This is a genomic window from Pantoea latae (assembly GCF_002077695.1).
Taxonomy (GTDB): domain Bacteria; phylum Pseudomonadota; class Gammaproteobacteria; order Enterobacterales; family Enterobacteriaceae; genus Pantoea; species Pantoea latae.
The window spans coordinates 1-55593 of sequence record NZ_MWUE01000033.1 but is presented as its reverse complement, the minus strand read 5'-3'; the positions used below and the strand labels follow the sequence as shown (position 1 = coordinate 55593).

Sequence of the window (55593 nt, the reverse complement as noted above, 5' to 3'; positions counted from 1 at the left end):
AGCGGCCCGCAAGAAATACGCGCATCTTCACCTTGCCTGATTCTTTCTTAATGCATTACGGACCCAGTATTTCATGGGTTCATAGTCCAGCGACAGACCTGCATGAATAGCAGAGATGTATTGTGGGCGGTGCTGTTCCCAGCTTTGATAATCCAGCGATTTGTATCCTCCCTGAACCGCCATCACATCGGCTAATAATCTCGACAAGCGACCATTCCCTTCTCGAAAGGGATGAATAAGTATCAGCTCGACATGAGTTATTGCGATAGCCTCGATAAGCTGTTCTTCATTCATTGCTGTACAGGGTGTATAGCGGGAAAGAATGTTGTTATCGAAATCAGCAAGAAGTTTAGGCAGTCGTGCAGAAGGAGCAAACATAAAGCCACCTTTGCTGATATTGACGCCTCTTTCTTGTCCCGCCCATTCATAAATATTGCCTAACCAGCGACGGTGCCACTCCTTAATTATCTTTATGGTGAGCTGGCCGGTAGGGAAATGGTCTTCAAAAACAGAATGGTAGAGGCGCTCAAGAAGAACCAGTTCAGCATCATCAATTTCATGAGTAACGGTAATACCGAGCTTATTAGCCAGAACACGATCGCCTGAGTCTTTCGCATACTGGCCTTCGCTGCCGAAAACGTGGTATCGATTCATGATCACGCCCAAACAGGGTTCAGGATAGGGTAGAAAATATACTGTTCAACCGCTTCACGGACAATGGTTAAGGAATATCAGCACGGGGAGATCACGCAGTCTGGTGCCGACTAGAGGCGGGCGGTCCTCGCGCCGCTGACGCAGTACCTTCACGCCATTCGTCTGCCTGACGGACCGGTGGGGATGGAACCTCCCTGTTCCAGCCCCACCTTTCGCCCGCATCCCTGCGGGCTCTCCTGGCAGACTCACTCTGTTCAGCGCTGCGGAATGCCCGCCCCTGATCGGCCCCAGCCTGCTGGGCAGCTTCCGTGTGCGCTGTGGCCCGCACCAACAGCTCATATGCGCATAAGAAAAGGCCGCTATTTTAAGCAAATAGCAGCCTTACCTGTAAATGACCTTAACTAGCCAGAAGGCTGCTTTTTTTGGGTTATCACCTTAGCCTTGCCAGCGCGACTGGCGGATGATGCTGCAGAAATTAAGCGGCGCGAAATCAGGTTGTTTATCCGCTAGCACATCGGCTTTAACGTTGCCGAAGGTGGTCTGCGGTTTGTGTCGGATACCGTCGTAGAAGGCCTGAATAATCTCTTCTTTAAAGGCGGCGCCGCGCGGATGCTGTTGCACCACCGCCGCGCGCGCCTCGTCGTTAAACGCATCGTAGCCTATGCCCAGAACGTCCATCTCCACACCTGCGGTCACCAGCGCAATTTCCGCCGCCATAAATTCCGGGATGCCGGGCGTGGTGTGTAGCGCGATCGCGGTCCATACCTTGTCGATGTCGCTCTGCGCAATGCCATAGCTGGCGAGAAAGGCCTGCGCCGCGTTCGCGCCGTCGACCTCAAAGCGCTTGTCGCAGCTGCAGTGCTCATGCGTCAGGCCGATATCGTGAAACATGCAGCCGACATAGAGCAGCTCGCGATCGACCTGTAGTCCGCGCTGCTGGCCCGCCAGAGCGCCCCAGTAATAGACGCGGCTGGAGTGGTGAAACAGCAGATCGGATTCATTGTCGCGAATAAAGGCGGTGGCGTCGCGAGCCAGTTGCGTATCGGGAATGGCGACGCCGTTTATCTGAAAGCTCATCAGTCTTCTCCTGTGGGTTAACTGACAGTGAGCATAAAACGCATGACGAATGTCTTAAATTAACTTATAACGACGATTCAGGTCATAACGGCAAATCAGGACGCCCCTCTGTCATGTCTCACTCAGTTACCCTGTTTGCACTGCCTGGCGTGCAGCTGCTTGATGTTTCCGGTCCGCTTGATGTGTTTGCCGAGGCGAATCGCGCGCTGCGGCGCCAGTTTTATCGCCTGAACGTGATGGCGGCAGAGCCAGGCGTCATTACCGCCTCCTCCGGCGTGCGCATCGGCGCCGACGTGTGGCTGGAGGAGGCGCTGGACTATGTGACGGATACGCTGCTGGTCGCGGGCGCGCCGAACGCGGAGCAGCAGCGTCTGAGCGAGTCGCAGTGCGCCCAGCTCAGCGTGCTGTGCGCGCGCAGCCAGCGCTATGGATCCGTTTGCAGCGGCGCGCTGCTGCTGGCGCAAACCGGGCTGCTGCAAAGACGGCGCGTCACGACGCACTGGGCCTGCGCCGATCTGCTGGCGCTGCGCTGTCCAGAGGCGCAGGTCGAAGCGGACGCGCTCTATGTCGCCGACGGGCCGCTGCGCACCTCGGCGGGCGTAACCGCCGGGCTGGATCTGGCGCTGCGGCTGGTAGAGGAGGATTTGGGTCGCGACATTGCGCAGGAGGTCGCGGCGAGTCTGGTGATGTTCTTTCGTCGACCGGTTAATCAGGGGCACTTTGCCCGACGCGACAGTTTGTCGCTGACGGGCCGCGCCGCGCTGCAAGAGTTGCAGCGCTGGGCGCTGGCGCATTTGCCCACCATCGGCGGCGTGTCCGACCTGGCGGCGCATATGGATCTCAGCGTGCGCCATCTGAATCGGCTGTTTCGTCAGCAGCTGGATATGCAGCCGGGAAGCTGGCTGGAAAACGCCCGCATTGAGAAAGCGCGGGCGCTGCTGGAAGAGGGCCGCCTCCCGCTCAAGGCGATCCCCGAAGCCTGCGGCTACCGCAGCGGCGACGTGATGCGCCGCGCTTTTGCGAAGCGCACCGGGATAACGCCAGCGGTTTATCGGCGAATGTTTCATCAGTCGTAAAGCAAAAACAGCATCCGGGCAGGGCACAGGCTGCGGAGGGATCCATGAAACAGGACGTTGATACTCAACGAGCTGCTCAACGCGCGCCAGAGGCGGTGCTCTGTCAAATCTCCAGCTCGACCTTCACCCAGCCCGCTTCGCGCCTGTCGAACGCCTCATAGGCCTCCATCACCTTCTCAATCGGCTCTACGTTGGTCAGCACGCCGGCGGGATCGATAGCGCCGGTGCGCGTTAGCTCCAGCAGGTAGGGGATATGGGTATGGTGGTTGCAGTTCCCCATCTTAATAGTGAGATTTTTGTTCATCGCTTTGCCAATGGGAAAAATCTCGGCGGTCGGCGGATAGACGCCGATAATGCTGAGGCGACCCGCTTTCTTTAACCCGGCAATCGCCCACTCCAGCGCCTGGGTCGGCGCGTCGCCAGGGATCCAGTTGTCGTGCTGAGGATGGGTCTCCGGCGCGACCTGCGCCACTTCCTGCGCGAATTTATCCGCTTTCTCTTCCGCCTCTGCGCTGGCTGGGCCGTGATGCGCATGCTGGCTGTCCACGCCGACCGCGTCGATGGCGCAGTCCGCGCCGGTGCCGCCGGTCAGCTTTTTGATCACCTCAACCGGATCTTCCTGCTCGAAGTTGATCGGGAACGCGCCCTGACGGCGCGCCATCGCCAGCCGATCCTCATGACTGTCCACCGCAATGACGCGCGCCGCGCCCAGCAGCAGCGCGCTGGCGATGGCAAACTGCCCAACCGGGCCGCAGCCGAATACCACGACAATATCGCCGCGCGTGATATCGGCCAGCTCGGCGCCAAACCAGGCGGTCGGGAAAATATCGCTGATCAAAATCGCCTGCTCATCGGTGACGCCGTCAGGAATTTTCACCAGCGTATTGGCGGCGAAGGGAATGCGCGCTTTCTCCGCCTGCAGGCCATTGACCGGGCCGGTGGCTTTGGGGCCGCCGAAGAAACAGGTGCCCGCTTCCGGACCGTTGGGATTGGCGTTGTCGCACTGCGCGGTGTGGCCGGCGCGGCAGGGCGGACAGACGCCGCAGGAGACCGTTGAACAGACCACGACGCGATCGCCGGGCGTAAAGTTGCGCACCTCGTCGCCCACCGCTTCCACAATGCCGACCGCCTCATGACCGAGGATGGTGCCGGGCTGCATATCGCTAAAGGTGCCGCGAATAAAGTGCAGATCGGTGCCGCAAATTGCCGAGGCGGTAATCCGAATGACAGCATCGCCCGGTTGCTCGATTTGCGGATCGGGAACGTTATCCAGCTGGATATTTCCCACGCCGTGCCAGACCAGTGCTTTCATTATTTACCTCTGCCGTTGATGTCGTTTGCTGGAAACCAGCCGGACTAAAAAGTATAGAAAGCAGCTGAAATTCTGCCCGGCCGTTAAATAAGCGCAGCGGGTTGCAATGATTAACACTTTTTGGGATCTCTCTCGTAAACAATTTTAGCTCACTGAAATACCGAGGTTTTTATGGCAGGGAATCAGACGAAACGCGGACGTTTTAATCAACTGGATGTTAATAAGCGCAGCCGCCAGATTGCAGGCGATTTAATTGCCGCTAAGCTCAAAACATAACTTTACATAACAAACAAAAGCACGCTGGCAAGAAGCCAATTGCAATGTCGAGAACGAGGCGTTAAATGTCAGAGAAAACCTGTACCATTATTTATAATGGCGAACCCCTGGTGGGCGCCATTAATCAGCCCTTGATCGACTTTCTCACCGAGCAGGGAAAAAAACTGCCTCACGTCTGTTACCACCCGGCGCTGCAACCTTTAGAGAGCTGCGACGTCTGCTGGGTAGAGGCCAACGGCGAAAAAGTGCGCGGCTGCACGCTGCGCACCTTTCAAGGGCTGGAGATCAACAGCGAGGGGGAGTGGCCGCGCGCCGCGCAGCAGGAAGGGATGGACCGCATCCTCAACCGCCACGAGCTTTACTGCACGGTGTGCGAGCACAACACCGGCGACTGCACGCTGCACAACACCGTCGCGGATATGCATATTCCGATTCAGTACTATCCCTATCAGCGCAAACCCACCAGCAAAGATCACTCTAACCCTTTTTACACCTACGATCCCGACCAGTGCATCCTGTGTGGACGCTGCGTGGAAGCCTGCCAGAACGTCGAGGTGAATGAGACGCTGAGCATCGATTACACCCAGGAGCATCCGCGCGTGCTGTGGGACGGCGGCACGCAAATTGCCGGATCGAGCTGCGTCAGCTGCGGCCATTGCGTCACGGTCTGCCCGTGCAACGCGCTGCTGGAAAAAACCATGCAGCCCGACGCCGGGCCGTTCACCGCCATGGACGAAGGGCTGAAGCGTCCGATGATCGACTTCGTCAAATCGCTGGAGAACAGCATCGGCATGGAGCCGATCACCGGCATTTCGCTGATCGATGACGCGCTGCGCCAGGCGGAAATCAAACGCACGAAAACGGTCTGCACCTACTGCGGCGTCGGCTGCAGCTTTGAAATCTGGACGCGCGATCGCCATATCCTCAAGGTGCAGCCGGTGGCGGAAGCGCCTGCCAACGGCATATCCACCTGCGTAAAAGGCAAGTTCGGCTGGGATTTCGTCAACAGCCCGCAGCGTCTCACCACGCCGCTGATCCGCGAAAACGGCCGCTTTCGTCCAGCCAGCTGGGACGAGGCGCTGGATCGCGTCGCTCAGGGGCTGCGCGACGTGGCGCGCCAGCACGGCGGCGACGCCATCGGCTTTATCGGCTCCAGCAAGGCCAGCAACGAAGAGGCCTACCTGACGCAAAAGATCGCCCGGCTGATTTTTGGCACCAACAACGTCGATAACTCCTCGCGCTACTGCCAGAATCCGGCGACCGAAGGACTGTTCCGCACCGTCGGCTACGGCGGCGACGCGGGCACCATTCGCGATTTGCAGAAAACCGAGCTGATTATCACCGTTGGCAGCAACCTGGCGGAGAACCATCCGGTGATCGCCTCGCACATCAAGCAGAGCCACAAGCATCGCGGGCAGAAGCTGCTGGTGGTCGATCCGCGCAAACACGAAATGGCGGAGCGCGCCGACCAGTTCCTGCGCATCAAGCCCGGCACCGATATGGTGTGGGCGTCGGCGATGTCGAAGTATATGTTCGATCACGGCTACGCCGACGAGGCGTTTCTGGCGCAGCGCGTCAATCAGGTTGAAGCCTATCGCGCCTCGCTCGCGCCCTTTACGCTGGAATTTGCCAGCGAGATCACCGGGCTGAGCGTGGAAGAACTGACGTCGGCAGCGGAGATGATCGGCCAGGCGGGCAGCGTCTGCCTGCTGTGGGCGATGGGCATTACTCAGCACAGCCACGGCGCGGACGCCAGCACGGCGCTCTCTAATCTGCTGCTGGTGACCGGCAACTACGGGCGTCCGGGCACCGGCGGCTATCCGATGCGCGGCCACAACAACGTGCAGGGCGCCAGCGATTTTGGCTGTCTCAGCAACGTCTATCCCGGCTATGAAAAGGTCACTGACGCGGCGATACGGGAGAAATGGGCGCGTGCCTGGGGCGTCACGCCAGAGGAACTCTCCGACCAGGCTGGCGCGGATAACTTTATGATGGTGCAGCACGCCCACGAAGGGAAACTGCGCGCCATGTACATCACCGGCGAAGAGACCGCGTTTTCCGACGCCGATTCCACCAAAGTGCATGAGGCCTTTAGCCGTCTCGACTTTATGGTGGTGCAGGATATCTTTATGAGCCGCACCGCCGAGTTCGCCGACGTGGTGCTGCCAGGCTGCCCAAGCGTGGAAAAAGAGGGCACCTTCGTCAACACCGAACGCCGCATCCAGCACTTCTCTCCCGCGATGAACCCGCTGGGCGACAGCCGCCCGGACTGGTGGATTTTCACCGAGCTGGCCGCGCGCCTCGGCCATCACTGGAACTACCCTAACCCTGGGGCGATTATGGCGGAAGCGGCGGGAATCGCCGAGATCTTCGCCGGCGTCAGCTATGAGCGGCTGGTGGGCTGGCAGTCGCAGATCTGGCCGGTGCTGCCGGACGGCGAAAGCACGCCGCTGCTCTATACCGAAAAATTCAAATTCCCCGACGGCAAAGCGCGGCTCTATCCGCTGGAATGGCAGCGGCCGATGGAAGAGGCGGACGCCGAATACGATCTGATGCTGGATAACGGTCGCATGCTGGAGCATTTCCAGTCTACCAACCAGACCGGCCAGGGCGGCCGCATGATGTCGCTGTCGCCCAACTGGTTTGTGGAGATTTCGCCGCAGCTGGCGCAGGCGCGCGATTTGAAAGAGGGCGAGTGGGTCGAACTTAAATCACGGCGCGGCACGGTAGAGGTGCCGGTGGTGGTGACCGATCGCGTAGCGGGCAACGTGCTGTTTATTCCCATCCATCACGGCAAGCCCGGCGTAAACGGCCTGACCGGCGAGCATCACGATCCCGACGTCAACACGCCGGCCTACAAAGAGATCGCCGTCAGCATGACCAAACTGGCGCGCAGGCCGCAGCCGAACCCTATTCCGCGCCACAATTTCCGCCACGGTCGGCGCACGCCGCTGGATCATCTGCCCATTGAGCAGAAGTGGCAGCAGGAGGGCTATGTCGAGCCGCCTGAACACGTTGAACACCCGGAGAAATTTTAATGGCCGAACGACTTTCCTACACCGTGCCGCCGACGCGCACCGAAAAAACCGCGCAGGAAGCGATGGACGAGCTGGTAGAGAACCTGCATCAGCACGGTTTTCTGCGCCTGGCGAACGATGCCATCAAAGCCAATAACGATATCGGCAAACTTCTGGTTTCCGGGCTGAACCGGCCAGGCACGCAGAGCGCAATGCAGAATATTTCGCTGATCCTGATGACGCTGAGCACCATTCCGCCGGAGCGGCTGAATCATATTTTGCTGGCGCTGCGCGACGCGGCGATGGCGATGAAGCCCGCCAGCGACGCCGCGCAGCAGGAGGGCCACGCCGCGCCCGGTCTGCGCGGCGTGCTGCATCTGCTCGGCGACGAAAAGCTGTGGCAGGGACTGCGGCCGCTGTTCGCCGCGCTGGAGGCGTTTTCCGCCGGCATGCAGCGCGAGGAGGAGAAGCCGATAACCCGCTATAGCGGAAAGCCGAGCAATGAGTGACGCCGAGTGGGTGCTGCTGCTGTCGCGCGGCCAGTTCGCGCTTACTATGGGGATGCATATTACGCTGGCCGCGCTGACGCTGGGTCTGGCTCCTTTTTTACTCTGGTTCGAAGCGCGCTGGCTGTGGGGAAAGCAGCCGGGCGCGCGCGAGGCGCTGCGCTTCTGGCTGAAGATCTTCGCCCTGACGGTGGCGATCGGCGCGGTATCCGGCGTGGTGATGGAGGTGCAGTTCGGCACGCACTGGTCCGGGCTGTCGCAGAAGGTCGGCGGCGTTATCGGGCCGCTGCTGTTTTATGAAGTGCTGGTGGCCTTTTTCCTCGAATCGGGCCTGACTGGCGTGATGCTGTTTGGTATGGGAAAGATCCGGCCAGGCGTGCACTTTATCGTCACCGGCTTTGTGACGCTGGGCGCGCTGCTGAGTGCGTTCTGGATCCTCGCCGCCAACTCCTGGCTACAGACGCCCACCGGTTTTAGCCGCGACGAGAGCGGTCGATTCCTGCCGGAAAGCTGGGCGATGGTGCTCTCCGCGCCGTCGTTTCCGTTTCGCTTCAGCCATATGCTGCTGGCGTCGCTGATCGCGGCGGCCTTTATGATCGCCGGCGTGGCGGCGCGTCGGCTGCTGCACGACGCCCAGGAGCAGGCGGCGCGCCGCATGCTCACCGCCGCGCTCTCGTTTACGCTGGTCGCGGTGCCGTTGCAGATCCTGGTCGGCGATCTGCACGGCGAAAATACCCTGGCGCATCAGCCCGCCAAGCTGGCGGCGATTGAGGGCAGCTGGCATCCCCCCGCGCCGGGTGACGGCGAGCCGCTGCGGCTGTTCGCCATTCCCGAGCAGCAGGCGCAGCGCAACCGGCTGGAGCTGGCGATCCCGGATATCGCCTCGCTCTATCTGCGCCATAACCTCTCTGGCCATATCAAAAGCCTGAGCGAGTTTGACGCGCAGGATATTCCGCCGGTGGCGCCGGTGTTTTTCGCCTTTCGCCTGATGGTGGGGCTGGGCGTCGCGATGCTGCTTGCCAGCCTGATCGCCAATGTGCAGCACTGGCGCGGTCGGCTTGTCGCGTCGCGTCCTTTGCTGCGCATGCTGGTGTGGCTCTCGCCTGCGGGTTTTGTCGCCATGCTGGCCGGCTGGCTGGTAACGGAAATCGGCCGTCAACCCTGGACGGTATACGGCATGCTGCGCACCGCTGACAGCCTTTCTCCGCTGTCGCTCTCTACCACCGTGGCGATCCTGGCCGCTATTTTGCTGGTCTACGGTTTAAGCTTCGCGCTTGGGCTGCGCTATCTGCTGCGGCTGGTCTCCGCGCCGTTGCAGCCAAAGGGTGACGTTGTCACGCAAGAGATCAGGACCACGCCATGACCATTGCCGATCTCGCCGCGCTGACGCTGCTGCTCTCCATGCTGATTTATGTGCTGCTCGACGGCACCGATCTCGGCGTCGGCATGCTGCTGCTGCTGTTCAACCAGGAGTCGCAGCGCAAGCGTATGGTGCATTCGCTATTGCCCATCTGGGACGCCAATGAAACCTGGCTGGTGCTGCTGGCGGGCGGCATGTTCGCGCTGTTTCCGCCGGTTTACAGCCTGCTGTTCAACACCCTGTGCGGCCCGGTTTTCGCCATGGTGCTGGCGCTGTTTTTGCGCGGGCTGGCGCTGGAGTATCGGGCGCAGGCGCAGGAGGCCTTTCGTCACTGGCTCGATCGGCTGATGTGCGCCAGTTCGGCGCTGGCGGCTTTTCTCCAGGGCTGGTGCGCGGGCGTGGTATTCAGCGCCGAGCCGCATCGCGGTCTTGAGACAGGATTCGCCCTGACGCCGCTGCTGTGCGGGCTGGGGCTGGTGGCGATCTATCTGCTGCTGGGCTGCTGCTGGATCCGCTGGCGCATCGGTGAGGATACCGATGAAAAGGCAAGCCTGCTGGCCTGGCTGTTTTGGGTGCTGTCGCTGGTGATTTTTCTCTCGGTGCTGCTGCTCAATGGCGATATCTGGCGCACCAGCTGGCAGCGCTGGCCGGGCAAAGTCGCCATTGGGCTGATCGCTTTGCTCTGGCTGGCTCAGCTGCTGGCGCTGTGGCGCGGACGGCCCACCTGGCAGCTGGCATTGACGCTGGGGTTGATCAGCGCGGTATTCGCAGGCGTCGCCTGCGGCTTTTATCCCTGGCTGATCCCCTGGCAGCAGGATCTGCATCGCAGCGCCGCCTCAGCGGTGACGCAACGCTTTGTGCTGATCGGCAGCGCTATCGTGATGCCGCTGACGCTGATCTACCACAGCTGGGCCTTCTGGGTGTTTCGCGGCAGGGTGCGTTAAGCCTTGTCGTGTGTCGTCTGCTGGCGCGCCAGGGTGCGCGCCAGAATCGACGAGTAGAGCGGCTTGCCGCCGAGGAACTGCGCCAGCAGCGTCGCCCCCAGCCCGGTGACGATCATCGGCAGGATCAGCTGATAGTTATCAGTCATCTCCAGCACCAGCACGATGCCGGTCAGCGGCGCGCGCACCGAGGCGGCGAGCAGGGCGCCCATGCCGGCGATGGCGAAGGTGGCGGGCTGCAGATGATAGAGCGGAAAGATCTCCGCCATTAGCACGCCGAAGGCGGTGCCGAGCACGGTGCCGAGCGCCAGCATAGGCGCGAAAATGCCGCCCGGCGCGCCGGAGCTGAAGCAGAGCAGCGTGGTAAACAGCCGCACGGCAAAAATCAGCAGCAGCACGCCCAGCGTATAGTGGCCGCCCGCCGCCTGTGGGATAAGCTCGAATCCGCCGCCGGTGCCGGGCGCAAACCACAGCGCCAGCACGCCGCAGCCGCCGCCGAGCAGGCCGCCGATGGCGACCACGCGCCAGATGCGCCCGGCATAGAGCCGCGCAAAGGCGTCCTGAAACAGAAAGATCAGCCGGTTAAACAGCACCCCGACCACGCCAAACAGCATGCCGAGCACCAGATAGAGCCACAGCGTCTGCACCGGCGCGTCCGCCAGCCTGCCAACGGAGATCACCGGCTGCGCGCCGTTCAGCAGGCGAAACACGATGCTCGCCATAATCACGCCGGTGAAAACCGCCTTAATCGAAATCAGGTTGTAGCGAAACTGCGGCCGCATCTCTTCGATAATAAACAGAATGCCGGCCAGCGGCGCGTTGAAGGCGGCCGCCAGACCTGCCGCTGCGCCGGTCGCAAGCAGCGAATGACGCGCTTCGTCGCTGCGGATGCGCAGCAAATCGAGCACCATGCGGCCGATATTGCCGCCGAGCTGCACCGTCGGCCCTTCACGGCCAAGTACCATGCCGGCGCCGAGCGTGCCCATTCCGCCAAAGAATTTTACCGGGATCACGCGCCACCAGCGCACCGGCCGCAGCTCCTCCAGCGCCCCCTCGATTTCGGGAATGCCAGAGCCTGCCGCTTCCGGGGCGAAGCGCCGCACCAGAAAATAGCCCACCATCGCCAGCAGCGCGGAGAGCAGAAACGCCAGCGCGTAGAGGGGCCAGCCGGAAAGCAGCGCCGGATCGGCGTGGCTAAACCGCCAGTGCTGCACCCAGGCGACCGCCCTGGCGAAGGCGCTGCCGACCAGGCCGACGATGATGCCGACCAGCGCGGCGGAGATAAGCACCGCAACAGGGGTTTTATCACGGTTGAGCAACGCCCGGAACATGCGGTTACGCGCCGGGATGGACTGGGGAACATTGACCGAGGAGTGCGCTTCGTTGTTCACAATCATTCACTGCAGAGGAAAAAAGAGGGCTAAAGTGTACTGCAAAGCGTTTTTCACGTCCCGCTTTGTCACATTCTGACGCACAACAGCCGCTCTTACTCCGCCTCCGCGCTCTCCTCAATCAGCTCTTTGCCCTGATTATGGATATTGCCGACCTTTTTGCTCACCGGATGCCAGGCAAACGCGCTCTCGGGCAGCGCCGCCTCTTCGGCGATCTGCTGCGCGCGTTCGGGCGAGGTCTCCTCGCTTAGCCATTCGGCAACCGCGTCGGCGCGCAGTACCAGTGGACGACGATCGTGAATATCCACCATGCCTCTGTTGCTGGCCGCGGTGACGATAACAACCCCCTCCTGTCCGTGCTCTTTATCGAAAGGCGCTTTGCCGATAGCGGCGAAGAACAGCGGCTCGCGCGTTTTGTGATAGATAAAAAAGGGCTGCTTGCCCGTGCCCTCTTTTTTCCATTCGAACCAGCCGTCGGCCGGCACCACGGCGCGGCCATGCTGCCACAGCGGCTTGAACATGCGCCCGGTCGGCGCGGTTTCGCTGCGCGCGTTGATCAGCGGCTGCTTGTGCCACCATTCCGGCCCGTAGCCCCAGTAAACCGGATCGAGATGCAGATGCTCGTCGCGCATGTTGAGCAGCAGCACGCGGGTGCCTGGCGCGACATTGTAGCGCGCGACAGGTTCAGGATCGTAAACCAGCGTCTCGTCGTCGCTGCCGAGCGCGTCAAAATAGTCGTCCCGGCTGCGGTACTGCGCAAAGCGTCCACACATAGTTGTTACCTCCGTCTTTAAGCATAGCTAAGGGTGCGAGCCGCATGAATTCATTACTAAAGCTTACCGGTTAGCGGCCGTTAATAGAGGCGGGTTCTCTTGTTTCGCCACTAAACTCAGGCAGGCGGTACGAGAGGGGTTAAAGGACATTAACAAAGGAAAAACCAGTGAAATTAACCACTCTTATGTCAGGCGCGCTCGCCGTTACGCTGCTGACCGGCTGCGCAGGCGGCAAAAAACCGACCATCGTTAAAGGCACGGATGGCAGCACGCTGGAGGTCAGCTCGATTCTGGCGTCAACCGACATGAATCAAAACCGCTACGCTGATGCCCATCTGCGCGTGGTTAGCCCGGCGGTGACTGGACTGGCCGCAGGCCTGACCGCTGCCGGCGCGATGCTGGGAAGCTTCAGCTTTAGCAGTGATATGTTTGATAAGAACAGCTACAAAGGCTCGTCGGTAGATGAGCTGCCGGAATTCACCAGCCGCTATTTCACGCCGAAAGCCGAGGTGAAAATCGCGCAGTTCCTCAGCAAGCAGGGCGGAAAAACCGCCTATGAAAACACGCTCTATATCGCCGCTTCGCGCTGGTCGCTGGTCTACAGCGATCTCTCCAGCGCCAACAGCAATTACGATCTCTCCTACCGTGTCATCTTCTATAAACGCCCGGAAGGCGGCAACATGTTCAGCGCCTTTACCACGGCCGACTGCGCGCCCGCGGTGAAAACCGCGCCGCTGGCAGAGTGGCGAGCGAATAATTATCAAAAGGTCACGCAGGAGACAGAGAAAATGATGGACGCCTGCCTGCTTGAGCTGGATAACCAGCTGCCGCGGCTGTTGAAAAAAGCCTCCTGATGCGTCTGCTATAACAAAAACGCTGCGCGTTGCGTGTAATGTTTATCAGTTAAGCATGGGGTGATAACGCAGGCTGGCCAGCTTCGGTATGCGCTGCTGGAAAAGGATGGCGGCGTTTTTACGGCTACACAGGGCACCCTGTCTGAGGCGCTGTGGCCCACACCGGCATGCTCACACGCGTATAAGAAAAGGCCGCCTTTTAAGAAAAGAGCGGCCTTATCTGAACACAATCTTAACTGACAGCCATTATACGGTTCGCGTGGCGTTTCCATTCACTCAATACATCTTTCTTATTAGGCGGTAGTTTATTTTTGCCATAACGTTAATAAAATAGAACTCACTTCACACATTTTCCCCGGCAGCGTTTATTGACACTTTGGCTGTACAGTAAGCGTAACGCCATATCTTCGCTAAAATCTATTTACGCTTTGCGCAGGTATTACCCCTGAAACCTGACTATCCTTTTAGTAAATAAACGACTTTCAGGAGGGAAGATGAAGTTTTTCTATTTCGTTTCGCTTATTGCCGCCGCCGGCTATCTGCTGGCTTTTCTGCCTAAACTTCGCACCAGACGCGAGCCTGTCGCGTATTGGGGATGCTGGATTTATCTGGCGGCGAACGCCATTTACTGGGCGATCTATGCGCTACGTTATTATTTCCATTTTTAACAGCAGAAAAAGTCTGCCGCAGGAGAAAAGATGTCTGAAAATAAACGAGACCTGATGCCTTACTTACTCTATTACTGCCAGTCTCGTCTGCTGGTGGAGAATATTGACGGTCATGTGGTTGATATCGGCGGGGCCGAGCAGGTTGGCGGAAAACTTCGCTGGGAGCTGGATGGTAAAGAGGCGAAAGGCACCTCGGAAAACGAGGCCGATCAGATGCTGGAGGATGTGGCGCAGCACCTGAGCTTTTTATTTGTTGACGGTCAGTTCACCAGCCTGCCGGATGTGCGCGGCGAATATGGTGACCGGCTCGATAACGCCCCCTCGCGTGAAATTTCGCTGCCGGAACTCAACGACAGCGACGAAGATATCGTGCGTTAAACGAGGTCAGGCTGCCGCGGCAGCCTGACTTAGCCCTCTTAGCTGGCGGCGTGCTGCGACGCCATCCCCGGCACCAGAATCACCTTACGGCAGTCATCTTTTTTCTTCTCGAAAATTTCGTAGCCGTGCGCCGCGTCTTCCAGCGACATATGGTGGGTGACGATCTCCTCTGGCGACAGCAGGCCCTGCTCAATCAGCGACAGCAGGCGCGGCAGATAGGCCTGAACGTGCGTCTGCCCCATCTTAAAGGTCAGTCCTTTATCAAAGGCGTCGCCAAACATAAAGCCATGAATAAAGCCAGCATAGACCCCAGGCACGCTCACCACGCCGCCGCGTCGCACCGCGGCGATACACTGGCGCAGCGCCTTGCCGCTGCTGCCTTCCAGTTTGAGATTGCTTAACACCGTTTCCGTCAGGCTGCCTTTAGCTTCGAAGCCAACGGCGTCAATCACCGCATCAACGCCGCGATGATTTTTGGTGTGATCGATAATCCACGCCGCCGGATCGTCGATATCGTCAAAGTTAATCGGCGTGACGCCGTAGCGCTGACGGGCGAACTCCAGCCGGTAGTTATTGTGATCGATCATAAAAATCTCTTCCGCGCCGACCAGACGGGCGCAGGCGGCGCTCAGCAGGCCGACCGGGCCAGCGCCGAAGATGGCGACGCTGGAGCCTTTTTGCAGGCCAGCGTTCTGCACCGCCTGCCAGGCGGTCGGCAGGATATCGGAGAGAAACAGCACTTTATCGTCCGGCAGCGCCAGCGGCACCTTAAACGGGCCGACGTTGGCCTTCGGCACGCGAACATACTCCGCCTGGCCGCCCGGCACGCCGCCATAGAGGTTGCTGAAGCCGAACAGCGCCGCAGGCGGCGTAATATTCTTTTTGTTGAGAATGGCGCCGCGTCCGCTGTTGGTGGTTTCGCAGGCGGCATACTGATGCAGATGACAATAGAAGCAGTCGCCGCAGGCGATCACGAACGGCACCACGACGCGATCGCCGACCGCAACGCTGGTCACTTCCGCGCCCGCTTCCACCACTTCGCCCATAAACTCATGGCCAAAAATCTCGCCATGCTCCGTGCCGGGAATTTTGCCGCGATAGAGGTGCAGGTCAGAGCCGCAAATCGCCGTGGCCGTGACGCGCAAAATAATATCGTCCGGCGCCTGCAGGATGGGGTCGGGAACGGTCTCAACTCGAACCCGATGCGGGCCATGATAGGTCAGTGCTCTCATATCAATGTCCTTACTTGATGGCTGTGCCGGTCGCCATGACCCAACACAAAAATGTCACGCCGGTGGCGCGCGCGTTCCCGCTGAGGTGGCGGGAGGGAGTGGTTTAAGCCTGGCCGCAGATTCCGGTTAAGCAAGCGCGACGGCAGTTGCGCAATCAGGCGAGACGGCGATCCGTTACGAAAACGCTTAAAAAAAATACTGGATATAACAACAGTATCCTGTATACTTATTCAACAGCCCGAACGGCTGCGTACGTTTGCATGAGGTGACGCTGATGATGTTCTCTACTGAAAATCTTTCTGCTCTCAACGCTTCTGTCCTGATGAGCAGCCGTGAAATCGCCCGACTGACCGGCATTACCCACGGCGAAGTAAAACGTTTGATTAAAAGCCTGGAAACCGCGCAGCGGCTTTCACAGCCGCTGACGATCAACCTTTACGAGCATGAAGGAGAGATGCGTCAGGAGTTTTGCCTGAACAAGCGCGACTCACTGTTAGCGGTCGCGCGCCTGTCGCCGGGCTTTACCGCCGATCTGCTGGATAAATGGCAGGAGCGTGAAAAAGTGGCGCATCTGCCCGATTTCACCAACCCCGCCGAAGCCGCGCGCGCCTGGGCGGAGCAGTTCGAGCAGCGCCGCGCCGCCGAAGAACAGCTGGCGCTCTCTGCCCCAAAGGCGGAATTTTTTGACCGCTTTGTCGAGGTAACCGACTCGCTCGGCTTTCGTCAGCTGTGCAAAATGCTCAAGGTGAAAGAGCCGGAGTTTCGCCAGTTTCTGCTGGAGCGCAATATCATGTACCGCGACAAAGGCACGCTGACGCCGCAGCATCATCATATGCAGGCGGGCTATTTCACGCTGCGCTCGGGCGTGGGTGAAAATCAGCATGCGTTTTCGCAGGCGCGCTTTACCGCCAAAGGGGTGAAGTGGGTCGCCAGCCTGTGGGCGGGACATATCGCCACGCAGCCCAAAGGCGTCGCCGCCTGAGGCGAGCTGAATTAACGCTGTTTACAACCGGTCGCTGACCGGTTTTTTTATGCCTGAAAAAGGCGGCGTCAGGCCTGAAGGCCGTCGACGATGGTAATCATCGCCTCCGCCACGCTGGCGCGTTCGGCGCGGGCGCGCTGATAGGCGTCGGAGTGATAGCAGGCAAGCGCGCTCTGATAGTCACTAAACTCAATTAACACATGCTTCTGGAAGGCGGCGCCCTCCAGCGTTGTTGCGTCGCCGCCGCGCGCCAGAAAACGCGCATTGAACTGCTGAAACGCCGCGGGCGCAAGATCCATGTAGTGGCGATACTGCGTCGGGTCGTGAATGGTGACGTGGGCAATCCAGTAGGCGGCCATGATTTACTCCGGTTGTGAAAGGATCTGCTTCGCCAGGCTGGCGGCTTCCGTAAGATGCTCATACACCGCTTCTCGGGCGCGCGGCGCATCGTTCTGTTCAATTGCCTGACAGATGCGCGACATGCGTTCGAAACCGGCGACCTCGCGCTGCGGCCAGGCGAGCGTCAGCGCGCGAAGACGGCTGATGCGGCTGTTCATGCGCTGCACGATCTCCCATGCGATACTGTGTTTCGCCACGCTGAACAGGGTTTCATAAAACGCCTGCGACGCCTCGACGCGCCGGATATCGTCATGCTCGCGCGACGCCTGGGCAATCTGCTGTAGCTGCTGACGCAGCAGCGCTTTATCCGCCTCGGTGGCGCGCAGCGCGCAGTCTGCCGCCGCTTCCTGCTCCAGCAGCAGACGAATGTTGTAAATCTGCTCGGCGATCTCCCAGGTTAACACCGCCACGATCGGGCCTTTTTTCGGCAGGATCTCAATCAACCCTTCCGCCTCCAGATAGCGGATCACTTCGCGCACCACGCTGCGGCTGACGCCGAGCTGCTCAGTCAGCTGCCGTTCCACCAGCCGATCTCCGGCCTTGAAATAGCCCGCAATAATCGCCTGACGTACCTTGTTTAACGCCAGCTCACGCAGGGTGACCGGCGCGTTTTCGATTTTCAGAGAATGGTGTTCAACCATCAAATCCCTCTGTATTCAAGTAGATGAGTAATACTGACGCGGTTCCGACTGCGCCGAAAGATGACTTACTATTAGCACTTAACGATTGCCATCCGCAACGACCGCACCGCTGAACGGCAGGGATGCCAGCGGCGAAATTCGGCCCGCCTCACACTTTTCAACAGTGACCGAAAATAGTTTTCTTGCCACGCAATGCCTTGATGAAGCGCGCTTTTCTTTGTTGTCACCTCTATCAAGCGCTAACCAGATTCAGCACAACCTCATCAGCACTATGTTGAAATAAAAGTTATTAAATCAGTCGCTTATATCTCGCTGCGGCATTCCGATATGTCAGATACAACCATATCGTATGATGGTATACCATATTTTGACATGGCATTTTCCGCAATGCTATACCACTCCCGAAACATTCATTTAGCAATTTGTTAACTTTCAGGAGAGAGCTATGCATCCCGCCATTCGTAAAACGCTGGTGACCACCGAAACGCTGTACGTTGACGGTGGCAAAGCCGCCGCAAAACCGCTGGTGATGATCGCCGCCGCCGCCGTGGTGAAAAATCCCTGGGCCGATCAGGGCTACGTTGAGGATCTGGCGCCGCAGATCCGCGAGTTCGCGCCGGTGCTGGGCGAACTGCTGACCCGCCTGATCCTGAAAGAGGCAGGCAGCGGCGAAAACGTGGAGGCCTTCGGCAAAAGCGCCGTGGTCGGCCTGGACGGCGAGCTGGAGCACGCCTCGGCGCTGATCCACACGCTGCACTTCGGCAACCACTATCGCAGCGCGGTGCAGAGCAAGAGCTATCTCGCTTTCAACAACACGCGCGGTCCCGCCAACACGCCGGTGCTGATCCCGATGATGCACAAAAACGACGAAGGCAGCCGCGAACACTACCTGACCATGCAGTTCAATATCGGCGACGCGCCGCGCTACGACGAGATCGTCATCGCGCTGGGCGCGGCGCTGGGCGGCCGTCCGCATCACCGTATCGGCAACCGTTACTCCGACCTGAAAGAGTTAGGCCATGATGCGAAAAACCCAGCGGCTGTGTAACAGCCAGATGCGCGTCAGCTATCTCGAAGCCGGAGAGGGCGCGCCGCTGGTGCTGATCCACGGCGTTGGGATGAACGCCGAATCCTGGTTTCCGCAGATCGAGGCGCTGAGCGCGCACTTCCGCGTGATTGCGGTGGATATGCCCGGTCACGGCGAGAGCGAGGCGTTCAGCCGTCCGGTCACCCTGCCGGACTATGTCGCCTGGCTGGCGGAATTCCTTGAGCAGCGGCCGGAGACGCGTTTCGCCGTGGCGGGACACTCAATGGGCGCGCTGATCACCGCCGGGCTGGCGATCGATCATCCGCAACAGGTGAGCCACGCCATCGTGATGAGCGGCGTCTATCGCCGCAGCGAGGCGGCGCGCCGGGCGGTGTTGCAGCGCGCTGAGGAGCTGGCGGCTGGCGATGCGCAGCTTGACTCGCCGCTGGCGCGCTGGTTTGGCGACGACGCGCGTGAAACGGCGCTGCGCGATCGCGTCGGCGGCTGGCTGCAGCAGGTCAACCTGCAGGGCTACGCCGCTGCCTATCAGGCCTTTGCCGGCGGCGACGAAGTTTACGCCGACCGTTGGGATGAGATGCAGTGCCCGGTGCTGGTGCTGACCGGCGAGCTGGACGCCAATTCGAACCCGCAGATGGCGCGTGCCATGGCCGACGCCGCGCCGCGCGGTCAGGCGGTGATTATCGCCAACGCGCGTCATATGGTGAGCCTGACGGACGCGGCGCGCGTCAATCAGGAGATCATCGCCTTTTTAACCGCGCCCGTCGTGGCGGGAAAACAGATCAACGCACAGGCAGGAGTTTCTCATGCAGACAGATAAACGCAGGCAGCTGCGCGATGCGTTCGGCGCCTTTATGACCGGCGTCACCGTGGTGACCAGCCGCGACAAAGCGGGCCAGCCGATCGGCTTTACCGCCAACTCGTTCACGTCGGTGTCGCTCGATCCGGCGCTGCTGCTGGTGAGCATTGACAAGCGTTCGGCTAACTTCGCCAACTTCACTGAGTGTTCGCACTTTGCGGTGAATATCCTGGCGGAGCAGCAGAAAGAGACCTCGAATATTTTCGCCTCGAAGGTCGAGGATCGCTTCGCGTTAGTGGCGTGGCACGGCAGTGAAAACGGCACGCCGCTGCTGGACGGCAGCTCGGCCTGGTTCGACTGCGCGCTGCATCAGGTGGTGGACGCCGGCGACCATGCGCTGCTGATCGGCAGGGTCGAGGGCTTTGACTCGCAGGCCACCGCCGGGCTCGGCTACTACCGCGGCGCCTACTTTACGCCGTACCAGAATGCGGAGACGCTGATCAACCGCCTGCGCGTTGAGGTCAGTGCGCTGATCGAATGCAACGGACACGCGATTATGGTGCAAAACGCGGGCGCGGCCAGCCTGCCTTCGCGCCACGTCACCGACGGCAGCGTCAGCGATACCCTGAACGCGCTGATCGCCGAGCTGGGCGTCAACGCTACGCCTGGGTTCGTCTATTCGATTTATGAAGATCGTCAGAGCAACAAGCAGCACATCGTTTTTCTTTGCGCGCTGCCGACCGACGCCACGCGCGCGGCACTGAAGCAGGGCGAATGGCTCGATCTGGAAAAAATTTCTGCGCTTTCCATCAAAGATTCGGCACTGAAATCGCTGATGAACCGCTTCGTCAGAGAGAATAGCGTCGGCAATTACAGCATCTATTACGGCGATGAAATCAACGGTTCAATAAAACAATTCGCTAGCTGAAACTCGTACCGGGGTACCCTATGAAACTGTCACTCTTTATCCATATGGAACGCATCTCGCCCGATGAGCCGCAGGACAAGCTCTACCATGAAATGATGGAGCTGTGCGAGATGGCGGACAACGCCAATATGCACGCCATCTGGACCGGCGAGCATCACGGCATGAACTTCACCATTGCGCCGAACCCGTTAATCAACATCGCGGATCTGGCGAACCGGACCAAAAACGTGCGCCTCGGCACCGGCACGGTGATCGCGCCCTTCAACCATCCGCTGCGCCTGGCGGGCGAAGCGGCGATGACCGACATCATCACCGGCGGCCGTCTGGAGCTGGGTATCGCGCGCGGCGCCTACAGCTATGAATATGAGCGGATGATGCCGGGCCTGACCGCCTGGGATGCGGGACAGCGCATGCGCGAACTGGTGCCGGCGGTGAAAAAACTGTGGGAAGGGGATTACGCCCACGACGGCGAATTCTGGCAGTTCCCGCTTTCGACCTCGTCGCCGAAGCCGAAACAGCAGCCGCATCCGCCCATCTGGATCGCCGCGCGCGATCCCAACAGCCATGAGTTTGCCGTCACCCACGGCTGCAACGTGCAGGTTACGCCGCTGCATCAGGGCGACGAAGAGATTGTGCGCCTGGCAAACTGCTTCCACGAAACGCGCCAGCGCCTGGCGCCGGAAAAGCCGCTGAAAATCATGCTCCTGCAGCACGGCTACGTGGCGGAGAACGAAGCGGACGCGCAGCAGGCGGCGGAAGAGCTTAACCGCTTCTACAACTACTTCGGCGCCTGGTTCAAAAACGAGCGTCCGGTCACTCAGGGGCTGATCCAGCCGCTGAGCGAGGCCGAGATCGCCGCCAATACCTACTACTCCGCCGAAGCGATGCGTAAAAACCTGGCGATTGGCAGCGCCAATGAGGTGATTACGCGCCTTAAACACTATGAAGCGCTGGGCTATGACGAATTCGCGCTCTGGATCGACAGCGGCATGACCTTCGAACGCAAAAAAGCATCGCTGACGCGCTTTATTAACCAGGTGATGCCTGAATTTCATTAACGGGTGCAAAAATGGAATCGTTCAAACTCTTTATCAACGGTCAGTTTGAGTCCGGCGCCGCGACGTTCGACTCGCTGGATCCCGCCAGCGGCCAGCCGTGGGCGACCATCGCCGAAGCGCGCGCGGATGAGGTCAATCGCGCCGTCGCGGCGGCGCATCGCGCCTTCACCGCGCCGGAATGGCGTGACCTGACCGCCTCGGCGCGCGGCAAGCTGCTGATGCGGCTGGCGGATCTGGTGGAGCAGAACGCCGATGAGCTGGCGCGGCTGGAGACGCAGGACACCGGCAAAATCATCCGCGAAACCCGTGCGCAGATCGCCTACGTTGCTGAGTATTACCGCTACTACGCGGGGCTGGCCGACAAGATGGAAGGGCGCGTGCTCAGCATCGACAAGGCCGACACCGAAACCTGGACGCGGCGCGAGCCGGTTGGCGTGGTGGCGGCGATTATTCCCTGGAACAGCCAGCTGTTTCTCTCCGCCGTGAAGATCGGCCCGGCGCTGGCGGCGGGCTGCACGCTGGTGGTGAAAGCCGCCGAAAGCGCGCCGACGCCGCTGCTGGCCTTTGCGCGACTGATTGCCGAAGCGGGCTTTCCGCCCGGCGTCTGCAACGTCATCACCGGCTTTGGCGCAAGCTGCGGCACGGTGCTGACCACCCATCCCGACGTGGCGCATATCGCCTTTACCGGCGGACCAGAGACGGCGCGCCATATCGTGCGCAACAGCGCGGAAAACCTGAGCAAAACCACGCTGGAGCTGGGCGGCAAGTCGCCGTTTATCGTCTTCGAGGACGCCGATCTGGAGAGCGCGGCCAACGCCCAGGTGGCGGCGATCTTCGCCGCTTCCGGCCAGAGCTGCGTGGCTGGCTCGCGCCTGCTGGTGGCGGAAAGCGTGAAAGATCGCTTTCTGGCGACGCTGGTGGAACGCGTGGAGCGCATCGTTATCGGCGCGCCGCAGGAGATGGCGACGCAGTTTGGTCCGCTCTGCACCGCGCAGCAGAAAAGCCGCATCGAGCAGCTGGTCGCGCAGTCGCTGGACCAGGGCGCGCGCCTGCTGACCGGCCACTACCCGGTCGACCGACCCGGCTTCTACTATCCGCCGACCATTCTCGACTGCTCCGAGACGCCGCGCGCGGCGAGCGTGGTGAACGAGCTGTTTGGCCCGGTGCTCTCCGTGGTCAGCTTTCGCGACGAAGCGGACGCCATCCGCCTCGCCAACGACAGCGCCTACGGCCTGGCCGCCGGGGTCTTCACCCAGAACCTGGCGCGCGCCCATCGCGTGACGAAGGCGCTGCGCAGCGGCGTGGTCTGGATCAACACCTACCGTATGGTGTCGCCGCTGGCGCCGTTTGGCGGCTACGGCCTCTCTGGCCACGGCCGCGAAGGGGGCATGGAGGCGGCGCTGGAGTTCACCACCACCAAGACGGTGTGGCTGCGCACCAGCGACGAGCCGATCGGCGATCCCTTCGTGATGCGCTAATCCCTTTTTCACACCAGGAAAAGAGGTCTCAGACGGCCTTACCCGCAGGCGCGCGCCGCACGGATGTCGGCGTCGCGCCTGCTGTAACGGATTAACCCAAAAGCCCGTTTGTTGTCGGGGCCATGACGGCCTCCGGCCAGGCTTTGCCGCAGTTCAGCTGACCAACCCTACAAATCACAAAATAAAAGTCCCCAGTGCGGAGGATAAAAAATGTCTCAAAACAACGTGATAGAAAATAAATCGGTAGACTATGTGCCGGAAAACGAGCGGCACGGCAAGGCGCGCAGCCTGTTTACCCTGTGGTTCTGCACCAACATCGCGCCGCTGGCGGTAGTGACGGGCGCGATCTCCACCCAGACGTATCATCTCAATATCCTCTCGGCGATGACGGCGATTATCGCCGGGCATCTGTTTGGCGGGCTGTTTCTAGCGCTCACCTCGGCGCAGGGGCCGCGCGTCGGCATCCCGCAGATGGTGCAGAGCCGCGCGCAGTTTGGCCGCTACGGCTCGCTGCTGGTGATCTGCTTCACCACGGCAATCTATCTCGGCTTTTTTATCTCCAACGTGACGCTGTCCGGCAAGGTGATTAATAACGTCATTCCGGCGCTGCCGATCCACAGCGCCACCATTCTTGGCGCTATCGCGGCGACGCTGATCGGCATCGTCGGCTACCGCTTTATTCACCACATTAACAAGGTCGGCGCCTGGGTGATGGGCATTGCGCTGGTGGTGGGCATGATAGTGATGCTGGGCAGCCCGCTGCCGGTTGATTTCTGGCAGCGCGGCAGCTTTACCCTTAACGGCTGGTTCGCCACCTTCTGCATCTGCGCGGTGTGGCAGATTAGCTTTTCGCCCTATACCTCCGACTATTCACGCTATCTGCCCGCCAATATCGGCGTCTTTAAGCCCTTTATCTGCACCTGGCTCGGCGCCTGCTGCGGCACCATCCTCGCGTTTCTGTTTGGCGTGGTGGCGGTGAATCTGGTGGGCGGCGAGGGCGATGCGATGGCGGCGGTGCGTCAGGCGACCGGCTGGCTCGGCCCGATCCTGATGGTGCTGTTCCTGCTGAATATCATCTGTCACAACTCGATGAATCTCTATGGTTCGGTGCTGTCGCTGATCACCGCCGTGCAGACGTTTCGTCCGGCATGGCTGCCGGCAGCGCGGGTGCGGGTGATCTTTTCGGCGCTGGTGCTGGTGGGCGGCGTGCTGGTGTCGCTGGCGGCCTCAGCCAACTTCGTCTCCTTCTTCCTCAACCTGATCTGGGCGCTGATCGGCGTGCTGATCCCCTGGAGCGTGATTAACCTGCTCGACTTCTACGTGGTGAAGCAGCAGCGCTATGACATCCCCTCAATCTTCCGCGCCGACGGCGGTCGCTATGGGCTGGTGAACGCCAACGCGCTGCTGATCTACTTCGGTGGTGTGGTGGTGCAGATCCCCTTCGTCGAGAACGCCTTTTTCACCGGACCCTACGCGCATCTGATCCCGGGCGCCGATATCTCCTGGGTCATCAGTCTGGTGGTGACCAGCAGCGCCTACCTGCTGTTTCATAAAAAAGGCGCGCAATTAGCCGCACCGCAGCAGCAGCGCGCGCAGTAGTTCGGCTTGCTGGCGACCAAAGTGTGAGCTAGATCTTAAACCCTGTGATTTATTCCTGACAGGGAGAGGTTTTATGCTCAAAGCACCTTTAGCGCTACTGATGATGATGACGGTTTCCGCCACGGCGGCGGAAACCGCTCCTCCGCACGTTCAACCTTTGCAGATCGGCAATCTGACCATCCAGCAGGGCAAACCGGCAATTATCGTCTCAACCACCGGCGCGGATCGCGAGAGTGCGCTGCAGCTGGCGCGCCAGGCGGCGCAAAACGCGGCGGTGCAGGTGGTGGAGCTGCGCGTCGACAAGCTCGATTTCGCTACCGATGTCGATCGGGTGGCGCAGCTGGGACGCGAGATGCGCCGCGAACTCGCGGGCAAACCGCTGCTGCTGACCCTGCGCACCAAAGCCGAGGGCGGCAGTCTGTCGCCCGACGATGGCCGCTATATCGCGCTTTATCAGCAGTGGCTGGCGGCGGGCTTCGCCGATCTGATCGATATCGAAATGCGCATCGGCGCGCAGCCGGTTAAGCAGCTGGTCAAAGAGGCACATCAGCACCATGTGGCGGTGATCCTCTCTTATCACGATTTTCAGCAGACGCCGGAGAACGCCGAGATGCTGCGGCGACTGGCGTGGCAGGAGGCGCACGGCGCGGACATTCTGAAAATCGCGGTGATGCCAAAGACGCCGCAGGACGTCAGCCGCCTGACCGAGGTCACCTGGCAGATGCGCCAGCGCAGCGAGAAGCCGCTGCTGACCATGGCGATGGGCGGCCTGGGGGCGGTGACGCGTATGTCGGGCGAGATCTTCGGCAGCAACCTGACCTTCGGCACGCTGGGCGACGCCTCCGCGCCGGGCCAGCTTGAGGTGCAGGCGCTGGACCAGGCGCTGAGCACGCTGCATAAGGCGAATGCTTCTTAAGATAAGAGCAGTTTCAAGCAAAAATTCGACGTCAGCGGACAGGATTGATATCTAAAAAAGCGCTTGAAGTGTCCCCAGCCTGGGGGTATTTTGTACCCAGGTTGGGGACAGGAGATGTCATGGACGCGACTTTTATCGAACTTGCCAGCTTTCAGAAATATCGTGCTGAGTATCTTACAGACGATCGATTTCGGCAGTTTCAAAATATGTTACTAATGGATCCTGAGAAGGGCGACCTCATTCCTGATACCGGCGGGTTACGCAAGGTTCGCTTCAGGGACGAACGCAGAAACAAAGGCACCCGAGGCGGCATCAGGGTGATCTATTACTGGGCGGCCGGAATGCGCCAGTTCATTCTGTTTACGCTCTATGACAAAGACCAGAATGATGATTTAACCAAACAACAGCGCGACGCTCTTGCTGAGGCGTTGAATGCGATTAAAAAAGGGCTGAGAAATGGCTGAACGCGATATCTTTAATGAACTGATGGCGGGTATGCAGGAGTTAAAAGATCATCAGGAAGGGAAAATAACGCTGAAATCGTACAAGGTTGAAAAACGCGCGCCTGTCACGATTGCGCCAGAAGAGTTGCGTAGCGTGCGTGAAAAACTCAATCTTTCTCAGGCCGTATTTGCTCATTATCTCCATACAGGCGAGACCACCTATCAGAACTGGGAACAGGGGCGCGCAAAGCCTAATACCCAGGCCGTGTTGCTGATTCGCATGGTGCAACAAAATCCAGACACGCTTAACGTGCTGGCACATCTTTAAACAGAACGCCTGCCATAGACTATTCCGCTAAAAACGCTCGGTATTGCTGAGCACCGTTACATCTGTCACGGTGCTCTACAGTCAGAACATCTTTCAGCGTTGATAAAAACGGTCGCAAAACCCCTTACTGGCGCCCAGCCGCGTGGAGAGGCGATACGCCGATTCCTGCATCGCCTCGGCCACGTCGCGGCTGGTGCGGTCCGGCGTCAGACGCGAGACGGGCCCGGTAATGGCCAGCGCGGCCGCCAGCGTATCCCCTTCGCCGAACACCGGCAGTGAGAACGCGGCGATATGCGGGTCGCGGATGCCAGACGTGTAAAGCGGCAGCGCGGGTGGCTGCGTAAACAGCGGCTCCTGTAAGCCCCAGTAGCGCAGCACCTGACCAATGGCGGAGTTATCGAGCGGCAGCGAGCTGCCCGCCAGACGGGTCTCCCGCAGGCCTTCCGACGACTCGGCGCGAAACAAGCAGAGCCGCTCTCCCTCTTCGATCACATACCAGGAGGCGCTTTCTCCTGTCGACGCCGCCAGCGCGTGCAGCGCCGGCTGCACGATATGCGCCAGATGAAAAGATTGCTCATAGAGTTTGCCGAGATAGAGCAGGCGCGGCCCCAGCGAGTAACTGCCGTTTTCCCGGCGGATCACATAGTGCATGCGTTCCAGCGAATTCATCAGACGATAAACCGTGGTCTTATGCTGACCGGACGCCTGTGCCAGCGCGGTGAGCGTTAACGATTCTTCACCCGGTTTAAAGCAGTCCAGCAGCGCCAGCGCTTTTTCTACGGCAACTACGCCTTCGTTTCCCATCCTGATCCTCCTGATTTTGGCGCTACGGATTGTAACCTGCAATTTGTGATTTACATCGTGTTTACATCACAAAGGGCGCGCTAAGGGTAGCCATGCCGACAGCGGGCTGGCTATAGTTGTTGTATATAGTACAACTGTGTTTTACAAAGTAAAACAACCGGAGCGAGAGTCATGACAGAAAACAGTGTTTCCATGTTGCAGCGCGCCATTACACGCGTTGATGCCGAGCAGGTTAAGCGCGCCGCGGAGTTTCAGGCGGCGATCCTGGCGGATGTGGCAGGCCGTCGCGGCACGCTGCACGGACGGGTTAAGCCGCTCGCCGCCAGTATGAAGGTCGCCGGACCGGCAATTACCGTCGAGGTGCGTCCTGGCGATAACCTGGCCATCCATGCGGCGCTGGCGATTGCCCAGCCGGGTGATGTCATCGTCGTCGACGGTAAAGGCGATCTCAGCTGCGCCCTGATCGGCGAAATCATGTCGACCCAGGCGCACGCCGCCGGCATCGCCGGCATCATTATCGATGGTGCGGTGCGCGATTCCGATGCGCTGGCGCAGGGCGATTTTCCCGTCTTTGCCGCTGGCCTGAACCCGTGCGGCCCGACGAAATCGATCGCCGGGCGCGTCAACCATCCGGTATCGGTGGCGGGCGCGGCGATCCAGCCGGGCGATCTCATCATCGGCGACGCGGACGGCGTAGTGGTACTGCCGCGTGAAGAGGTCGCCGCGCTGCTGGTGCTGGCGCAGCAAAAGCTGGATGGCGAGAACCGCCGTCTGCAGGCGATTCGTCAGGGCGATATTCGCGCGCCCTGGCTGGAGGCGGCGCTGCGCGCGGCGGGCATGCTGGAAAATGGGGAGACGCTGTAATGAACGACAGGCAGAGCATCATTATTACCGGCAGCGATTTGGCGCAGGAGGCGTGCGATCTGCTGCAGGGTTACCAGCTGATTTACGCCGGGCGCCAGCCGGACGAAGCGCATCTGATCGCCCTGTGCCAGCAGCATAATCCGCTGGCTATTATCGTGCGCTACGGCAAAATCACGGCGCGCATCATGGATGCCGCGCCCGCGCTGCGCGTTATCGCCAAGCACGGCAGCGGCATTGATGTTATCGATCAGCACGCCGCCGCGCAGCGCGATATCCAGGTGCTGGCCGCGGTCGGCGCCAACGCCGCCGCCGTCGCGGAGCACACCTGGGCGCTGATCCTCGCCTGTGCCAAATCGGTGGTGACGCTGGATGGCCGAATGCGCGCTGGCTACTGGGACAAAGCGCAGCATAAATCGATCGAGCTGGAGGGGCGCACGCTGGGGCTGATTGGGCTAGGCGCTATCGGCAGCCGCGTGGCAAAAGCGGGCGCGGCATTCGGCATGCAGGTTATCGCTTACGATCCCTGGGCGAAGCAGCTGCCGGAAGGGTGCGAAGCGGTCGAGCTGGAGGCGCTGCTTCGTCGGGCCGACGTGGTGTCGCTCCACTGTCCGCTCACCGAGCAGAATCGCGCCATGATCAATTCAGCCACGCTGGCGCAGTTCAAACCTGGCGCGATGCTGATCAACACCGCGCGCGGCGGCCTGATTGAGGAAGAGGCGCTGGCAAACGCGCTGCAGGACGGCACGCTGCGCTGCGCCGCGCTCGACAGCTTTGCGCAAGAGCCATTGACCGCGCCGCACCGCTGGCAGCAGCTGGACAATGTGATCCTGTCGCCGCATATCGGCGGCGTGAGCGATACCTCCTACGTGAAGATGGGCTGCGGCGCGGCGCGCAACGTGCTGAGCGTGCTGCAGCCCGGGCGGATCGCGGCGACATTGCCGTAAGCGCGGAGCATAAAAAAGGCGCCTCAGGCGCCTTTTTTATTGCCCTTACTAACTCAGCGCGGCTGCGCTTCCACCTCAACCCGCAGCTGCGACTTTCGCCCCATCATCAGCACCGCGATACCGCCCGCAGCGCACAGCAGCGCCAGCGGCACCATTGCTAATGTATGGCTGCCGGTGGCCTGGTTGATCATGCCGTAGACGTTCACCATCAGGCCGCCGCCGATCAGGTTGGCGACGGCGCCGATAGCGGCAAGGCCCGCAGCGGCGGTTGACGAGGAGAGCCAGCCCGACGCCAGCGCCCAGAAGGGCCCTTTCATCGAATAGGCGCCAATCAGCACCAGCGACAGGATCACTACGCTGCCGGTCAGCGACTGGCTGATAAAGGCGGAAAGCAGGCCGCCGGCGATCAGAAACAGCGTCAGCGCGGTGTGCCAGCGGCGTTCGCCGGTGCGGTCGGAGCTGCGTCCCCAGACAATCATCAGCACCGACGCCAGCCCGTAAGGGATCGCGTTCGCCAGGCCGGTGGTGAAGTTATCCAGCCCAAACGACTTCAGCAGCTGCGGCGACCAGACGCTGAGCGTCGATCCCGCTGCGGAAGCGCCCGCGTAGATCAGCGCCATCACCCAGATATGCTTATGGCGCAGCAGCTGCCACAGCGAGATATGGCCAATGGCTTTGCGCTGGGCATTTTCCGCCGCCAGGGTAGAAGAGAGCCAGCTGCGCTGCTCCGCGCTAAGCCAGCTGGCGCTGTCGGGACGGTTGCTCAGCACAAAAAAGGCGGCGATGCCCAGCAGCACAGCGGGAATGCCTTCCAGAATAAACAGCCAGTGCCAGCCGCGCATGCCGTACCAGCCGTCCAGCGAGAGGATGGCGCCGGAAATCGGCGAGCCGATAAAGTTAGCGGCCGGGATTGCCACCATAAAGGTCGCAATCACGCGCGCGCGATATTTTGCCGGGATCCAGTAGGTGAGATAGAGGATCACGCCGGGAAAGAAGCCCGCCTCTGCCGCGCCTAGCAGGAAGCGCAGCAGATAAAGCATTTCGCTGCTTTCGACAAAGGCGGTGCAGACCGAAACCACGCCCCAGCTCACCATAATGCGCGAGATCCAGATTTTGGCGCCGATCTTTTGCATCGCCAGATTGCTTGGCACTTCAAACAGAAAATAACCGACGAAAAACAGGCTGCTCGCCAGCCCGAATACCGCTTTCGATAGCCCAAGATCCTCATTCATTTGCAGCGATGCCATGCCGATATTGCCCCGGTCGATGATCGCGATCAGATAACAGAGGATCAAAAAGGGCAGGATGCGCCAGACGACGCGCCTGACGGTTTGCTTTTCCAGCTCTGAGGGCGCGGTTGTAGCGTGCATCTTTTCAGACATGATCTACCTCGTAACGGAAGTCGTCTCCGGCAAAGCGCAACCTTGCGGGAGGAGGTTGTTTTACTGTGTAAAACTCTTATGTACAGAGTACAACTAATTATCTCTGCCTGTTTTTTTTAGGGCAGCGTAATGTTGCAAGGTTGAGTGAGATGTCACAAAAAGATGGCGCGATAATAGCGGTTATGTGATGGCATTAAAATTCTGTGATTAAGCGCGCGTGGGGAAAGAGAGCGGGAATTCTCCCCGGCGAGGCGCCGGGGAGCGGGTTCAGAAGCTGTAGTTAACACTGACCGACATATTGCGCGGCTCGCCATAGACGGCGGAGCTGTCGAGGTAGGAGTAGTATTCGCGGTCGAACAGGTTATGAATATTCGCCTGCACCGCCAGCTGCTTTGTCACCTGGTAGCGGGCAAACAGGTCCACTAGCGGGTAGCTGCCCTGATAGAGACGCTGTGTCTCGCCGCTCGGGCCGGTAACATCCTGATAGACGCGGTTCTGCCAGTTCACCCCGCCGCCCAGCGTTAAATCGGGCAGCATGGGCAGGCGATAGCGGCTAAAGAGCTTGAGCTGCGTCTGCGGCGCAAAGCTGTTGTAACGGCCGCTGCTGTCACGCGCCACGTAGCGCGTGGCGCTGAAGGTAAGCTGCAGATTGTCGGTTACCGCGCCGTTGACCTCCAGCTCCGCGCCTTTGCTCACCGCGCCCTGCGTCGCGCGGTAGGCCTGTTCGCTTGAGCCGTTAACAAAGACGCCGTCAACCGCCTCGGCGGCGTTCTGCTGTTCGATGCGGAAAACCGCGAGGTTGCTGGTCAGACGGCCATTCATCCAGTCCGCCTTGAGGCCAGTTTCATAGTTTTTGCCGGTAACGGGCGACAGCCAGGCGCCATCGGCGCTGCGTTTGGTCTGCGGCGAGAAGATCGAGGTGTAGCTGGCGTAGGCGGAGAGGCTTTCGCTCAGGTCATACACCAGGCCGCCGTAAGGGGTGATGTTGTTTTTGCGCATGTCGCCGCTGCTGCCGTCGGTGCTGTACTGCGTATAGCGCGCGCCGACGATCAGCGACAGCGGATCGGCCAGCGAGAAGCGCGCGGCGGTGTAGGCGGATTTCTGCCGCACGATATCGTCGCTGTTGAGATACCAGTCTCCCCATGCCGGCTCGGCGAGGGAACCGTCCCAGCTATTGCTGAACACGCCAAGCTGTTCGCTGTCGATCGGGCCGTCGGCGCTCCAGGTGGCGTTGTGCTGGCGGCTGTAGCTCAGGCCCGCCATCAGCTGATGCTGGCGGCCCAGCAGCTCAAACGGACCGCTGGCGTAGGCGTCCCAGGAGTCCAGCGTGCGCTTGCCGCGATCCTCGCTGCCGAAGCCGCTGGCGCCGAGGCCGGTCTCCTCGTCCGGGTAATCCATAATGTAGAGCAGCTTGTCGTTCAGCGTCTGCTCGCCGTGGGTGCCGTTTAGCTGAAAGGTCCAGCCGTTGTCCCAGTTATGGGTCACGCCGGCAAACACCTTGCGCGATTCCACCGCATAGTTTGTCCAGTCGGCTGAGGTGTTGGTGCTGCGATCGTAGCGGGTGCGCGATCCGTTGCTGAACAGGCTCGGCAAGCCGCCCCAGGTAGGGTTGCCGGTGTGTTGCTGCTGATAATCCCAGCCGAGCGAAACCGTGGTGTGGTCGCTCAGGTCGGCATCCACCACGCCATAGAGGAATTTTTTAGTCTTCTGATAGCGGTCGAGCCAGCTCTCCTGATTCTGGTAGCCAGCAATAACGCGGCCGCGCACGCTGCCGCTGGCGTTAAGCGGACTCGAGATATCCGCCACGTAGCGCTGCGCGTTCCAGCTGCCGTAGCTGGCGCTGAGGTTGCCGGTGAAAGTTTTGCTGTCAGCATGCTTGCGCACCATATTGACCGTTGCGCCAGGATCGCCCGCGCCGGTCATCAATCCGTTGGCGCCGCGCACGATCTCAATACGATCGTAAATCGCCGTATCCTCTGCGGCGTCGCCATAGTTCCAGGTGTCGCCCGTGGTGGTAGGGATATTGTCATAGGAGAAGTCGGTGATCTGAAAGCCGCGCGAGTAGTAATAGCTGCGCTCGCTGTCATCCTGCTGCGATGAGACGCCGGTGGCGTTAGTCAGCACATCATCTACCGTCTGGAGATTCTGATCGTCCATCCGCTGGCGGGTGACCACGGTAACCGACTGCGGCACATCGCGCGGCGTCAGCAGCATTTTGGTGCCGGCGCGCGTGGTGGTGACCTGATAATCCTCGCTGTTCTCCGGCCCGTCCGTCGCGCTGCCGTCAACCACCAGCTGTTGGGGCGAGGCGTTGTTCTCTGCCGCCCAGGCGCCGTGCGCGCCGGCGTGAATCGCCAGCGCCAGTAAAGAGAGCGTAAAAGTGGTTAACGATCGTGATGCGCGCGCTGCCGCGCCTGTTTCCCTGCCACTGAAAGACATAATTTTTTCCATCAGGAAGTATTGTTATAGCGTCGTTGCTGCTGGCTGACGCGCGGCAAATGCGAGCGCAGCGGCGGGTAAACCCACAGAGCAGGACGTGAATGAGAATGTTAATGATAATTATTTGCTTTATTTCGTCGCGCATAAGTTGCATTTTAATTGTAATGAAATGTAAATATGATATTTATCAATTACTTGTATTTGTTCAGGGCAGAGTGAGCAAAGAGAACCGCTCGCAAAACAGGCGGCTTCAGGCGCGCAAACTGTGTCAGGCGCTGCGGCTGCATCACTCCTGATCCGACGTAGAGGGCACACGCCTGTACGCCTTGCATGTTAATGAGTATGATTCTCATTATTTTTAAAATCCCGCTGCGGCAGCGCCTGACGGGAAACGCCTACTCATAGATGGAGTCCTGCATGAAATCGTTGTTCAGCCCGCGCGCCGGCGCGCTTACGCTTGCTATCCTTGCCGCATTGTCCCTGTCGGCCTGCCAGACGCCGACGCACAACGTGGCGCCCGCTGCGGCTGCGACGGCTAAACCCGCCGACGCTAATCTGACGCAGCGCGAGCTGGGCGAGGGGCTTTACGAGATGGCGTACGCGCCCGCGGCCAACGCCTTATTCGTCGCCAGCGCCCAGGGCTTTAATGGGGTGAATGGCGGCGTGATCTATCGTCTCGATCCGACCACGCTGGCGACGAAAGGCGTCACCCATACCGATCTGAAAAACTTCGGCATGGCGGCAGACAGCAGCGGAGAGCATTTCTACGCCACCAACACCCTTGACGGCGGCGTCTCGAAAGTGGATGTACAGAGCGGCAAGGTGCTGCAGCGGTTGATGTTTGCAGGCAAGGATAAAGAGGGCGATCCGGTCGGCGCGCGCGAGGTGCTGTTCCACAACGACGAACTCTTTGTCGGCGGCGTGGCCGATCCGGGCTTTATCTCGGTGGTGAACGCCAAAAACATGACGCTGAAAAAGCGCATCCCCAACGCAGGGAAATGGGTCACCGGCATCATATATTCGTCGCTGACCGACCGCGTCTATGCCGCCAACGGCGGCGGTGAAATTCTGGTGATCAATCCCCATACCCATCGCATTGAAAAACGTCTCTCTCCTGGCGACGGCAAAGCGTATCTGTTCCTGAACCTGGCGGAAGATCCCGCCACCGGCCGCCTGTTCGTTACCGACGACTCGAAAGCCAAAGTCACGCTGGTGTTTGACGAGCGCTCCGGCAAGGTGATTAAGCGACTCGACGGCGATGCGCTGGGCATTAAGTTCAACCCGGCGCGCAATGAGATCTATATCAGCCAGCGCGAGTCGAAAAAGGTGCTGCAGCTCGACGCTGCCAGCTATGCGGTGAAGCAGAGCTGGACCTTCGACAGCCATCCCAACAGCCTGCTGGTTTCCCCGGACGGCCGCGTGCTCTACGTCACGCTGAAGCAGGACTTCAACAAGGATAACTCCACCAAAGGGCCGGATAGCGTGGCGCGCATTACGCTGCCGTAACGCGCCACTCTAGCGATAGAGCTTCAGGTTGCCGGTCAGGCGAGTAATCGCCTTTTTCGGTCCCGCCAGCCCCAGCGCCACCAGTTCAATAGCGGAACTGTTGGCGTCGCGCAGCCGCGCTTCATACTCTTCATAGCTTCTGCACGACTGCGCCAGCGCGCTGAACGGCAGCACCACCAGCGTATCGTCGGCGGCGCAGCGCTGGTGCAGCTCGCGCAAATGGGCGCCGCTGGTCAGCAGCACCGGCAGCGGGGCGGTAATGACGCCGGGAAAAATCAGGCGGTCCTGGCTACTCAGCGCCGGGCCGACCAGATTCTCCAGCGCACGTCCAAAGCTGACGCCGACGACGCTGGCGGCGTTCATCGCCAGCCCTGGCGGCAAATCCTGGTCGACGATCAGAGTGCAGCGGTGTTGTTCGCTATCGAAGCGCATAGGTTTCTCCTGAAAAGCAGTATGGGAAAGAGGGGAAAAGTATGCCCGCTGGCGGCGGAAAAGTGCTGTCGAATTAGGGCGCGAAACAGGCTAATCTGGGCAGAATCTTTCCTTTTCACCTGTTTACAAGGCAGAGGTTGTCATACATGTCGCTTAGCAAGGCAGAAGTCAAAATTCTCGCGCAGCTGCAGCAAGAGGGGCGCATCACCAACCAGCAGCTGGCGGACAAGGTAGGCATGTCCGCCTCGCCCTGCTGGCGGATGGTGCGCAAGCTAGAGAGCGATGAGGTGATCGAGGGCTATCGCGCGGTGCTCAACCGCAAAAAAATCGGTCTGAACGTTATGGTCTTCGTACGCGTGATTATCGACAGCCACAGCGAGGCGCAGGCGCGCAAGTTTGAGCAGGAGGTGATCGCGCTGCACAACGTGGTGGCCTGCTACAGCATCGGCGGCGACAGCGACTTTCTGCTGCAGGTGGTCGCCGCCGATCTCGACAGCTATGCCGATTTCGCCATGGGCGTGGTGCGTCGGCTGCCAGGCATAAAAGAGATGCAGAGCATGTTCGTGCTGAAGGAGATTAAGGGGCTAAGCGCCTGGCCGCTGGGCGCACTCACCGGCTAGCGGGTTCTCCTGACGAAACGCCCTGGCGGTTGCCGCATAGCGCCATGCTGCACCCGCGGCGGCGGCGCGGATTAGATGGCGGATTTACCGGGATAGCGTATGGTTAAGCTTTGGCAACACTGTTTACCCTTAACCACCAGGAGTGAAAGATGGATTACCCTATCGCCGGAGATCTGGACGAGCTGAACGATCTGCTCAGCAGCGGGCAGCATAAAGCAGTGGTGATCGGCTATGAGCTTTCCGCCGACGAGTTTTTTGGCATCGCCATGTACTGGGGCGATCGCGGCGCCAAAATCAAGCGCGTGGACGGCAGCTTTTTAGTGAAGCTGGGGAAAAATGCCATCCCGCCCAACGGCGAGATCTAAAGGCGCGGCTGAGGAAAACAGGCTGGCCCCGACGGCGGGACCAGCCCGAACCGCTACTGAATTTCCGGCCAGGCAACGGCGGGAATGCCGTTAAGCTGCGGTCTGGCGAACAGAAACCCCTGGAAATTGCTGATGCCGGCGGCTTCCAGCCACATCCACTCTTCCGGCTTCTCGACGCCCTCGGCGATCACGCTGATCTCCAGCGACGAACAGCACTTCAAAATGGCGTGAATAATCGCCTGCTTGGGCCCGCTCTTGTGCACGTCGGTAATCAGATTGCGGTCGATTTTGATTTTGTCCGGCTGAAAGCGCGACAGCAGCGACAGACCGGCGAAGCCCGCGCCGAAATCATCCAGCGCGATGCTGATGCCCGCCGCGCGCAGCTGCTTCACGGCGATGGTGAACTCGTCAAGGCGTGAGATCACTTCATTTTCCGTAACTTCCACCACCACCTGCTCCGGCACCAGCCCGTTTTCCCGGATCTGATCAAGCAGCAGCTGCACCGCGTTCGGCACCATCACCAGCGACATCGGCAGCAGGTTGACCGACAGCGTCTGGCCCTGAATATCCAGCTCTTTCGCCAGCGCGAACGCCACGCCCTTGGCTTTAATATCGGCGGCGTAGATGGCGTCGCCGGGGAACTGGGCAAAGTAGTCGCCAGGCGCGCTGCCGTCCGGCGTGCGGATCAGCGCCTCCAGCGAAACGATCTGCTGCATCAGCGGATCGATAATCGGCTGAAAAGCGAAACTGCAGTCAGCGGCGTCCGGCGGCGCGATCGCTTTTTCCAGCGCTTCTTCCACCACGAAATTCAGGGTTTCGGTCGACGGGATCTCAAAATAGTTAGCTTTTTCTCGCGCCTCGACAAAGGTGCGCAGGAACTGCAGGGCGCGGTCATCGTAGGTGAGCTGATATTTCGAGGTGCCTTTATCGAGCACCGCCTGCAGCACCGTCTCTTTGTCATACTTGCGCAGGTCAAAAAGCTCCATACCAACATTGCCGAAGCGGCGCGCCGGTGAGTAGTCATACATTAATTCGACTAAATTATGATGACGGCTATCCGCGCAGATGCGCGCGTAAATAGCGCACACCGCCTCGTCGGATCCTTCCAGCAGCTGGAAAAAATGGGTGCCGTCAAACAGCAAAATGCCGGTGACGTCGAAAGTTTCATTAATTTTATTGGCAGCTGTCGCTAAATTATCCAGCGTTTTTACAGGCACGTCGTCCGAAAGATGGCTGCGGTAAATGATGGTTGTCAGCATGGATAATTCCACTCATAGCTTTTGTGAGGCACACATTAACAGAGGTCGCGCTGGTATTGTCTAGCGCTTTTTTTTAGAAATAAAAAAATAGTGGTGCCGACCGGTTAATTTTAAATAGCGGACTGAAATGACCGCCGCTTCGCTTAATTCACTCTGCGCGGCGGTTTTACTTTTGGGCAATGCATAACGCTTAATAACGTATTGAAAGCGCGCTGCTTTTCTTCGCGGTAAAAAAACGTGCACGGCTCGCTTTTAGCTGATTATAAAGTTGCATATGAAATGCTTTTTATCTATAAAGGAAAGGGGTGGCGGTTTGTGCCAGAAATCCAGCTCTACTCTTAAGGCATAGCCGCTTCGCTTTAAATAACAGCCATCGGACAGGATGGCTGTTTTTTTTGCTATTCAGACGAGATGTTTATGAACAGCAAACCGGATCTAATCGAAAAAGCGTTATGCCTTGCCGCCGTACTGTTGCTGCTTATGACGCTGGCGGCCATTTATCTGCTTTAGGCGCGTTGCCAGTAGAGCGGCTCGCCATATACCTCAACGAAATAATCGATGACGGCGCGCACGCTCAGCGGCGGATGACGCGTGTTGGGATAGATCGCGGCGATTTGCTGCGGCGCAGGATTGATCCCCGCTTCATACTCCTCCAGTAACCGAACTAATTTTCCTGAACGCAGGTAGTCGCCTATCAGCCAGTCGGGAAACAGCACCACGCCCATACCGCCCAGCGCGGCGGTCAGCAGGCTTTCGGCATTATTTGACGAGAGCAGCGGCATCACCGGATAGTGCACCCACGGCTGGTCGCCGCGTCGAAACAGCCAGCGATTGGCGCCGGCGGAGCCGCGATAGACCAGGCAGCGATGATCGCCTAACGCCTCCGGGCAGGTAAGCGCGCCCGCGGCGGCGACATATTCTGGCGCGGCGGCGAGGTAGTAGCGCTGGCGGCCCAGCACGCGCGCGTGAAACGACGAGTCGGTTAGCGTGCCGATGCGAAAAATCAGGTCGGTGGCGGTGCGATGAGGATCGACATAGTCATCGGTCAGCGTCAGCTCAATTTCCAGCTGCGGATAGCGCGCCGCCAGGCCAGCCAGCCAGGGCGCGATATGGCGCTGGCCGAAAAAAACCGGCGCGTTAAGCCGCACCAGGCCGGAAGGTTGTAACGCGCGCGCCTGCAGCGCCAGCCGCGCGTCGCTGAACTGGCTGTCGATCGCCCGCGCGTAGTCGACAAACAGCCGACCCGCTTCCGTCGGGATCACCGCACGCGTGTTGCGATAAAACAGCTGCTGGCCCAGCGCATCTTCCAGCTGAAGAATGGTGCGCGACACTACAGAGGCGGAAACGCCTTCGCGCCGCGCCACCACCGAAAAGCTTTGCGCGTCGAAAACGCTGAGGAAAAAGCGCAGCGCGCGTAGATCGATTGAACCGGTGCTGTCCATTAATGCAAATCCTGCAAAGGTGTTTGCCACACTATAGCGTTTTTCATCTTAATCGACTCCATTATGCTGTTCCGCTTCGATTTAAAGGAAACGGATATGCAACTGATTTTTATTTTTCTGGTTATCGCTGGCGGCATGGGGCTGTCGGTCGAGGCGGGGCTGCTTGGGCCGCTGGGTCAGCAGGTTGGGGATCTCTGGGCGACCTTCAGCATTTTCGGCGTTGGCGCGGCGCTTACCTTTTTGCTGATGCTGTTTTTCAGCCCGCGTAACAGCCCGTCGTTTTTCGCGCAGCCAGGCTGGCAGCTGCTGGGCGGCATTTTAGGCCCGGGCTACGTGGTGATCCTGACGCTGGCGACGCCGGTAATCGGCATCGCCATGACGATGATCGGCATTCTGGCCGGCCAGGTGTTCAAAAGCCTGGTGATTGATCACTTTGGCCTGCTGGGGACACCGCATCGCAGAATCGACGGCAAACGCATTATCGCGCTGCTATTTATCATCATCGCGCTGGCGCTGGTAGCTAAGGGGTAATATGACTATTTTCATGATTTGTCTGGCGGTATTGGGCGGCGCGCTGTTGAGCATTCAGGCGGCGATCAACGGCCAGCTTGGGGCGAAAGTCGGGGTCTTCCGCTGCGCCTTTCTGACCTTCGCGCTCGGCGCGGTGGTGACCGCGCTGCTGATCTTCTTTTTTGCGCCGCCTCAGCCGCACAGCCTGCTGGACGTGCCGAAGTGGCAGCTGCTCGGCGCGCTGTGCGGCGTGCCCTATATCGTTATCATGGTGCTGGCGGTGCAGCGCATCGGCACGGCGGTGGCCACGGTGGCGGTGATCTTCGGCCAGCTGGCGATGAGCATGCTGATCGACAACTTCGGCTGGCTGGGCAATGCGGCGATCGCCTTTTCGCCGAGCCGTCTGGCGGCGGTGGTCTGTCTGGCGATTGCGCTGTTCTTTATCTACAGCAGCAATAAGCCCGCGCGCGCGTCGCGCTGATCGTCACGCCTGCGCGCTGGCGCAGGCGTTCGCTTCCCTCTCCGGCCGGTTTTCAAATAACTGTTAAACTTACTGTTTGTGTTTAACAGGGGGAAATATGAAATTAGGCTTCGCATGTAAATATCTGGATGGAGACGGCAAGCAACATTTCCCGTTTAAAAGCACCACCCGCACGCGCTTTCTGAGCCTGAAGCGGGCAGAGCAGATTACCCTGATCGCCTCTCTGGCGCGTCTGAACCTGACTAACCTGGCGGGTCTGCTGGAGGTGCTGGCGAACCAGCCGGAGACGCTGCGCATGATGCGTATCGGCAGCGATCTGCTGCCGCTCTATACCGTGCCCGAAGCCACGCCGCTCTATAACGAATTTCTGCCGGAACTCTATCCGCTGTTTGCGCACTGCGGCGCGCTGGCGCGTCAGCACAATATTCGCCTCTCATTCCATCCGGGACAATATTCGGTGCTGGCCTCCGATAATCCCGACGTGGTGCAGCGGGCAATTGAGGATGTGGAATACCATGCGCTCTGCGCCGTGCTGATGGGCTACGGCAAAAGTTTTCAAGACTTCAAAATCAATATTCATATGAATGGCAAAGGGGGATTTGATGGGTTTCGCCAGGCGTTCGGGCGGCTCACGCCGGAGGCACGCAGGATGCTGACGGTGGAAAACGACGAGATCTCCTGTTCGCTGGATGATGTGCTGCAGGCGCAAAAGCTCTGCCCCATCGTGCTGGATATTCATCACCACTGGGTGAAAGAGAACGCCTTTATTCAGCCCGACGACACGCGCATCGCCGCGATCCTCGACTCCTGGCGCGGCGTCCAGCCGGTGCTGCACTACTCGATTTCTCAGGAAGGATTGATACCGGAAAAGGGCTACCCCGATCAGAACAGCCTCGGCGTGGCAAAAACCAAACTGCGCGCCCACTCCGATTACTATTTCAACGCCACGCTGAACGACTGGGCGCTCTCATTCAGCGCCTTCGATATTATGTGCGAGGTGAAGATGAAGAACCTGGCCAGCCAGCGCCTTTATGATTATGCGCTGGCAGAGGCGGTTATTGATCCAGCCCCAGCTGAGCCGTGATGGCGCGCCGGTAGGGTGTGTCGATTTGCGCAGGCACCTGCCGGATATAGTCGCGGGCGTGGGCGGAGGCCTCGCCCGTGAGCTGTTCCAGATGGGCTATCGCCTGCGCTAGCGTGGGGATAAGCCCTTCGACGCTGCCGAATTTTGGCGGCAGCGCGGTCCAGATCAGCGCGTCAAGCTGGCGCTGACGGGCCCAGTCGGCCAGTATGCCCGGCGAGTGCGGGGTGACGGTGAGAATGCCGACGCCATCGACGCGCTCGTCGGGAATGCCTTCTCGCTCACGCAGCTGAATGCAGGCCTGTCCCAGCTCCTGGGTCGCCAGCCGCGCCCAGAGCACCGGCACTGGCGGCGCGTTGATGCAGAGCGCGGTCGCCAGTTCGCCGCCGTCGCTGGTGCGTGAGAATTCGATGGGAAGGGTGGGGCCATCCTGATGCCAGTTTCCCTCAACCGGCAGATCGCCCGGTTTCCAGATTAGCGAGCCCCAACCGAGACAGGCAATATGCATAGCACGTTCCTTAGGGAAATGGCGATCAGTGTTTGCGTTTGTCGCCGGGAACAGGCTCGCCCTTGAAATGATGTTCGCCATTATGTCGATCGCGCAGCGTCACGCGCGTCTGTCCGGTCTGGACATTAAGATTCTGTTGCACTTCATTAATGGCGCGCAGCAGTCCCTGCTGGCGATCTTCATCTTCTTCCTGTTCCGCCATGCGCTGCAGTGCGTCCATCAGCGCCCGGCTGGAAACGGCTTTACCTGACTGGAGCAGCGAGAGCATCGCTTCGCCAATCAGAATGTCGGTCAATCTTTCGTCATTGCTTTTATACATATCATTTACTCTGTGTCCCGCTGCACGCCCCTGACATCGGGGCAGGATTGAGGTGCGGTTGACTACAGAGAGAACCAGCGCACCTGGCTGGGGCCGGCACGGAGCCGGCGAAAACCTGCGTGAAGCTTAAGGCCGTGCCACAAAAACGGAAATCAAAATCGGGTATTAACGGCCCAGCAGCAAGCCGATCAGCTGTTGAAAATGTTTCTCTTCTTCAGCAGTTGAGGCGACTTCCAGTCGTCTTACCAGCTTAGTGCAGATACCTTTGCGGTTAACATTTTTACCTGCGCGGAGAAGCTCAACCACGATCTGGCCCAGCGTTTCCTGCTGTGAAGGCAGGCTGGCTTCGCGGAAGTAACGTGCGATATCTTCAGAAGAAGAGAGAAGGCTGCTGCTCTGACGCATAATTTTACCCCGAAATGAGTTAAACGATGATCAGTCAAAAATTGACAAGTTGTACATCGAAAGAGAACGTGTACAGAAATATGCAAAAAAATTGCATTAACGTTTTTGCAAAAAGTGCTCCCATATGAGAATTTTCCCGCTAAGCCTTTGTATCTGGGCCTGCACCAGCCAGAAATACCTGTATAGCTATACACTCTCTCTTGTACAACTTCCGTAAATATCATAGCCCCGCAGCAACCATTCTGCAGGGCCATTCTCGTTAAACCTGCGCCATACCGCCATCGACAAAGAGTTCTGCGGCGTTGATAAAGCTGGCGGCGTCAGAGGCGAGGAAGGCGACGACTTTGCCGATCTCTTCGGGTTCGCCCAGACGCCCCAGCGGCACCTGTGACGCCAGCGCGTCAAACAGACCCTGACGGCTCGCTTCGTCCACCAGCTCACCCAAGCCTGGCGTGCGGATCGGTCCGGGGCTGACCACGTTCACGCGGATGGCGCGCTCCTTCAAATCGAGCGCCCACGAGCGGGCGAAGTTGCGCACCGCCGCCTTGCTGGCGCTGTAGACGCTAAACCCGGCGGTGCCCTGCACCGAGGTGGTGGATGAGGTTAAGATCACCGACGCGCCGTCAACCAGCAGCGGCAGCGCCTTCTGCACGGTAAAAAGCACGCCGCGCACGTTGGTGGCGAAAATGCGGTCGAAATGCTCTTCGCTAATGGCGCCCAGCGGCTGCATATCGCCGCCGCCGGCGTTGGCGAACAGGATGTCGAGATGACCGGCGCTGCGCGCAATCTCCGCGTACACCTTGTCGAGATCGGCCAGCACCGAGGCGTCGGCGCGGATGGCGGTTGCGGCGGAGCCAATCAGCGCGACGGCGTCGTCCAGCGCATCCTGGCGGCGGCCGGTAATAAAGACGCGCGCCCCCTGTGCGGCGAGCTGCTGCGCCGATGCCAGGCCGATACCGCTGGTGCCGCCGGTAACCAGTGCGATTTTGCCATGAAGCGTCGTGGTCATGTTTTTTTCCTCTCAGTTGCGTCAGTAAAGCTGCAACGGTGTGCTGCAGCGCGTGAAGAGACTCTATCCTGTCCGCATTTACCGAAAAATCCTGTAAAATGGAAATCACTATTCCTGTGTGTGGATAATCTGGTAGGAGAGAAAACGGTGGATCAGCTGATGGCCATTCGCGCCTTTGCTCGCGTGGTAGAGGCAGGCAACTTTACCCGCGCGGCGGATTCGCTCGATATGCCGAACGCCACGCTCAGCAAACTGGTGCAGGATCTGGAGGCGCATCTGGGCATTCGCCTGCTGCAGCGCACCACGCGCCGCGTCACGGTGACCCCGGAAGGGCAGGCCTACTATGAGAAAACGCAGCGCATCCTGCGCGATCTGGAGGATATCGACGCCTCCTTTAACGCGGCGCGCGGCAAGCCTCACGGCACACTGCGCATTGACGTCGGCGGCTCGACCGCCAGCGACGTGCTGATCCCGGCGCTGCCCGATTTCATCGCGCGCTATCCCGATATTCGCCTCGATCTCGGCGTGGCGGACCGCGCCGTCGATCTGATTAGTGACAACGTAGACTGCGTGATACGCGGCGGCCCGCTCAACGACTCGTCGCTGATTGCCCGGCATATCGGCTATGCGACCCTGATCACCTGCGCGACGCCCGGCTATCTCAAACACTATGGCGTGCCCGCCTATCCTGATGAGCTAAAAAACGGCCATCGGCTGATCAGCTATCTTTCGCCGCAAACCGGGCGCGCGTTTCCTTTTCGCTTTGAGCGCGAGGGGGAAAAAAGTGAAATTAAGGCGGAGTATCGCGTCGGGGTGAACGAAAGCAACGCGCATCTGGCGGCGGCGCTGGCGGGGCTGGGGATAGTACAGACCTTTACCTACGCCACCGAACCCTATCTTCGTCGCGGCGAACTGGTGGAGATCCTGGTGCCGTGGCGGCCGGCGCGCTATCCGTTCCACGTGGTCTACCCGCAAAACCGCTACGTTACGCAGCGGCTGCGGGTATTTATTAGCTGGCTGCAGGAGATGTTTCCCGCGCGGGTCGATCCCTGAGCGTCGGCCGGCGCTCAGCGGCACTTACGCCAGCTTAATCAGGATCATGCCCGCCAGCAGCAGGCTCAGTCCCGCCCAGCCTCGGGCGTTGAGCCGCTGGCCAAACAGCACCCAGCCTGCGGCGACCGTCGCGGCGATGCCGAATCCGCCCCACAGCGCATAGGCGACCGAGAGGTCAATGCCTTTTACCGCCTGCGACAGGGCGCTAAACGCCAGCAGCACCGACGCCAGCGAAGCGATGCCCATTAACGGCCTCTTAAAGCCGTCGGAATATTTCAGGAAGATGTTGGCGGCGATCTCCAGCAAAATCGCCAGACCCAGCCAGAGCAAATGGGAGATTTCAGCTGCGGACATGCTGCGCCTCCTTTTTCTGCCGGGTGCCGGTTTTAATCAGCATAATGCCGATCACCAGCGTCGACAGTCCGGCGATTTTCATCGGCGACAAGGGTTCGCCGAACAGCTGCACGCTAAACAGCGTGATAATTAAAATACCGATACCTTCCCACAGGGCGTAGGCGACGCCCAGCGCAATCTTCTTCACGGCGAAACTCAGGAAAATATAGGAACAGGCGATCATCACCAGCATGATCCAGTATCCCGTCGCGCTCTCATCAACGCTGGACCATTTCATTGCCAGCGTGCCAATAATTTCGCTAAAAATAGCGAGTAATAATAAAACCCAGGCAAACATAACGTGCTCCTGATGCCACAACCTAACCGACCTGCACCAGACTGGCGCAAGGTGCTTTTTTCAAACGTTCAGGAGGCGGGGCTACAGGGCGCTGCGCCAGTGCTGGTCAGCGATATTCCAGACAGGAAGAGGGCAGGTAATTAATAAATGACGAGTCAGAGCTTTGCGCATAATTTACACAAGACATCCACGCTGTTGCTTCTCATCGGTGGACGGATTGTTCTCCAGTAACAGACACGGCGCAGTTATAGCATCTGCCTGTTGGTGTTTCAATGGCGATTAACGCTGATATTGATTTAACTCAAAGTGTATTATGTTGCTAAATGGCGCATCAGGATAAATGCTGTAATGCGTCATAGTTACAACATACTTTTAATTGAAACATTAACACTTCATCAGCATCCTACCTGACAAGGCCTGACAGACCCGATTTTATGTGACGTTGTCACAATAAAGCCGACAGGCGATTTCCGTCGCTGTCGGCCTCTGCGTCTTTACAGAATAAAACCGGCGGTAAGCTGATCGTTGCCGCTCTCATCCGGGATGTTGTACAGCGTCGCTTTGGCGGCCAGCAGCGGCTGGCCATCGCTGCCCGGCTTGTGAGACTCCACGTCGGTGATGTGATAGCCCACGGCGCCTGCCTCGCGCGCCTTCTGCGCGCAGGCCGCGTTTAGCTCTTCCATCGAGGTCGCCCAGCTCACTGAGGTGGTGCCGAAGGGCTGAATAGAGGCGATCTCGCGCTGTGAGAGGCCCGCGCGAATTAAAACAGGATTCACGCTCTGCGGAGAAAAGATAGATAACACATCCTGCACTAACTCTTTCATAAGCTGACTCCTTAAGGGAAATAACGCACGGTTAGCCGATCAAATATTGATGGCGACAAGCGTAATAAACAGCAGATGTTGTTATGCGTTTTAGCTTTAATTGCTAATGGGATGTTATAGAAATAAAGCCAGATAACTTAATGAAGGTTAAAGGAGGATATTTTCATTTGATTACATTCTGGCGGCGTTTGTCATGACCTCGCCAGCGTAGGGGAGAAGCGCCTCCGCGCAACGGCGGAGGCGTCAAAGAGGGCGTTACCAGCCTTTGATAATATCGCCTTTATAAATTTCATTGGCTTTATCCAGCACTTCCTGCGAGCGGAAGGCCTCTTTCAGCTTCTGAATATTCGGGCTCTCTTTATTATCTTCGCGCGCGACGATGGCGTTAACGTAGGGCGATGCTTTGCCCTCCATAAACATGCCGTCACGTGAGGCGGAAAGATTCGCCAGCGCGGCGAAATTATTGTTGATAATCGAAACGTAAACCTGCGGGTCATCCAGCGTGCGCGCCAGCTGCGGCGTGTCCACCTCGACAAACTTCAGGTTTTTCGGGTTGGCGGTGATATCCAGCGTGGTCGGCAGCAGGCCCGCTTCCGGTTTCACCTTGATCAGCCCCTGCGCCTGCAGCAGCAGCAGGCTGCGGCCCAGCGTGGTGGCTTCGTTGGAGATGGTAATGGTGGCGCCGTCCGGCAGCGCGTCCAGCGACTTGATCTTGCGCGAGTAGCCGGCAATCGGGAAGACGAAGGTGTTGGTGATCACGGCGAAATGGTAGCCGCGCTCTTTAGACTGCATCTCCAGATAGGGCAGGCTCTGGAAGGCGTTGGCGTCGACATCTTTATTAAACAGCGCTTCGTTCGGCTGCACATAATCGTTGAAGGCCACGACCTCGACATCCAGATGATATTTATCATGCGCCACCTGTTTGACGGTGTCCCATAAGGTCTGGTCTGGTCCGGTGTTGATCGCGACTTTGATTTTGCTGTCGTCGTCTTTATTACAGGCGCTGAGCAGCGTCACAGAGGCCGCCAGCAGAAGAGAAAGCACTTTTTTGTTCATAACCCGATCCCTTTTGTCGTAGGGAACGCACTATAATCTACATCTAGACGTCTGTACATCCATAACGGCGCGTTTGCGGCTTTTTTGCGCGTCTCATTTGAGACCCGCTTCGGCATGAAGCGGGTCGGGGCAAGGCAGTTACAGCGACTGCAAGAAGCTCAGCAGATCTTCATTCAGCTGGTCCTGATGGGTCACGGCGAAACCGTGCGGCGCGTTGTCGTAGACTTTCAGGATGGCGTTGGGGATGCTCTCTGCCGCCACCTTGCCGGTGGTGGCAAACGGCACCACCTGATCGTTGCTGCCGTGTATCACCAGCGTCGGCACGTCGACTTTCGCCACGTCCGGGCGGAAGTCGGTTTGCGAGAAGGCGGTGACGCAGTCAATGGTGCCTTTCAGCGACGCCAGCAGCGCGATGTTCAGCGTCTGGGTCAGCACGCCCTGCGACACGGTTTGACCGGCGTTGGTGCCGTAAAACGGCACGGCGAAATCGCTGATAAACTGCGCGCGATCTTTACGCAGACCTGCCTCAATGCCTTCAAACACCGAGGCGTCGACGCCCTGCGGATAGTCCGCCGCCTTGCCGAAGATCGGCGTAACGGCGCCGAGCAGTACCAGGCCCGCCACGCGGGCGCTGCCGTAGCGGCCGATATAGCGCGTCACGTCGCCGCCGCCCATCGAGAAGCCGACCAGCGTCACCTCCTGCAGATCCAGCGCGGTGATCAGGTCATTGATATCCGAGGCGAAGGTGTCATAGTCGTAGCCTGTCCAGGGCTGATCCGAGCGGCCAAAGCCGCGGCGGTCAAAGGCGATAACGCGGTAGCCGCGCTCCGCCAGATAGTTAAGCTGGCTGTCCCACATATCGGCGTCCAGCGGCCAGCCGTGGCTGAACAGAACCGGTTTGCCCGTGCCCCAGTCTTTAAAGTAGATCTGTGTACCATCGGCAGTCGTAATTGTGCTCATTCTCTTTTCCTTGCAGTAGTAAGAAACAGATGCGAAACGGGAAGCGACCGCCGCAGCGCGCGCTTCAGGGAGGGTGAGTCAGTGGCGGGATTATGGTCAGCGCCTCAGCGCAGCGTCTAGTTATACAAACGTATAGTTATACCTGTAGATAATAGGCGGGGAGCGAAAAGACTCGTACACTGCAGGCAGACTGGTTACCGGTCGCTTCGCCGTTTCTGAAGAGCGAGCCTGTCATCAGGCCAGCCACATCAGGCAGCAATAAAACCAGCAGAAGGCATCTGTAAACATGCCTGAGGAAAAGAGCATGACGCTGCCGCAGCGTATTGTAATTGTCGACGACGAGCGCGCCGTGCGGCAGGGGTTAAGCAACTTATTGCAGTCAGCGGGCTACGCCGCCGACTGTTACGCCTCTGGCGAGTCGCTGCTGGAAAACGACGCGGTTTTACGCAGCGCAGCGATGCTGATCGTGGATGTCAGACTGACGGGCATGAGCGGCTTCGAGCTGGTGGCCGCGCTGAAAAAAAGGGGCGCGCCGCCGCCGGTGCTGTTTATCTCTGCCGATGCGGAAGAGAGCGTGCTGTGGCAGGCGATCTCGCTGGGTGCGATCACCTTTATGCATAAGCCGCTGGATGTAGACGGGCTTCTCGAGCTGATTCATCGCGAACTTGCGGAGAACAGACGTTAATGAGCATGGTTTCTGTTATGCCGGACGATGCCGACGGCGAGAGCATCACCCTGGCGGCCGATAGCCACTTTACGCCGCTGGCGCACGACGGCCCGCTGATTTGGTTACACTGTCACCAGCCGCAGGATGAGGCGCGGCTGCTGCTGACCGCCAGCAGCGACGACGGTGCCTTTCAGACCACCCAGTGGCTGAAAAACGAGCAAAGCCTGGCTTCGCGCCTCTGTGCAAGCTGGGCGATCAAGCCGCTCGGTCACACCCGCTATCGTAACCGCTATGCGCTGCTCTATCCCTCCTTCGCGTTTACGCCGCTTGCCGACCTTATCACTACCCCCGACGCAGACATCGCGCGCTTTCTGCAGCGCGCCGTTAGCCTGGCGCTCGTGCTGAGCCAGGCGCACCGGCAGGGGATCGTTCACGGCGATATCCAGCCCAGGCGCTTTGTCCTTAACGCCGCCGATGAATCCGTGCGCCTCGGCGGGTTCGGTCTGGCGCTGGCTAACGCCGATGTCGCCGCCAGAGGCGCCTGGCCGGTGTCAGCCGAGGCGCTGCCCTATATGTCGCCCGAGCACACCGGGCGCACGCCGCATGGCGTGAACAGCCTGAGCGATCTCTACAGTCTCGGCGTGGTGCTCTACCAGCTGCTGACCGGCAGGCTGCCGTTCGGCACGCCGGACGCCACGCCGGCCGACTGGATCCATCATCATATCGCCTCCGCGCCGCGGCCGCCGACAGCAGGCAACCTGACGGTGCCGCCGATGCTCGCCGATATTCTGCTGCGGCTGCTGGCGAAGTCGCCGGTCAACCGCTATCAGACCATCGATGGGCTGCTGGCGGATCTGCGCCGCTGTCAGGCGACGCTGACGCGCGACAATACCATCGCGCCCTTTACGCCGGGTCTGCAGGAGAGCTTTACCGCCAGCTATCGCGCGGAAACGCTCTATACCGACCATGCGCAGGCGCAGCTGCTGCTCAGCGCCGCCGAAGAGACGGCGCGCAGCGGCACCCATAGTCTGGTGGTGATTAGCGGCGCGCCAGGAGCGGGCAAATCAGCCATCCTCGCGTCGGCGTTGAAAACCCTGCAGCACAAAAATCTGCTGCTGACGCTGGCAAAGGCGGATCGCCACGCCACGGTCGGATCCTATGGGGTGCTGACCGCCGCGTTTCGCGCCGTTACCCTTTATCTGCTCGGCCTGTCAGCGGCGGAGATGCTTGCCTGGCGCACGCGCCTGCTGCAGACGCTGGGCGAATATGCCGGGCTGGCGGTGGAGCTGGTGCCGGAGCTGAAACAGCTGCTAAACGTGCCGCCGCAGGCGATCGGCAGAGCCAACGCGCTCGACTCACGCGCGCGCTTTAGCCAGATGGCCTGCACGCTGGTCAGCGCGCTCGCCATGCCGGGCCGGCCGCTGGTAATGCTGCTCGACGACGTGCAGTGGGCCGATCAGGCGAGCCTGCGCCTGCTGGAAAATCTCTTTCTGCGCAGCGAGCATCTGCCCTTTATGCTGGTGCTGGCCCATCGCGCTACAGATGCGCCGCCTGACGACTCGCTGACCGAGTTTCTCGCGCGTATCCGCACCTCGGCGGCGCGAGTAAGCGATATCGCGCCCAACCCGCTGACGGCGAAGGCGATCGCGCGCTGGCTGGCGGAGCGGCTGCACGCGCGGCCCGGCGAAACCAGCGAGCTGGCGGCGCTGGTCCATGAGAAAACCGGCGGCAATCCGCTTTTCGTACGCAACTTTTTCCGTCAGGCGCTGGAGGAGCAGCTGATCGTGCCGGCGAGATATCCGCAGCGCTGGCATTACGATCGCGCGGCGCTGGCGACGCGCGCCTGCACCGAGAACGTGGCGAGCCTGGTGGTGAGGCAGCTGGCGCAATTGCCTGTCGCGACGCGTCTGCTGCTGGGCCATCTTGCCTGCCTGGGCAGCCGCGGCGAGCTGACGCTGCTGAGCGATATTCTGCAGCTCGGCGTGGAGCCGATAACACAGAAGCTGGCGCCCGCCATCGCCGGGAAATTCATTACCCTGGCGCAGACCCACTACGCCTTTACCCATGACCGCGTGCACGACGCGGCGTTTTCGCTGGTCACCAGCGATCAGACGCTGCGGCTGCACCAGCAGGCCGCCTGTTTGCTGGCCAGTGCGGCCGACCGCGCGACCGGCAACGAGACGCTGTTTCGCGCGGTCCACCATATCGCCCGCAGTGCGGACGCGCCGCTGACCTCGACCCAGGCGCGCCGCTACGGCCAGCTCAGCCTGCGCGCCGCGCGGCGCGCCAAAGGCACCGGGGACTATATTTCCGCGCTGCGCTACCTGACCACCGCGCGTCGCTTTATCGATGCCCGACACGGCTTTACGCTGGCGCTGGAAGAGGCGGAGTGCGAGTTTCTGCAGGGCAATTTGACGCGCGCCCAGCAGCTCTGCACCACGCTGATCGCCATGCCCGGCGCGCTGGGGGAGAAATCGGCCGCCGCCTGCCTGTCGGCAGAAATTCATATGCGTCAGTCCGACAACCATCTGGCACTGGAGACGGCGCTCGCCTGGCTGGCGGTGTTCGGCATTCACTTTAACCGCTATCCAGACGAGGCGGCGTGCGACGCGGCGTTTCAGGCGGTCAGACAGCGGCTGGGCGACGCGCCGGAGCGCCTTTTCAGTTCACTGCCGCTGATCCAGGATATTGAAAAAGAGTCGGTGCTGAACCTGATCGCCAGCACCATCTTCGCCTCCTCCTACGACTGCCCGCAGCTGCACCTGCTGCTGTCGTGCAAAATCATTGAGATTACGCTGGATCACGGCCTGACCGGCGCATCGGCTTTTGGGCTCGCCTGGTTTAGCGTGCTGATTAGCGATCGCTATCAGGCGCATCAGCTGGCGTTTCGCTGCGGGCAGCTCGCAAATACGCTGACGCAGCAGCATGACTTTACCCGCTTTAAGGCGCGCACCCTGCTGCCGCTTGATCAGGTGGCGATCTGGACGCAGCCGCTCGCCAGCGCCATCGGCTACGCCAGAGAGACCTTTCGCGTGGCGGTGGCGCAGGGCGACAGCTCGTTCGCCTGTCTTGCGCTGCGCCATCAGATAATGAATATGCTGACGCGCGGCGATCATCTCGACGCGGTGCTGATCTCGCTGGATCGCGGGCTCGCCTTTACGCGCAAAGCATTCTATCCCGACGTCGAAAACGTGCTGCTGATGCAGAAGCGGTTTGTGAGCCAGCTGCGCAGCAGCAACAGCCGCCACGCCAGCGAACCGCCGCCGCTCACCGGCAGCGAGCCGGGCCTGACCTCGGGCCCGAAAGCGATGGTGCAGTTCTGGAACTGGCTCTACCGCGGCATGACGCACTTCTACGCGGAGGAGTATCTCAGCGCGCTGCGCTGCTTCAGCCAGGCCGAACGGCTGGAAAGCGCGGTGCCGGGCTATATCTACCTGCTGGATCTCTGCTTTTACGGCGCGCTGTCGATTTCGCTGCCGCTCAGTGCCCACAGCTGCGCGCCTGACTCGGTGCGTGAGCTGCGGCGGCGGCTGGAGAGGGTAGCGCGCTGGGGGGCGCTCAATCCGGCGCTTTTTGCCGATAAGGCGGCGCTGCTGCAGGCGGAGCTGGCGCGGCTGGAGGGCGATGTCGGCGCCGCGCTGGTGCAGTATGAAAAAGCGATCGCGCTGTCGGCAGGAGAGAGCTACGCCCATATTAACGCGCTGGCGCACGAACTGGCGGGACGCTGCGCCCGAGCCGCCCAGATGGAGGTCACCGCGGACGGCTTTATGCGCAACGCGATCGCCGGCTGGGATAACTGGGGCGCGGCGGCGCGGGCGCGTCTCATCGAACAGCACTATCCGCACCTGGCGACCTCGGGGCCGCACAACGCCTTCGCCGCTTTCTCCCTGACTCAGGATGAAACCCTGCGCGATCTGGAGAGCATGGTGACCGCCGTGCGCGCGCTGACGGAAGAGATTAACCTGGACCGCCTGATCCATATCCTGATGCGCATGCTGCTGGAGCGAGCAGGGGCGCAGCGCTGTTTGCTGATCCGCATCCTTGAGGGCAACATTCCGCAAACCGAAGCGGCGGCGGAGACCACCGCCGACGGCATTCGGGTCAATATCGCCGCGCGCCGTCCGCAGGCGGACGATCTGCCGCTGTCGGTGCTCTCGGCGGTGATCCGCACCGGCAAAGAGATCCGCACCGGACAGCCAGAAGACTACAGCCCCTTTAGCCAGGATCCCTATCTGGTGGCGTCCGGCGCCGCCGTGATGTGCGTGCCGATGTACAAGCAGGCCAGGCTGGTGGGGGTACTGTTTCTGGAGAACCGCCTGATGCCGGACGCCTTCACCGCCGAGCACTCGCACATCGTCAAGCTGCTGGGCGCGCAGGCGGCGGTGTCGCTGGAAACTGCACGTCTCTACGCCGAGCTGCTGGAGGAGAACATCCAGCGGCGGCGCGTCGAGAAAGAGCTGCGTGACAGCCAGCAGTCGCTGATGCTGGGCGAAAAGATCAGCCACACCGGCACCTGGCACTGGCATCTGGAGCAGGACATCATGCTGCTTTCCGAGGAGTACACGCGCATCCTGGGGCTACCCGCCGGGCAAAAACAGCTGTCGATGGCGGACTTTATGACGCGCGTCCATCCTGACGACGCGCCATGCATCCACGAGCTGGTGGCGCTCAGCGTTAGCAAAGGCGCGCCGATGCAGGCGGAATTCCGCATTATGCGCCCGGACGGCGAGGTTCGTTACATCAAGGGCATTGGCGAGCCGGTGGCCAACTGGCCGGAGCTGAAAGAGTATTTCGGCACCATCAGCGACATTACCGCCCAGCGCGAATCTGAGGACGCGGCGCGCATTGCACAGGCGGAACTGGCGCGCGTCACGCGCGTTACCACCGTCGGCCAGCTGACGGCGTCCATTGCCCATGAGATCAACCAGCCGCTGATGTCGATTGTCGCTAACGCCGGCGCCGGGATCCGCTGGCTCAGCCGGGGCGCGGAGGCGGCTGAACAGGTGCGGCTCAGTTTCGAAGAGATTGTCGGCGAAGGCAAACGCGCCGGCGAGATTATTCACGGCCTGCAGGCGCTGACGCGCAACCATCAGCCGGTGTTCAACAGTGAAAATATGCATCGCATCGCGCACCATATTATCTCGCTGTCGCGCAGCGAGCTGGAGCGGCATCAGGTTACGGTGGAGTATGCGTTCGAGGCGCGCAACGCGCAGATTTTCTGCGACACCATTCAAATCCAGCAGGTGCTGCTGAACCTGATCGTCAACGCGCTGGACGCGATGAGCGCCGTCAGCGATCGTCCGCGCCATCTGACCCTGAGTTCGTCCAATCCCGACGCGCAGACGCTTGCCTTCTCCGTCGCCGATAGCGGCACGGGCATGAGCGACGCGGTGCTGGAAAAGGTGTTCGACTCGTTTTACACCACCAAAGCCACCGGCATGGGCATGGGGCTGGCGATTAGCCAGGGCATTATCAAACGGCATCAGGGCAGGCTGACCGCCAGGCGCGCCGCGCCGCACGGCAGCCTGTTTCAGTTTACGCTGCCGGTAGAGCAGTAGCGCGCCGCTACTTCAACAGCGCCAGCCGCTCGGCGACTCGCACCAGTTCCGGCACCGAGCGTGCGCCCATTTTTTCCATCACCCGGCGTTTGTGCACTTTGGCGGTGATCTCGCTGACGCCGAGTTCAGCGGCGATCTGCTTGTTGAGCAGACCGCGCGCCGCCAGCAGCATCACCTCCGACTCGCGCGGCGTCAGCGACTGATAGCGCTGGGTCGCGTCGCGCTTTTCGCTGGCGCGCGCCAGCTGCCGTTGCGAGGCGCCCAGCGCGTCGGTCACCGCCTGCAGCAGCGTATCCGGCGCAACTGGCTTGGTGAGAAACTCCCAGGCGCCCGCTTTCATCGCCTTGACGCTAATGGGAATAGTGCCGAAGCCGGTAAGAAAGATGGCGGGAATAGTAAAGCCGCGCTCGCGCAGCCGCTGCGTCACTTCAAGGCCGTTCATGCCCGGCATATTCAGGTCGAGGATCAAACAGGAGGGGGCGCTGAAGTCAGGCTGGGCCAGAAAGGCCTGCGGAGAGGTAAACGCGGCGACGCTAAAGCCTGCCGAACTGAGCAGGTTGTTTACCGCAGCGATAATCGATGTGTCATCGTCTAAAAGATAGACAGTATCAACCATAACGAGGCTCGTTTATCCGGCGCGCCAGGCGCTTAAGTTATTGATAACGAAATTACATTGATATCGTTGCAGCGCAAAATGCTCTTTGTAAAAAATAAATAACATATGTATCAATATGTAATATTTTCGCCCGCTTTTATGCGCTTAACGGCACTGTCTGATTGCGATTTACCTGATTTAACCCGCTTTCTGTGAGTTTCGCCTCGTCTGCGACCACGCGGGCCGCGCACGCTGTTTTCGGAGTATCGCCAGCGGCGCAAACGGCACCATTTTCACTCCAGCAGTGAAAGTGCTGCTGCCGCCAGCGGCTTTTTCACCCGGCTCAGGCCGCCTATCCTGTTATCAACCCGCTGCTATTTTTCATTACTGATACAGGAAATTTTTATGAAAGCTATCGTTTACAGTCAGAACGGCCTGCCCATCGCCGATGCGCAATCCCTTTATGAAACCACGCTGACAAAGCCGCAGCCTGGCCCGCACGATCTGCTGGTGAAAATCGCCGCGATTGCCGTTAATCCGGTCGACACCAAAGTGCGCGCCGGCGCGCCCACCAGCGAGCCGCGCATTTTAGGCTGGGACGCGGTGGGCACCGTGGAAGCAACAGGCGAGAGCGTGACCCTGTTTAAGCCGGGCGACGCGGTCTATTACGCCGGCGCCATCGATCGCCCTGGCTCCTATGCGGAATATGGCCTGGTCGATGAGCGCATCGCCGGGCATAAGCCCGCGACCCTGAGCGACAGCGACGCCGCCGCGCTGCCGCTGACCTCGCTGACCGCCTGGGAGCTGCTGTTTGATCGGCTGGAAGTTAAAGAGGATGAAGAGGCGGCGCTGCTGATTATCGGCGCGGGCGGCGGCGTTGGATCGATTCTGACCCAGCTGGCGCGCAAGTTGACTCGCCTGCGCGTCATCGCCACCGCGTCACGCCCGGAAACCGCCGACTGGGTGCGCGAACTGGGCGCACACGACGTGATCGATCATTCGCGACCGCTGACGGAAGGGCTGCGCGACATCGGCGTTGAGAACGTACGCTACGTCGCCAGCCTGACGCACACCGACAAGCACTATCAGCAAATTGTCGAAGCGCTGGCGCCGCAGGGTCGGCTGGCGTTGATTGACGACCCGGAATCCCTCGACGCGATGCCGCTGAAGCGCAAAGCCATCTCGCTGCACTGGGAGCTGATGTTCACCCGTTCGCTGTTCCAGACGCCCGATATGGCGCGCCAGCATGAAATTCTCGAGGCGGTGCGCCGCCTGATCGACGACGGCACGCTACGCACCACCAAAGGCGAGCACTACGGCGTTATCAATGCAGAAAACCTGCGCCGCGCCCATGCGCTGATCGAAAGCCATCAGGCGCGCGGTAAAATTGTGCTGGAAGGGTTTTAATCCCGCGCGTCGACGCTGAGTCTTACTCAGATCTCTTGCCCCGCTAAACCCGGTTTATTGCCTGATGTTTGTCAGTTAAGCATGGGGTGCTAACGCAGGCTGATACCGCTCAGGGGCGGGCGGTCCTCGCGCCGCTGACGCGGTACCTTCACGCCATTCGCCTGCCTGACGGACCGGTGGGGATGGAACATCCCTGTTCCAGCCCCACCTTTCGCCCGCTTCCCTGCGGGCTCTCCTGGCAGACTCATTCTGTTCAGCGCTGCGAAATGCCCGCCCCTGAG

Annotated in this window: 55 protein-coding genes (1 of these 55 only partly in view); 31 read left to right on the top strand and 24 right to left on the bottom strand. The window is 60.0% G+C overall.

Annotated elements, in window-relative coordinates:
- A protein-coding gene (locus B2J69_RS20085; protein WP_081141665.1) for a hypothetical protein crosses the window boundary here: on the top strand, window positions 1-40 show its 3' portion. 191 nt of this gene lie to the left of the window's left edge; the window shows 40 of its 231 coding nt (coding positions 192-231); its start codon lies off the left edge, out of view; it ends in the stop codon at window positions 38-40.
- On the opposite strand, the gene B2J69_RS20080 is transcribed toward B2J69_RS20085, so the two are convergent.
- The gene (locus B2J69_RS20080) at window positions 28-654 is read right to left on the bottom strand and encodes a Fic/DOC family protein (protein WP_081142235.1); all 627 of its coding nucleotides are present in this window, start codon (window positions 652-654) and stop codon (window positions 28-30) included. The two genes, B2J69_RS20085 and B2J69_RS20080, sit on opposite strands and share 13 nt — an antisense overlap.
- A 435-nt stretch (window positions 655-1089) precedes the next feature.
- Window positions 1090-1731 carry an HD domain-containing protein gene (locus B2J69_RS20070; RefSeq protein ID WP_081141662.1) on the bottom strand — a complete coding sequence of 214 codons (642 nt, stop codon included), beginning with the start codon at window positions 1729-1731 and terminating at the stop codon, window positions 1090-1092.
- Window positions 1732-1844: 113 nt separating this feature from the next.
- On the opposite strand from B2J69_RS20070, the gene B2J69_RS20065 reads away from it, so the two are divergent.
- A complete protein-coding gene (locus tag B2J69_RS20065; protein ID WP_081141655.1) occupies window positions 1845-2807 on the top strand; it encodes a GlxA family transcriptional regulator in 963 nt (320 codons plus the stop codon).
- Window positions 2808-2910: 103 nt separating this feature from the next.
- Here the strand turns inward: B2J69_RS20065 and B2J69_RS20060 are convergent, their stop codons facing one another.
- Complete coding sequence (locus tag B2J69_RS20060; RefSeq protein WP_081141652.1) at window positions 2911-4119, bottom strand: zinc-dependent alcohol dehydrogenase; 1209 nt, start codon at window positions 4117-4119, stop codon at window positions 2911-2913.
- Window positions 4120-4460: 341 nt separating this feature from the next.
- On the opposite strand from B2J69_RS20060, the gene fdhF reads away from it, so the two are divergent.
- Genes fdhF through B2J69_RS20040 form a run of 4 tightly spaced genes read left to right on the top strand, consistent with a single transcriptional unit; the run spans window position 4461 to window position 10222 of the window.
- Window positions 4461-7433: a formate dehydrogenase subunit alpha gene (fdhF, locus tag B2J69_RS20055; protein WP_081141649.1), complete on the top strand. Its 2973-nt coding sequence runs from the start codon at window positions 4461-4463 to the stop codon at window positions 7431-7433.
- Entirely contained in the window at window positions 7433-7921 is a 489-nt protein-coding gene (locus tag B2J69_RS20050) for a DUF1641 domain-containing protein (RefSeq protein ID WP_081141646.1), read from the top strand. Before fdhF ends, B2J69_RS20050 begins: the two co-directional genes overlap by 1 nt.
- Window positions 7914-9281, top strand: a complete 1368-nt coding sequence (locus B2J69_RS20045; RefSeq protein ID WP_081141644.1) for a cytochrome ubiquinol oxidase subunit I — start codon at window positions 7914-7916, stop codon at window positions 9279-9281. Before B2J69_RS20050 ends, B2J69_RS20045 begins: the two co-directional genes overlap by 8 nt.
- Window positions 9278-10222: a cytochrome d ubiquinol oxidase subunit II gene (locus tag B2J69_RS20040; RefSeq protein WP_081141641.1), complete on the top strand. Its 945-nt coding sequence runs from the start codon at window positions 9278-9280 to the stop codon at window positions 10220-10222. The genes B2J69_RS20045 and B2J69_RS20040 overlap by 4 nt, the downstream gene beginning before the upstream one ends.
- Here the strand turns inward: B2J69_RS20040 and clcA are convergent.
- Together clcA and B2J69_RS20030 are read right to left on the bottom strand one after the other, a co-directional pair.
- Complete coding sequence (clcA, locus tag B2J69_RS20035) at window positions 10219-11616, bottom strand: H(+)/Cl(-) exchange transporter ClcA (RefSeq protein WP_407944756.1); 1398 nt, start codon at window positions 11614-11616, stop codon at window positions 10219-10221. The two genes, B2J69_RS20040 and clcA, sit on opposite strands and share 4 nt — an antisense overlap.
- Before the next feature lie 89 nt (window positions 11617-11705).
- The gene (locus tag B2J69_RS20030; protein ID WP_081141638.1) at window positions 11706-12383 is read right to left on the bottom strand and encodes an SOS response-associated peptidase family protein; all 678 of its coding nucleotides are present in this window, start codon (window positions 12381-12383) and stop codon (window positions 11706-11708) included.
- Window positions 12384-12550: 167 nt separating this feature from the next.
- On the opposite strand from B2J69_RS20030, the gene B2J69_RS20025 reads away from it, so the two are divergent.
- The 3 genes from B2J69_RS20025 to B2J69_RS20020 all read left to right on the top strand — a co-directional run bounded on the left by B2J69_RS20025 (window position 12551) and on the right by B2J69_RS20020 (window position 14283).
- The gene (locus B2J69_RS20025) at window positions 12551-13237 is read left to right on the top strand and encodes a hypothetical protein (protein WP_081141635.1); all 687 of its coding nucleotides are present in this window, start codon (window positions 12551-12553) and stop codon (window positions 13235-13237) included.
- A gap of 494 nt (window positions 13238-13731) precedes the next feature.
- Complete coding sequence (locus B2J69_RS24215; RefSeq protein WP_167376595.1) at window positions 13732-13905, top strand: hypothetical protein; 174 nt, start codon at window positions 13732-13734, stop codon at window positions 13903-13905.
- 30 nt (window positions 13906-13935) lie between these two features.
- Window positions 13936-14283, top strand: coding sequence for a hypothetical protein (locus B2J69_RS20020; protein ID WP_081141632.1), 348 nt, complete (start codon window positions 13936-13938; stop codon window positions 14281-14283).
- 38 nt (window positions 14284-14321) lie between these two features.
- On the opposite strand, the gene B2J69_RS20015 is transcribed toward B2J69_RS20020, so the two are convergent.
- Window positions 14322-15515, bottom strand: a complete 1194-nt coding sequence (locus tag B2J69_RS20015; protein WP_081141629.1) for a zinc-dependent alcohol dehydrogenase — start codon at window positions 15513-15515, stop codon at window positions 14322-14324.
- Between the two features lie 274 nt (window positions 15516-15789).
- Between B2J69_RS20015 and B2J69_RS20010 the strand changes: the two genes are divergently transcribed.
- Window positions 15790-16497: a phage antirepressor KilAC domain-containing protein gene (locus B2J69_RS20010; protein ID WP_167376593.1), complete on the top strand. Its 708-nt coding sequence runs from the start codon at window positions 15790-15792 to the stop codon at window positions 16495-16497.
- A 68-nt stretch (window positions 16498-16565) separates the two neighbouring features.
- On the opposite strand, the gene B2J69_RS20005 is transcribed toward B2J69_RS20010, so the two are convergent.
- A complete protein-coding gene (locus B2J69_RS20005; RefSeq protein ID WP_081141626.1) occupies window positions 16566-16856 on the bottom strand; it encodes a DUF1330 domain-containing protein in 291 nt (96 codons plus the stop codon).
- 3 nt (window positions 16857-16859) lie between these two features.
- On the bottom strand, window positions 16860-17537 hold the full coding sequence (locus tag B2J69_RS20000) for a GntR family transcriptional regulator (RefSeq protein ID WP_081141624.1): 678 nt from the start codon (window positions 17535-17537) through the stop codon (window positions 16860-16862).
- Between the two features lie 445 nt (window positions 17538-17982).
- Here B2J69_RS20000 and B2J69_RS19995 point away from each other — a divergent pair, with 445 nt between their 5' ends.
- The 9 genes from B2J69_RS19995 (at window position 17983) to B2J69_RS19955 (ending at window position 26131) form a co-directional block, all read left to right on the top strand.
- Window positions 17983-18585, top strand: coding sequence for an amino acid synthesis family protein (locus tag B2J69_RS19995; RefSeq protein ID WP_081141621.1), 603 nt, complete (start codon window positions 17983-17985; stop codon window positions 18583-18585).
- Window positions 18557-19402 carry an alpha/beta fold hydrolase gene (locus tag B2J69_RS19990; RefSeq protein WP_081141618.1) on the top strand — a complete coding sequence of 282 codons (846 nt, stop codon included), beginning with the start codon at window positions 18557-18559 and terminating at the stop codon, window positions 19400-19402. Before B2J69_RS19995 ends, B2J69_RS19990 begins: the two co-directional genes overlap by 29 nt.
- The gene (locus B2J69_RS19985; protein WP_081141615.1) at window positions 19389-20309 is read left to right on the top strand and encodes a flavin reductase family protein; all 921 of its coding nucleotides are present in this window, start codon (window positions 19389-19391) and stop codon (window positions 20307-20309) included. The genes B2J69_RS19990 and B2J69_RS19985 overlap by 14 nt, the downstream gene beginning before the upstream one ends.
- A gap of 20 nt (window positions 20310-20329) precedes the next feature.
- Window positions 20330-21367 (top strand): LLM class flavin-dependent oxidoreductase, encoded by a 1038-nt coding sequence (locus B2J69_RS19980; protein WP_081141612.1) that lies wholly within the window; start codon window positions 20330-20332, stop codon window positions 21365-21367.
- An 11-nt stretch (window positions 21368-21378) separates the two neighbouring features.
- On the top strand, window positions 21379-22845 hold the full coding sequence (locus B2J69_RS19975; protein WP_081141609.1) for an aldehyde dehydrogenase: 1467 nt from the start codon (window positions 21379-21381) through the stop codon (window positions 22843-22845).
- 210 nt (window positions 22846-23055) lie between these two features.
- Window positions 23056-24444, top strand: coding sequence for a purine-cytosine permease family protein (locus B2J69_RS19970; protein ID WP_081141606.1), 1389 nt, complete (start codon window positions 23056-23058; stop codon window positions 24442-24444).
- 73 nt (window positions 24445-24517) lie between these two features.
- Complete coding sequence (gene aroD, locus B2J69_RS19965) at window positions 24518-25360, top strand: type I 3-dehydroquinate dehydratase (protein WP_081141603.1); 843 nt, start codon at window positions 24518-24520, stop codon at window positions 25358-25360.
- Window positions 25361-25479: 119 nt separating this feature from the next.
- Window positions 25480-25824: a toxin gene (locus tag B2J69_RS19960; protein ID WP_081141600.1), complete on the top strand. Its 345-nt coding sequence runs from the start codon at window positions 25480-25482 to the stop codon at window positions 25822-25824.
- A complete protein-coding gene (locus tag B2J69_RS19955) occupies window positions 25817-26131 on the top strand; it encodes a helix-turn-helix domain-containing protein (protein ID WP_081141597.1) in 315 nt (104 codons plus the stop codon). The genes B2J69_RS19960 and B2J69_RS19955 overlap by 8 nt, the downstream gene beginning before the upstream one ends.
- Window positions 26132-26224: 93 nt before the next feature.
- On the opposite strand, the gene B2J69_RS19950 is transcribed toward B2J69_RS19955, so the two are convergent.
- Window positions 26225-26935, bottom strand: a complete 711-nt coding sequence (locus B2J69_RS19950) for an IclR family transcriptional regulator (RefSeq protein WP_081141594.1) — start codon at window positions 26933-26935, stop codon at window positions 26225-26227.
- 171 nt (window positions 26936-27106) lie between these two features.
- Between B2J69_RS19950 and B2J69_RS19945 the strand changes: the two genes are divergently transcribed.
- Together B2J69_RS19945 and B2J69_RS19940 are read left to right on the top strand one after the other, a co-directional pair.
- On the top strand, window positions 27107-27799 hold the full coding sequence (locus tag B2J69_RS19945; protein ID WP_081141591.1) for an RraA family protein: 693 nt from the start codon (window positions 27107-27109) through the stop codon (window positions 27797-27799).
- Window positions 27799-28743 carry a hydroxyacid dehydrogenase gene (locus B2J69_RS19940; protein WP_081141588.1) on the top strand — a complete coding sequence of 315 codons (945 nt, stop codon included), beginning with the start codon at window positions 27799-27801 and terminating at the stop codon, window positions 28741-28743. The genes B2J69_RS19945 and B2J69_RS19940 overlap by 1 nt, the downstream gene beginning before the upstream one ends.
- 53 nt (window positions 28744-28796) lie before the next feature.
- On the opposite strand, the gene B2J69_RS19935 is transcribed toward B2J69_RS19940, so the two are convergent.
- Both B2J69_RS19935 and fhuE read right to left on the bottom strand, forming a co-directional pair.
- The gene (locus tag B2J69_RS19935) at window positions 28797-30125 is read right to left on the bottom strand and encodes an MFS transporter (RefSeq protein WP_081141585.1); all 1329 of its coding nucleotides are present in this window, start codon (window positions 30123-30125) and stop codon (window positions 28797-28799) included.
- 267 nt (window positions 30126-30392) lie between these two features.
- Window positions 30393-32564: a ferric-rhodotorulic acid/ferric-coprogen receptor FhuE gene (fhuE, locus tag B2J69_RS19930; protein ID WP_081142229.1), complete on the bottom strand. Its 2172-nt coding sequence runs from the start codon at window positions 32562-32564 to the stop codon at window positions 30393-30395.
- 417 nt (window positions 32565-32981) lie between these two features.
- Here fhuE and B2J69_RS19925 point away from each other — a divergent pair, with 417 nt between their 5' ends.
- On the top strand, window positions 32982-34070 hold the full coding sequence (locus B2J69_RS19925; RefSeq protein WP_081141582.1) for a YncE family protein: 1089 nt from the start codon (window positions 32982-32984) through the stop codon (window positions 34068-34070).
- Between the two features lie 9 nt (window positions 34071-34079).
- Here the strand turns inward: B2J69_RS19925 and B2J69_RS19920 are convergent, their stop codons facing one another.
- Window positions 34080-34502 (bottom strand): DUF2000 domain-containing protein, encoded by a 423-nt coding sequence (locus tag B2J69_RS19920; RefSeq protein ID WP_081141579.1) that lies wholly within the window; start codon window positions 34500-34502, stop codon window positions 34080-34082.
- Between the two features lie 146 nt (window positions 34503-34648).
- Here B2J69_RS19920 and B2J69_RS19915 point away from each other — a divergent pair, with 146 nt between their 5' ends.
- Both B2J69_RS19915 and B2J69_RS19910 read left to right on the top strand, forming a co-directional pair.
- Window positions 34649-35122: an Lrp/AsnC family transcriptional regulator gene (locus B2J69_RS19915; RefSeq protein WP_081141576.1), complete on the top strand. Its 474-nt coding sequence runs from the start codon at window positions 34649-34651 to the stop codon at window positions 35120-35122.
- Window positions 35123-35271: 149 nt separating this feature from the next.
- Entirely contained in the window at window positions 35272-35487 is a 216-nt protein-coding gene (locus B2J69_RS19910; RefSeq protein WP_081141573.1) for a hypothetical protein, read from the top strand.
- A 53-nt stretch (window positions 35488-35540) separates the two neighbouring features.
- On the opposite strand, the gene B2J69_RS19905 is transcribed toward B2J69_RS19910, so the two are convergent.
- On the bottom strand, window positions 35541-36746 hold the full coding sequence (locus tag B2J69_RS19905; protein WP_081141570.1) for a diguanylate phosphodiesterase: 1206 nt from the start codon (window positions 36744-36746) through the stop codon (window positions 35541-35543).
- 506 nt (window positions 36747-37252) lie between these two features.
- Window positions 37253-38188, bottom strand: a complete 936-nt coding sequence (locus B2J69_RS19900) for a LysR family transcriptional regulator (protein WP_081141567.1) — start codon at window positions 38186-38188, stop codon at window positions 37253-37255.
- 96 nt (window positions 38189-38284) lie between these two features.
- Between B2J69_RS19900 and B2J69_RS19895 the strand changes: the two genes are divergently transcribed.
- The 3 genes from B2J69_RS19895 (at window position 38285) to B2J69_RS19885 (ending at window position 40263) form a co-directional block, all read left to right on the top strand.
- Window positions 38285-38719, top strand: coding sequence for a DMT family transporter (locus B2J69_RS19895; RefSeq protein WP_081141564.1), 435 nt, complete (start codon window positions 38285-38287; stop codon window positions 38717-38719).
- A gap of 1 nt (window position 38720) precedes the next feature.
- Window positions 38721-39179 carry a DMT family transporter gene (locus B2J69_RS19890; RefSeq protein WP_081141561.1) on the top strand — a complete coding sequence of 153 codons (459 nt, stop codon included), beginning with the start codon at window positions 38721-38723 and terminating at the stop codon, window positions 39177-39179.
- Window positions 39180-39276: 97 nt separating this feature from the next.
- On the top strand, window positions 39277-40263 hold the full coding sequence (locus tag B2J69_RS19885) for an apurinic/apyrimidinic endonuclease family protein (RefSeq protein WP_081141555.1): 987 nt from the start codon (window positions 39277-39279) through the stop codon (window positions 40261-40263).
- Here the strand turns inward: B2J69_RS19885 and B2J69_RS19880 are convergent.
- The 4 genes from B2J69_RS19880 to B2J69_RS19865 form a co-directional block, all read right to left on the bottom strand.
- Window positions 40235-40768, bottom strand: a complete 534-nt coding sequence (locus B2J69_RS19880; protein ID WP_081141552.1) for a hypothetical protein — start codon at window positions 40766-40768, stop codon at window positions 40235-40237. The two genes, B2J69_RS19885 and B2J69_RS19880, sit on opposite strands and share 29 nt — an antisense overlap.
- A gap of 25 nt (window positions 40769-40793) precedes the next feature.
- Entirely contained in the window at window positions 40794-41087 is a 294-nt protein-coding gene (locus tag B2J69_RS19875; protein WP_081141549.1) for a hypothetical protein, read from the bottom strand.
- Between the two features lie 165 nt (window positions 41088-41252).
- A complete protein-coding gene (gene ycgZ, locus B2J69_RS19870; RefSeq protein ID WP_081141546.1) occupies window positions 41253-41492 on the bottom strand; it encodes a regulatory protein YcgZ in 240 nt (79 codons plus the stop codon).
- A gap of 259 nt (window positions 41493-41751) precedes the next feature.
- Window positions 41752-42501, bottom strand: coding sequence for an SDR family oxidoreductase (locus B2J69_RS19865; protein WP_081141543.1), 750 nt, complete (start codon window positions 42499-42501; stop codon window positions 41752-41754).
- A 147-nt stretch (window positions 42502-42648) separates the two neighbouring features.
- Here B2J69_RS19865 and B2J69_RS19860 point away from each other — a divergent pair, with 147 nt between their 5' ends.
- On the top strand, window positions 42649-43554 hold the full coding sequence (locus B2J69_RS19860) for a LysR family transcriptional regulator (RefSeq protein ID WP_081142227.1): 906 nt from the start codon (window positions 42649-42651) through the stop codon (window positions 43552-43554).
- A gap of 24 nt (window positions 43555-43578) precedes the next feature.
- On the opposite strand, the gene mdtI is transcribed toward B2J69_RS19860, so the two are convergent.
- The 5 genes from mdtI to B2J69_RS19835 all read right to left on the bottom strand — a co-directional run bounded on the left by mdtI (window position 43579) and on the right by B2J69_RS19835 (window position 47085).
- Window positions 43579-43908, bottom strand: a complete 330-nt coding sequence (mdtI, locus tag B2J69_RS19855; protein WP_081141540.1) for a multidrug/spermidine efflux SMR transporter subunit MdtI — start codon at window positions 43906-43908, stop codon at window positions 43579-43581.
- Window positions 43895-44245 (bottom strand): multidrug/spermidine efflux SMR transporter subunit MdtJ, encoded by a 351-nt coding sequence (gene mdtJ / locus B2J69_RS19850; protein ID WP_081141537.1) that lies wholly within the window; start codon window positions 44243-44245, stop codon window positions 43895-43897. Before mdtJ ends, mdtI begins: the two co-directional genes overlap by 14 nt.
- A gap of 494 nt (window positions 44246-44739) precedes the next feature.
- Window positions 44740-45069 carry a YdgH/BhsA/McbA family protein gene (locus tag B2J69_RS19845; protein ID WP_081141534.1) on the bottom strand — a complete coding sequence of 110 codons (330 nt, stop codon included), beginning with the start codon at window positions 45067-45069 and terminating at the stop codon, window positions 44740-44742.
- A gap of 255 nt (window positions 45070-45324) precedes the next feature.
- On the bottom strand, window positions 45325-46125 hold the full coding sequence (locus B2J69_RS19840; protein WP_081141530.1) for a MetQ/NlpA family ABC transporter substrate-binding protein: 801 nt from the start codon (window positions 46123-46125) through the stop codon (window positions 45325-45327).
- A 138-nt stretch (window positions 46126-46263) separates the two neighbouring features.
- Complete coding sequence (locus B2J69_RS19835; RefSeq protein ID WP_081141529.1) at window positions 46264-47085, bottom strand: alpha/beta fold hydrolase; 822 nt, start codon at window positions 47083-47085, stop codon at window positions 46264-46266.
- Between the two features lie 304 nt (window positions 47086-47389).
- On the opposite strand from B2J69_RS19835, the gene B2J69_RS19830 reads away from it, so the two are divergent.
- Window positions 47390-47770: a response regulator transcription factor gene (locus tag B2J69_RS19830; RefSeq protein WP_081141528.1), complete on the top strand. Its 381-nt coding sequence runs from the start codon at window positions 47390-47392 to the stop codon at window positions 47768-47770.
- Window positions 47770-53310: a trifunctional serine/threonine-protein kinase/ATP-binding protein/sensor histidine kinase gene (locus B2J69_RS19825; RefSeq protein WP_081141527.1), complete on the top strand. Its 5541-nt coding sequence runs from the start codon at window positions 47770-47772 to the stop codon at window positions 53308-53310. The genes B2J69_RS19830 and B2J69_RS19825 overlap by 1 nt, the downstream gene beginning before the upstream one ends.
- 7 nt (window positions 53311-53317) lie before the next feature.
- On the opposite strand, the gene B2J69_RS19820 is transcribed toward B2J69_RS19825, so the two are convergent.
- Entirely contained in the window at window positions 53318-53926 is a 609-nt protein-coding gene (locus tag B2J69_RS19820; protein WP_081141526.1) for a response regulator transcription factor, read from the bottom strand.
- Window positions 53927-54310: 384 nt separating this feature from the next.
- Between B2J69_RS19820 and B2J69_RS19815 the strand changes: the two genes are divergently transcribed.
- Window positions 54311-55312, top strand: a complete 1002-nt coding sequence (locus B2J69_RS19815; protein ID WP_081141525.1) for a zinc-binding alcohol dehydrogenase family protein — start codon at window positions 54311-54313, stop codon at window positions 55310-55312.
- Window positions 55313-55593: the final 281 nt, after the last annotated feature.

Coding starts and splice junctions, on each gene's coding strand:
- B2J69_RS20080 (WP_081142235.1), bottom strand. CDS start 654: ATGAATCGATACCACGTTTTCGGCAGCGAAGGCCAGTATGCGAAAGAC.
- B2J69_RS20070 (WP_081141662.1), bottom strand. CDS start 1,731: ATGAGCTTTCAGATAAACGGCGTCGCCATTCCCGATACGCAACTGGCT.
- B2J69_RS20065 (WP_081141655.1), top strand. CDS start 1,845: ATGTCTCACTCAGTTACCCTGTTTGCACTGCCTGGCGTGCAGCTGCTT.
- B2J69_RS20060 (WP_081141652.1), bottom strand. CDS start 4,119: ATGAAAGCACTGGTCTGGCACGGCGTGGGAAATATCCAGCTGGATAAC.
- fdhF (WP_081141649.1), top strand. CDS start 4,461: ATGTCAGAGAAAACCTGTACCATTATTTATAATGGCGAACCCCTGGTG.
- B2J69_RS20050 (WP_081141646.1), top strand. CDS start 7,433: ATGGCCGAACGACTTTCCTACACCGTGCCGCCGACGCGCACCGAAAAA.
- B2J69_RS20045 (WP_081141644.1), top strand. CDS start 7,914: ATGAGTGACGCCGAGTGGGTGCTGCTGCTGTCGCGCGGCCAGTTCGCG.
- B2J69_RS20040 (WP_081141641.1), top strand. CDS start 9,278: ATGACCATTGCCGATCTCGCCGCGCTGACGCTGCTGCTCTCCATGCTG.
- clcA (WP_407944756.1), bottom strand. CDS start 11,616: ATGATTGTGAACAACGAAGCGCACTCCTCGGTCAATGTTCCCCAGTCC.
- B2J69_RS20030 (WP_081141638.1), bottom strand. CDS start 12,383: ATGTGTGGACGCTTTGCGCAGTACCGCAGCCGGGACGACTATTTTGAC.
- B2J69_RS24215 (WP_167376595.1), top strand. CDS start 13,732: ATGAAGTTTTTCTATTTCGTTTCGCTTATTGCCGCCGCCGGCTATCTG.
- B2J69_RS20020 (WP_081141632.1), top strand. CDS start 13,936: ATGTCTGAAAATAAACGAGACCTGATGCCTTACTTACTCTATTACTGC.
- B2J69_RS20015 (WP_081141629.1), bottom strand. CDS start 15,515: ATGAGAGCACTGACCTATCATGGCCCGCATCGGGTTCGAGTTGAGACC.
- B2J69_RS20010 (WP_167376593.1), top strand. CDS start 15,790: ATGATGTTCTCTACTGAAAATCTTTCTGCTCTCAACGCTTCTGTCCTG.
- B2J69_RS20005 (WP_081141626.1), bottom strand. CDS start 16,856: ATGGCCGCCTACTGGATTGCCCACGTCACCATTCACGACCCGACGCAG.
- B2J69_RS20000 (WP_081141624.1), bottom strand. CDS start 17,537: ATGGTTGAACACCATTCTCTGAAAATCGAAAACGCGCCGGTCACCCTG.
- B2J69_RS19995 (WP_081141621.1), top strand. CDS start 17,983: ATGCATCCCGCCATTCGTAAAACGCTGGTGACCACCGAAACGCTGTAC.
- B2J69_RS19990 (WP_081141618.1), top strand. CDS start 18,557: ATGATGCGAAAAACCCAGCGGCTGTGTAACAGCCAGATGCGCGTCAGC.
- B2J69_RS19985 (WP_081141615.1), top strand. CDS start 19,389: ATGCAGACAGATAAACGCAGGCAGCTGCGCGATGCGTTCGGCGCCTTT.
- B2J69_RS19980 (WP_081141612.1), top strand. CDS start 20,330: ATGAAACTGTCACTCTTTATCCATATGGAACGCATCTCGCCCGATGAG.
- B2J69_RS19975 (WP_081141609.1), top strand. CDS start 21,379: ATGGAATCGTTCAAACTCTTTATCAACGGTCAGTTTGAGTCCGGCGCC.
- B2J69_RS19970 (WP_081141606.1), top strand. CDS start 23,056: ATGTCTCAAAACAACGTGATAGAAAATAAATCGGTAGACTATGTGCCG.
- aroD (WP_081141603.1), top strand. CDS start 24,518: ATGCTCAAAGCACCTTTAGCGCTACTGATGATGATGACGGTTTCCGCC.
- B2J69_RS19960 (WP_081141600.1), top strand. CDS start 25,480: ATGGACGCGACTTTTATCGAACTTGCCAGCTTTCAGAAATATCGTGCT.
- B2J69_RS19955 (WP_081141597.1), top strand. CDS start 25,817: ATGGCTGAACGCGATATCTTTAATGAACTGATGGCGGGTATGCAGGAG.
- B2J69_RS19950 (WP_081141594.1), bottom strand. CDS start 26,935: ATGGGAAACGAAGGCGTAGTTGCCGTAGAAAAAGCGCTGGCGCTGCTG.
- B2J69_RS19945 (WP_081141591.1), top strand. CDS start 27,107: ATGACAGAAAACAGTGTTTCCATGTTGCAGCGCGCCATTACACGCGTT.
- B2J69_RS19940 (WP_081141588.1), top strand. CDS start 27,799: ATGAACGACAGGCAGAGCATCATTATTACCGGCAGCGATTTGGCGCAG.
- B2J69_RS19935 (WP_081141585.1), bottom strand. CDS start 30,125: ATGTCTGAAAAGATGCACGCTACAACCGCGCCCTCAGAGCTGGAAAAG.
- fhuE (WP_081142229.1), bottom strand. CDS start 32,564: ATGTCTTTCAGTGGCAGGGAAACAGGCGCGGCAGCGCGCGCATCACGA.
- B2J69_RS19925 (WP_081141582.1), top strand. CDS start 32,982: ATGAAATCGTTGTTCAGCCCGCGCGCCGGCGCGCTTACGCTTGCTATC.
- B2J69_RS19920 (WP_081141579.1), bottom strand. CDS start 34,502: ATGCGCTTCGATAGCGAACAACACCGCTGCACTCTGATCGTCGACCAG.
- B2J69_RS19915 (WP_081141576.1), top strand. CDS start 34,649: ATGTCGCTTAGCAAGGCAGAAGTCAAAATTCTCGCGCAGCTGCAGCAA.
- B2J69_RS19910 (WP_081141573.1), top strand. CDS start 35,272: ATGGATTACCCTATCGCCGGAGATCTGGACGAGCTGAACGATCTGCTC.
- B2J69_RS19905 (WP_081141570.1), bottom strand. CDS start 36,746: ATGCTGACAACCATCATTTACCGCAGCCATCTTTCGGACGACGTGCCT.
- B2J69_RS19900 (WP_081141567.1), bottom strand. CDS start 38,188: ATGGACAGCACCGGTTCAATCGATCTACGCGCGCTGCGCTTTTTCCTC.
- B2J69_RS19895 (WP_081141564.1), top strand. CDS start 38,285: ATGCAACTGATTTTTATTTTTCTGGTTATCGCTGGCGGCATGGGGCTG.
- B2J69_RS19890 (WP_081141561.1), top strand. CDS start 38,721: ATGACTATTTTCATGATTTGTCTGGCGGTATTGGGCGGCGCGCTGTTG.
- B2J69_RS19885 (WP_081141555.1), top strand. CDS start 39,277: ATGAAATTAGGCTTCGCATGTAAATATCTGGATGGAGACGGCAAGCAA.
- B2J69_RS19880 (WP_081141552.1), bottom strand. CDS start 40,768: ATGCATATTGCCTGTCTCGGTTGGGGCTCGCTAATCTGGAAACCGGGC.
- B2J69_RS19875 (WP_081141549.1), bottom strand. CDS start 41,087: ATGTATAAAAGCAATGACGAAAGATTGACCGACATTCTGATTGGCGAA.
- ycgZ (WP_081141546.1), bottom strand. CDS start 41,492: ATGCGTCAGAGCAGCAGCCTTCTCTCTTCTTCTGAAGATATCGCACGT.
- B2J69_RS19865 (WP_081141543.1), bottom strand. CDS start 42,501: ATGACCACGACGCTTCATGGCAAAATCGCACTGGTTACCGGCGGCACC.
- mdtI (WP_081141540.1), bottom strand. CDS start 43,908: ATGTCCGCAGCTGAAATCTCCCATTTGCTCTGGCTGGGTCTGGCGATT.
- mdtJ (WP_081141537.1), bottom strand. CDS start 44,245: ATGTTTGCCTGGGTTTTATTATTACTCGCTATTTTTAGCGAAATTATT.
- B2J69_RS19845 (WP_081141534.1), bottom strand. CDS start 45,069: ATGAAAGAGTTAGTGCAGGATGTGTTATCTATCTTTTCTCCGCAGAGC.
- B2J69_RS19840 (WP_081141530.1), bottom strand. CDS start 46,125: ATGAACAAAAAAGTGCTTTCTCTTCTGCTGGCGGCCTCTGTGACGCTG.
- B2J69_RS19835 (WP_081141529.1), bottom strand. CDS start 47,085: ATGAGCACAATTACGACTGCCGATGGTACACAGATCTACTTTAAAGAC.
- B2J69_RS19830 (WP_081141528.1), top strand. CDS start 47,390: ATGACGCTGCCGCAGCGTATTGTAATTGTCGACGACGAGCGCGCCGTG.
- B2J69_RS19825 (WP_081141527.1), top strand. CDS start 47,770: ATGAGCATGGTTTCTGTTATGCCGGACGATGCCGACGGCGAGAGCATC.
- B2J69_RS19820 (WP_081141526.1), bottom strand. CDS start 53,926: ATGGTTGATACTGTCTATCTTTTAGACGATGACACATCGATTATCGCT.
- B2J69_RS19815 (WP_081141525.1), top strand. CDS start 54,311: ATGAAAGCTATCGTTTACAGTCAGAACGGCCTGCCCATCGCCGATGCG.